The sequence below is a fragment of the Saprospiraceae bacterium genome, from assembly GCA_026129545.1.
In the GTDB taxonomy this organism is placed as follows: Bacteria; Bacteroidota; Bacteroidia; order Chitinophagales; family Saprospiraceae; genus M3007.
This window is the reverse complement of the sequence record JAHCHX010000001.1, coordinates 708,871-766,541: the sequence shown is the minus strand read 5'-3', so window position 1 is coordinate 766,541 and position 57,671 is coordinate 708,871. Positions and strand designations below refer to the sequence as shown.

The following is a 57,671-nucleotide window of genomic DNA, read 5'->3' as shown; positions in this document are numbered from 1 at the left end:
CACCGTGTCGCCCGTTGCCACCACCACTTATGCAGTGACCGTGACCTTCCCAAGCACCTGCACCCAGGCTGTGGCCACCACCGTGTTCGTAGCCCTGCCCGATACCACCTTGCTGCCTGGCCTCATCACTTGCCAAGGCGACCCTGTGGTGGTATTGGGCAACACGACCGATGTGCCCGGACTTTATTCCAATGTGTTGCAAAATATCGCTGGCTGCGACAGCATCATCTACCAGCGACTCGACGTGTTGCCGCGTGCGTTCAGGAAGGATAATTTTTCGTTTTGCGTGGGCGACACGTTGTTTTTGCTTGATACCGCTATCACCCAAAGTGGTCAAGTGTGCCGCACATACATCGCTGCCAACGGTTGCGATAGCCTTTATTGCGTTAACGCGACAGCGTTTGCCCGCCCCCCCGTGACCGACCCGGACACCCTCGTGGGCATCATCGGTCAGCCACTTGTGCTCAATGGCCCAGATGGTTACGTCACCTACTCTTGGTGGCCCAACGTGCCGAATTGCCCCAACTGCCAAAACATCACGATTCTGACCGACAGCACCTTTGTGGAATATCAACTGCTCGTCACCGATGCCAATGGTTGCAGCGGATTGATTGTGTATCGGGTGTTGCTTGGCCCACCCTGCGATGGCCGCCGCTTGCGCATCCCCAATGCGTTTACGCCCAACGGTGACAGCGTGAACGACGTGTTTCGCGTGGTGCCTTATGAGGGTTTGGAAATCATCGGCAGCCTCACGATTTACGACCGATGGGGCGAAAAGGTGTATGAAAATCAAGGCAATGTCTTTTGGGACGGCTCCATCGCTGGCAAGCCCGGCCCCTCCGACGTGTATGTCTATCGCATTGACATTATTTGCGACGGCAAGCCGGAAGCGATATGGGGGGATGTGACCTTGTTGCGGTGAGATGATTACTCCCTAACCATCAAAAGCAACGTGGTGGTTTTGTAATCCGTCCGCAAGGTGTCGAGGCAGCGGCCATCGAAGTTGGGGTATTGGCGCAAATTCACCAAATAGAGCGCATTGGGGATGTTCATATCATCGGTGCGCTCTATGATGTATCCAAGCCGCTCGGTGGCGTAAAACATGGCTGGTTCGCGGGTTTCGGAGTCTGCCCACACATACCAACGCCGGTTGTTGTGTTTGTCAGCCATCTGAATGGCATCCCGGCGGGCTATGGACGTGTCATTCTCGTGGTGCCTCACCGGAAGAATGATGAGGTCGAAACCAATGCGCACGACCAGCATCCCAATGACGAACCACCACAGAAATCGAGCCTTGTCCACAAAATACATCGCCACCACCAAAGCCAGCGCCAGCGTCAGCACGATGGACATCGGCCAGATGCCTTGTAGCCAGTTCACCTCCTTGATAAAGGGCATGGCAAGCGTAGCGACGGGGCCGAGCGCAAGCAGGCTTCCCATCATCCAATAGAAGGTCTTGGAGCGCCAGGTGTTCTCGGCGCGGTGCTGCGTCAGCAGGTATAATCCTATCAAATTGAACAAGGGAATAAACATGAGCAGGTATCGCGCCATCACTTGCGAGGAGGTCCAATAAACCGGGAGATTGACGGCCAGAATCAGGAAGTTGAAAAACACAAACTCGTTTTGGCGGACTCTCTTCCAAAAATTTTTGTCAAGCCAAAAAACAAGCAGCAACGAGTAAGGAAGAAAATGATAGATGGAGTCGAACGGGAATTTGGCGATGTGGTAAATCGTGTTGCTGAACGAATGTTCCACGGCGGTGCGCTTCACCGATTCTTCCACCAAGTTTGGAATCAGCACCTCCAACGGCCGATATTGGACGTAAATGCCCAACCAAGTGCCGATGATGGCCACCGCTACGGCTATGCCCAAGAAATGCCGCCAAGAGAAAAGCTGCCGCCATTGACCAAAATATATCAAACCCGCGAGCAACGACAACCCTTGAAACACCACGGCGGGGAACGCTTTGAGCAAAAAACCGACGGCCATCAAAAAATAGCTAGCCAAAAAGAGCCGCAGCCACTCACCGCGTTTTCCAAAGTACCATATACTCATAAAGAGCAAATAAGTAACCCAGGTGAACGTGGTATCAATCAGGCCGAGCATGGAATCATAAAACAGGAAACGCCCGCTCGTAATCGTCGTCATGGCGGTCAAAAAAGCGAAGTCGGTCTCAAAATATCTGCGCACCACCCTAAACACCGTGTAGCCGAAAACACAGAGAAAAAACACGGTCACGAGCCTTGATGGAAGTTCGTGAAAACCTCCGAACAATTTTGTGACACCCAATATCATCCAGTTGAACAACGGCGGTTTGTTGATGTAAGGCGCGCCATGCATCGTGGTGGCGATATAATTGCCCGAAAAGTCCATCTCCATCGCTACCCAAGCCCGAATGGCCTCGTCGCCGTTGAAAGCGGCCACGCCCAAATTGATGAGGTGCGCCGGAAAAAACAAAATGAGAATGACAAGAAGCAGGTAGCGGTCGGGCCAAGCACGCAAGTGACGGAGTAGCGTTTGCATCAAGGAATTTACGATTGGTTCGATTTACGATTTACGATTGCCTGCCCGTCCGAACGGTTCGGGCGAGCCCGCCCGACTAAGCAGAACAGACTGTGTTTGATTGGGCGCGAAGGTACATTGCATGGGAGGAATTTGACACGCACGACTGGCGATTGGGTTTGCGAGAAGCGTCTGCATTTGTTAAACAAAACATCTCCGCTCGCAAATAAAATTCAAAATGCCGCTGTCAGTCAGTTACTTTTTTTGCGCTCGTCGTTTCAATGTGCAAACCGGCAGAAATATCTGCCCCAGACCTAACTCTCAAACCGATTTAACTTACAACGCAGACCTCTTAGCCTTAATCCCGCAAACCCTGCACCCTGAACCGATTTTTACCCCCCACAACGAAATGGCCTCGCTACCCAGCGGGGCTTTTTTCGTTGGCGCTGAGGATGTCTCACAAGTGATAGTTGATGACAGGATTGGCACCATTGTTTTTGGAAAAAACCTGCAAATTTTGTCAATCCTGTCGAAATTTGAACTTGTGAGACATCCCGCGGCCCCTCACGGGATGCAAAGTCGGCGCAACTGCGCACTGTCTCCGTTGAAGACATTGAAATCCACTCGCTCGTTGATGCCACTCACGTTGCCCCGGTCGCTGTGTTGCCAGAAATGCCAGTCTTCCTCACCAGGCATATCAAGATTGGTCACGTGATAATGCGCAATCCAGAAGATATAGCCCTTGAAATCTGGGTGCCCCGCGAAGTAGCGTTTGTAAAAATCGCGGTTGGTGTAGAGAATAGGGCGCACCGCGTACTGCTTTTCGAGCAAATCCAAAAACGTTTTGGTGTATCGCTGTATCTGCGCCTTGCTCATGCCGCGCGTCTCCTCCACATCCACCACGGGCGGCAAGTCGCCCGAACGCAGCCGCACCGTTTTCATAAAATGTTTCGCTTGGTCTCTTGGGCTGATGTGGGGCAAAAAATAGTGATAAGCCCCCCGAATGATGCCCGCATCTTTGGCGTTTTGCCAGTTCTGCTCAAAATGAGGGTCTTTTAGCCCCGCGCCCTCCGTGGCCTTGATGAAAGCAAACATGATGCGGATATCGCCCACTTGCATTTTCTTCACCCGCCGCCAATCCACGCGCTGTTGGTAACGGCTCACATCAATGCCATGCACCGAGAACCCGCGTGGGATGCGGATGCCAAACTGCTTGTACTCTCTGTAATGAAATGGATATTCAAACAGCGATACCACCTCATATCGAAGCCATGGACTGACGAGCATCGCCAGCGCAAACGACACCAACAGCACGCCTAAAACCCGGGTGCCTTGTCCTTTCCTTTCCGCATAGCCCGGTGGAAACACGAGGAATTTGTGGTGCCAACTCATCAACGACCTTTGAAGACAGGTTTTCTTTTTTCCAAAAATGCTGCCACGCCCTCTCGATAGTCCTCCGTCTCGCCTGCGGCGGTTTGGAATTTGTCCTCCAAAGCAAGTTGGGCGGAGAAATCATTGGAAAAGGTATGGTTCAGCAAATGTTTGGTGTAAGCAAGCCCTTTGGTAGGCATCTGAGCCAGCGTTTCGGCCAATTGCCAGCTGTCCGCTGCAAAAGACTCGTCGGGGAATACTCTCCAAATCATGCCGAACGCGGCAGCTTCGGAGGCCGTGATTTTGTCGGACAACATCATCAGCGCCGCAGCCCTTTGAAGCCCTACCAGACGCGGAAGCGTCCAAGTGCCGCCGGAATCGGGCACGAGGCCAATCTTCGAAAAAGCCTGTGTGAACGAAGCCGATTGTGTCGCCACCGCGATGTCGCAAGCCAGCGCGATATTGGCCCCCGCACCAGCCGCCACACCGTTCACAGCCGCCACGACGGGTTTCCCTATGTTTCTGATTTTTAGCACGATGGGATTGTACCCAGTGGATATGATTTCGGTCAGAGAAGGCCCATTAGGGTCGGTCACTTCTTGCAAATCCTCCCCTGCACAAAAGGCTTTGCCATTGCCCGTGACGTAAACAGCGCGAATGGCTGTGTCTTGTTCGCAGACCGCCAGCGCCTCCAATATCTCTTGTCGCATGGCATGGTTCATAGAATTGAACACTTGCGGGCGGTTGAAGGCGATGCGGGCGACTCCGTTCTCTACGGAAAAAAGGATGTGTTGCATGGTTTAGGTTTGAGCTGTTTGAGTTGTTTGAAGGTTTCTGGTTTGAGGGCTTGTCCGGCCAAGCGGAGCGGGTTCGATTTACGATTTACGATTTACGATTTACGATTTAAGATTTACGATTTACGATTTAAGATTTACGATTTAAGATTTACGATTTACGATTGCCCGGCCAAGCGGAGCGGACGGGGGGGTAAGATTGGACAGATAGCGGTTTTGGCTTCGGGCAAAGATAGATGCACTTGGCAAAAGAGAGACTTCAGAAAAGCGTGTCGAGACTGTTCAGAAAACTGTGTCAACGTCGCTTTCTCCAACCTTGAAACGCCGCGCTTGGGTCTTTTGACCCCGCGCCAACCGCTTGATTATCGGACACTATGCGTGCGGGGTCAAAAGACCCAAGCGCGGCACAAGGAGCGTAAATTATTGAAAGCCAAAACCCTGCGCCCCCGTGTCTCTGTGTTTTCTCATTGCCCCAATTGGGGTGACACAGTTTTGTGGATACTCTCGGCAAAAACAACCATCTGCCCAATCTCCCCCCCCCGTCCGCTCCGCTTGGCCGGGCAATCGTAAATCGTAAATCGAATCAATCGTAAATCGTAAATCGTAAATCGAACCCGCTCCGCTTGGCCGGACAAGCCCTCAACCAACTCAAACCATTCCCCTAATCGCCATCACAAGTTTGTCCAGTTCGTTTGTTGTAGTATAAACATTAGGCGTGACGCGCACCCCGCTGATTTTTTCCCACTCAATAGCAACGGTGTGGATTTTCCACTTGTTGAACAGCTCGGCAGCCACGTCGCCGGGCTTTTTCCCCTCTAAGCCAAAATTGCCAATGGCGCAACTCCAGTTGGGATGCGGATTGGTGTAGAATTTTATGCCCGGCACTTCGCGCACACGTTCCATCCAGTAATTTTTGAGGAAATGAAGACGCGAACGCTTGCGAGCACCGCCGATAAAGTTGTGCAAATCAAGCGAATAGCCTACCGCCATTTCGATGGGGAAACTGCGCGTTCCCAGCGCCTCGAATTTGCGGATGTTGTCGCTCGTAGGCTCAGGGCTGGAAAGCAACGGCCACAGACTCGCTATTTTATCTTTTCTCACCCACATCAAGCCACTGCCAAAAGGTCCGCAGAGAAATTTGTGCAGGCTCGTGCCCCAGTAATCGCAGTTCAAATCCGGTATTTTGTAGTCGAGCACCGCAAATGAGTGTGCGGCATCCACCAATACCTCAATACCTCGTGCGTGGGCTTTGTCGGCGATGCTGCGCACGGGCAGAATCTGGCCATTCCAATTGATGACATGGGTGAGGTGAACCAGTCGGGTTTTGGCCGAAAACTTCGACACAAACGCATTCACGAGGTACTCCTCGTTTTCGGAAGGCAAATCCAAATCCACCCAGACGAGTTTGATTCCATCGCGCTGCTCACGTTGTTTCCAAGCATTTATCATGTTTGGGTAGTCATACTTCGAGAGCACCACTTCATCGCCAGCCTTGAGCGGCAATCCGAAGATGATGGTATTGAGCGCCTCGGTCGCGTTGCGGTTGAGCGCGATTTCATCGGGACTCACGCCAGCGAGCTGTGCCAGATTGAAGCGAAGCGGCTCACGCCCCTCGTCAAGTATTCGCCACATATAGTACGAAGGAGCTTCGCTACACATACGGTTGTAGTAATCCAAAGCATCCATCGTGGCACGGGGCGAGGGGCACACGCCCCCATTATTGAGGTTGATGATGTTCGGATTAGCTGCGAAAGCCTGACGAATTTGCCGCCAGAATTCTTCCTCATCGGCATCCAAAGGATTGATTCGGTCTGTCGGCATAGTTGGTACGGTCGGGAAGGCTGAAGCAAAATGCTGGTGCAAGGCAAGCCCACCAAGCAAGGTAGCGGTTTGGCGGATAAAGCTGCGACGGTTAGGCGATTTCATAGTTGAAATGTTGATTTGCGGAATTGCTGGTTTTATTACGAGGCTATTGAGCGCGAAAAAACGCTATTTTCAAGTAAATATCCATTAGCTACCAACAAAGGGTGGTGACCTTTCGTTTCTGAAACGTTTATAGTTCGATTTTCTCACCAACCGCTTTCAGACATGAAAAAAGCACTCGTCCTCACTTTCGTTTTTGGCCTCATCACTTTTGCTAAAGCGTGGTCACAAACAGAACCATCTCCCGCACAACGTCCTGCCGTTTCAAAAGACAAAACCGAACAGATGAAAAAAGCAGAAGAAAAATCCGACGGTGCCGCATATAGCGGAAAAGGCAAAGGCGGTGAAAAGGACATGATGGAAAAACAAAAAGACAACAAAGGCAAAGCCAAGGGACAAAGCAAAGCAAAAAAGGCAAAACAGCGACCCACCACTGACGAAGCCCGGCAAGATGCTCGGCCCGCATCTCAGAACAAAAAACCGAGCGGCGATGTGCCTCAACCAGCAAAACAACAAGAGCCTCAACAAAAAAAGGCTGAGCCAAAAAAGCAGCCATCCGAAACCACGCCCAATCAGCGCGAGCGTGGTGGAAACCCATAACTACCGCTCCAAGGAGCAAACATACCATGAGAGCAATGCCCCGCATCCCGGTAACTCGGGATTGCGGGGTTTGTTTTTGGGGAGGAGCCGCTTGGTTAGCATTCTGTTAAGGTTGCTCCGAGAGTGGTTCCCTTTGCTCGTCTATCTGCACAAATGGGTAAATTCATTCTTCACAAAAAACATTTTACCCATGAAGAAGCATCTTGTTTTCAGTGTTCTCTTTGCTGCGGCAACAGCCGTCGCTGTTCAGGCCCAATCACTTACATACGCTAGCCCCCCATCGTCAACTGATGCCATACAGCTTGCACGACAAACAGCAGAACAGCATCTCGACATTTTCAACAGCCGCAACTATGACCGCGCACACTGCAATTGTCACAAATGCCAGAAGCAGAAAAAATCGAGGAAACACAATGATTGCAAAGGGAAAGGCAATCACTACGGCAAGCATAAAAACCGCAATGGGAAACAGGACTGCGCTTGTACCCAGCATTGTTGCCAAAGCAACAAAAAGCGCGATTGCGACGACGATGAAGCTCGCCACCGCCGAGGCCGAAATGACCGCAACGACGAGCGAGGCAACGACTGGGGCATCACCGACCGTGGCAACAATTCCCGTCAGCAGCCACAAACCCAACCACCACAAACCCAGCGGCGCAACCCGGCCTCTACCGCCAAGGTGAAAACACGCCCAACGCCGACCGCCAAACCCGCCCCTTCCGCTCCGGGCACCAAATCGCGCTCAGCAAGCCCGCGCCAGTAGATGCCCCTTTTGAACCAACCGCCTTGTCGTGCAAATCGGCAAGGCGGTTTTGTTATTTGTTTCCACCCTTGTTGCTGTCCGGTCTAAGCTTTTGCTATACTTCGCGCCGTTAGGTTTTGGGCATGGCTGCAATCGCAATCTGTTCAAAATCAAGAACATCAATCATATTCATCTAACAAATCCTAGCGAATCAAGGCATATATTTCAAAAAAACAGTGGCTCCCCATATCTTTCGCTAAACCCCTCCCAGCCCTGCAAGCCGCCCGTATGCACCGCCACCACGGTGCTGCCCGGCAAAAAATCGCCTTTGGCAAGCATATCGAAGATGCCAAACATCATTTTCGAGGTATAAACGGGGTCGAGCAGGATGCTTGTTTGTGCATGAAAGTCTCGGGCAAACTTGAGCAACGCCTCGTGTTTTTTTGCAAATCCGCCGAACTCGTAGTCGCGCACGATGCTGAATCGCCGTTCCAACTCAACAAGTTCGTCCCTGCTGCGCACATGGGTTTCTTCCAGTAAATCAAGCACATATCGTGTGTCGAAGCCTTTGTTCATCACCGGAAACACCAAGACTTGGCCATTGTCAACGTCGAAGCCATGCACGATGCCCGCTGCCGTGCAGCCCGTCCCGGCAGACACGCAGATATAAAGTGGCTGGGGCAATTGGCGAGTCTGGTCAAATTGAAGCAGTTGGATGAAAATTTCCCACGCGATGTTCGAGCAATTTTCTACAGCCATGCCAGTAGCACCCCCTTCCGGCAAAATGTAATGTCTTGGCAAATCGCGCCCAAGCAACTCCTCCCCACGGTTTTTGCAAGCGTCGTATTCCTCTTTGGTGATGCGAAAAAGCATCATGCCATTGGACCAACAGGCTTGGAGCGTGGGGTTGTTCAAATCGGCGTGCTCTCCGCGCACGATGCCGAAGGTGGGAATGTCGAACACGCGCCCCGCCACTGCCACCGCGTGAAGATGATTGGAAAACGGCCCGCCAAAAGTGATGATGCCGCTGGGATACGATTGCTTCACCATCGGGATGATTGGCTCGAGCTTACGCCACTTGTTGCCCTGAATGTGGGGGTGCAGAAGGTCGTCACGCTTGACAAACAAGGATATGCCTGCTTCCTTTCCGGGATGTTCGGCGATATGTTCTAGTGGCGATATGGGTTCATCGAAAAGCATGAAGAGTGACAAAAGTAGTCAAAGTCACTATCAAAATATACTTTGGTTCGCCGGGGTTTGTTAGACGGTCATGATTTTGGACAGGTCATGCTTTTATGCCCAGACACGTGGCAAGCCCCCCCTTGCCTAAATGTTTATAAAATTTCAAATGCCGCAAACGTTTGATTTCTCCAAATTCATTTCAGCACCTCGAAGAGGTGAGGTGTTGGTAAAAACTGGGAATCAGTTGGTTAAGCGCCCTCCGTTAGGTCGAATATCTCCGAAATCACAGCAAGAAACTGTTTTTGGCAGCACCCTACCCTCTCAACGACGCGCCCACTTCCTCCTTGCGCCGGCGCGACACTTCCACCCGCACGCCGTCGCGCAGCACCACAAAGCCCTCGTGGTCGAGGAAGGAGACAAAGGCGCGATTGACCAAGTGCGATTTGTGGGTGCGCAGGAAGCCGTGTTCGCGGAGCAGTTCCTCGTATTCGCCGAGGGTTTTGGAAACAAGCAGGTGCCGTTTGTTGGCCAGGTGGATTTGCGTGTAAGCGCCCATCGCTTCGAGACGCACGATTTCGGAGGGCAGGAAAAAATGAATGCCGTCTTTGGTAGGCACGGCGAGGCGGAATTGGTCGGGCGCGTTGGTTTGCAGGTTGGCGAGTATGTTGCGCAACTGTTCTGGCTGGAAGGCCAGTTCGTCGCGGCTGGCGAGGTAGCGTTGCACGGCGTTGATGAGTTCCTGCACGTCCACGGGCTTGAGCAGGTAGTCGAAGGCGCTGAATCGGATGGCCTGCAAGGTGTACTCGTTGTAGGCGGTGGTGAAGATGATTTTGAAACGTTTGTCGCGGATTTGGCTGAGCACTTCGAAGCCGTCCATGTAGGGCATTCGGATATCGAGAAACACGAGGTCGGGTTTCAGGTCGTGAATCATGGCGGCAGCCCGGCGCGCGTCGTTGCAGCACCACACCCGCTCTATTTCAGGCACGAACCGTTCGAGCATCAGTTCGAGGATGCCGGAAGCGCGGGGTTCGTCGTCAATGATGAGGGCTTTGAGCATGGTTTCGTCATTTCGTCATTAGGTCATTTTCAATCGAATTCTATCACAACTCTTGTTCCCGCTGAGATGCCGTTTGCATCCTGCAAATCAACAATTTCCAGCGTATTGTCCTGCCCATATCGGCGGTTGAGGGTTTCGATGCGTTCGTTACCGACGCGCGTGGCGGTGCCGGCGTGCGCGCCGTTGCGGGAAAATGTTTGGGCGGCAGCGCGGCCTATGCCGTTGTCCTCGATGGTGCATCGGAGGCGGTCGTCGGTCGTGGTGTCGAAGTGAATTTTGAGGTGGCGATGCCCTTCTTTGTGGAGCAGCCCGTGCCATATCGCGTTTTCCACAAAGGGTTGGATGAGCAGGGGCGGCACTTTGAATTCATCTTGGTCGAGAGCGTCCTGGCAGTCGAGGGTGTAGTCGAAGGTGTCGTCGAAGCGCAGCGATTCGAGTTCGAGGTAGAGCCGGAGCATGGCCATTTCCTCGCGCAGGCTGACCTGCTCGTGGTCGCTGTGGGCGAGCACCATGCGCAGCAGTTTGGAGAATTTGGAAAGGTACATGGCAGCGCCGTCGCCGTTGCCGCTCAGCGTCATTTGCTGGATGGAATTGAGCGCGTTGAACAAAAAGTGCGGGTTCATCTGCAGGCGCATGCTCTGTAGTTTCGCTTCGGCGGCTTGGCGCTGGTTTTCCACTGCTTCCAGCAAGGCGCGGCGTTTTTCCTCCTCGGTTTGCGCCAATGCGATTTTGTTGCTGCACAGGGAGGCGATGGCCGTCAGGATTTGCAAGTGCCAGGGGGTGAAAAAATGTTGCTGCGAGTGTTCGCTGTCAATCACGCCGATGACGCGGCCCTCGGCCAGAATGGGCACGGCGAGTTCGGAGGCGCGGGCGGCATCGTCCACAATGTAGCGCGGGTCGGCGGCGGCGTCGTGGAGCAGTTCGGCTTTCCCGGTGGCAGCCACCGCGCCCACGATACCCTGCCCGACGGGAATTTCGATGGGGTTGACGATGGTTTGCCCGGCAGCGGATTTTTGCCCCCAAGCGGCTTTTTGCACCAGCACGTTGCGCTCCGCGTCGAGCAGGTAAATCACGCAGTCCTCCCAACCCAAGCGGGCGATACACTGCTGCGCCACACCCCACAGCGCCTCCTCCACCGTGCTTTTGGCAGCGATGGAGCGGCTGAAATAGTTGATGACCTGTTCGGTTTCGAGTTGGTAGAGCAGGTTGGTGTTTTGCAGTTTTTCCAATTCCAACTGCGCTTGTTGTTGTTTTTTCAAACGATTTTCTCTGAACCGAACAAAGGCGAACAAGAGGCCGGACAGCGCCGCCAACACGCCAAGCCTGAACGGCCACGTCTGCCAAAACGGCGGCAACACGCTGAACTCGAGCGCCTCGGGCGCTTCGTGCCACACATTGCCCGTGATGCTCGCCGCCACTTCGAGCCGATAGTCGCCCGCCGGCAGTTTGGCCAGCCGGATTTGGTTGCTCACGCCGTTGCTGACCCATTCGTCCGACTGCCCCGTGAGCCGGTAGCGGTACTGCACTTTGCCCGCGTTGTTGAAATAGGGCGCCGCCACCTCAAAACTCAAGGTGTTTTGACCAAAAGGCACCTCAAATTTTGTCGCAGGCTGCCACCAAGCCACGCTGTCGCGGTCGTTGATGCGCACTGATTGTATGCTGACGGAGAGCCGATGAGCGTCCATGGCGATTTTTTCAGGATAAAAATAATTGATGCCGTTGATGCCGCCGAAAAAGGCCATGCCGTTGCTCGCTTGGAGGCAAGAACTGCCATTGAACACCAAGCCTTGTATGTTGTCGGCGAAGTCGAATTTTTTAAAAACGGTCAGGTTTCGGTCGGCCAGAAAAAGCCCGCCGAGAGAGCCTAACCAAAGCCGTTGCAGGGAGTCTCGCAACATGCTGGTGATGCCGTTGCCCTCCGCAGGAGTTGGGACGGTGTCCATCCTGGTAGCGCCAGCGCGGAGCGAGAGGTGACGCAACCCTTTTTCCGTGCCGATTAGCAACTCGTCGTCCGTGCTGCCTCCAAGCAGGCAAAAAACGTTCTCGGAGGGATATGTGGCGAGCAGGCGGTAATTTTCGTCGAGGCAAAAAACGGCTCCGTGGGAGCCCAACCAAACCCTGCCTTGTTTGTCCTGAAAAACCGCGTTCATATTGCTGCTGTCGCCCGGAAACGAGATAAAATCCATGCGGTACGTCGTGGCCTCGATGCGATAGGGGTGAAAACGCCCCGCCACCACGATGTCGCCGTTGCGCAGCACGGCGAGGTGGTCAATGAAGTCGCGTTCCGATTCGCGGCGCACGCTGTCGCTGGCATAGACGGGGCGACGGTACCGGCCCGCAATCGGGTCGAACAGCCACACGCCCTTGTCGGTCGGACCGACGACGACGTAGCGCCCGTCGAACCCCATACCCCGCACGCTCGGATGGGCAAGCCGGTCGGTGGCGTTTTCCACGGCGTGATAGGGGGTTACTTTTCCGGTGCTCAGGTCGAGTTTTTTGAACCCGCCTGCGCCGCCAAACCACAGGTTGCCGCGGTCGTCCGCTGCCGCCCCGATGGTGCGGTTGTTCCACGCTTTGGGCGGTTCGGGGTACGGGTTGCGCAGCAGGCCGAGGGTCTGGCTCAGGTTTCCTGCCGCGACTATGTTGTTCACATTGTGCGCCCAGAGGGTGCCGTTTTCATCTATCCAAACCCTCGCCAGGAGATTTTCCAGTTCGAGGGGCTTTCCATCAGCATAGATGCGCTCGCGGGTGAACTGGTCTTTGGGCAAGTCGTAGACCAAGGTGCCGACGCGCGAGGTCATCAGGTAGCGACCATTGCCCAAAGGCGCTGCGCCCGTGATGCCGACGATGGTTCGGCCTTCCGAAAGCCCGTATCGCCGCGGGTCGAGCCGTTTGGCCGTGCTACGAGCGAAGTCGAACCAAAAGGTCTGCGAGTTGTAATCGGTCAGCGCGACCAAATCGGGCGTGAGCGCGTACATATATGCGATTTCATGTCCAAAAGGCAGCGAACGTGCCTGATGCGTCGTCACATCGTAGGCATGAACACTGTCTTTACCGTGGTAAAAAAGCGTGTTGCCACAGACATCGAAACGCCAGAGGTTGGTGTAGTTGCGGGGTATCGGCGGCGATTGGGGCAGGCGCTCGAAACGGCCTTCCTTGTCGCGCCATGCAAATAGTCCATTCAAAGCCAACACACATAACGGCTGGTCGGGCATTTGGAACAAAGCAATGGGCGTGGCGCCGCCGGTGGTGTCGAAGGGCATTTCGCCGAATCCATCTTTGTCTGCGTGATTGCGCCACACCTTTTGCCCCGAAATAACCCATACACGATTGTCGCGCGCGCAAATCGCTTGCCGGACGTTGCGCTCAAAGGGGTAAGTGCGCACGTTGCGGCCATCGAATCGCTGAAGCGAGGCGTTGTTCACCACCCACAAAAACTGCTGCTTGTCTTTGAACATATCGGCAATGCCGCCGCCGCCGATGCCTTGCTCCGCCCCGAATACCTGCGCGTGGTATTGCGGCAACTGTGCCTGCACAGCGAAGAGCGGAGCAAGGGCAAGGGCGATGGCGACAAGTCGAGTCACACCTTTTGTTCAATTTTGGGCAAAGTTATTTGTAAGGGACTACGGCAGGTAGTGAAAACCCAGGTAAGCGATTTTCCACTTGCCGTCGTGTTTTTCCAAAATTCTGATTTCCACCGATTTGCCGAGAAACTGGTGAGTCGTTCCGTCGAACGATTCCTGCTCGGAGGTGTACCAAGCCACGTTTTCAAAAATTCGGAAGTTTTCGTTGTACCGCTTTTCATAAGAACCTTTCCAGATGGTGCGGTTTTCCTCGAACTGCAAGGCCTTGACCTGCTGAAGGGTGTCGAAGCCGTTGTAGTACTTCACTTTTTCGGGATAGCCTTCCCAATAGCCGTGTTGACGGAAGTAGTCGGCTTGCACGAAGTTGCTTTTCCATGCCTCGAAGTCCTGCCGGTAATAGTCCTCGGTTTCTTTGGCGACCACGCGGCGGATGGCTTCTTTTTCAGTTTCAAAAAGGCTGTCGGTGATTTGGGCATTCAGGGTGCTGACCGTCAGAAACATGAATGTTGACATCAGCCAAAGGAAATGCGTGTTTTTCATAGCGAAATGGTTGAAAGTTGTTTTTGTTAGCGTCGCATTGTTTTCAAAATGAAGTCCAAAAATGCCGCGTATCGCTCGCGGAGGGGCACTTTTCTGTCGCTCAGGCAGTGTTTCGGAAAATACCACAGGTAGAGCCACAGGTGAAATAGCGCTATGCCGACGGCAGTCAGGGTGAGCCAAGTCATGGCATTTTTATTTTTCAAACCAATTAAAATGAAGCAGCAGCATCGCTAGTGCGAAGGGGAGCAGCCCCGGCAACAACCACCACAACGCGACTGAATACTCATGACGAATGATGCTCGTCCAAGCCTTGACGACTGCTCCAAGCAAAGCAATGGGCGCAAGCATCATCGAAAAAACGAACAGCCACTTGCCGACCGATTTGTCGCTTCCCGGCGCGTCCATCGCCATGCCTGCGAACAGCGCCATGAACCCGGCAACCGGAATGAGCAAGGTGCAGGCGACTGTCAGGATGATTGCAGCGATTTTCATGGTAGCGTGTTCAGATGTTGTCCCCGAATTTGCAGGCAAGCACATGGCCTGTCTGCTCGTCGAAATACTCCGATTTCCAGTAGTGCGGGTCGTCCACGTTTCTGAATGTCAGTTTCAGATGCCTGTAATCGCCCACAAAAGGTTTTTCCAAAAAGACGATGATGGTGCGCGTTTCGGGCCAGCCTTTCGCCGTTTCGACGATGCGGTTGCCTCGTTCCGCTTCTTCCCGAACGATGCGGGCGAGCTTTTCGGAAAACTGCTCAAGGTGCTCGGAGTGAATCATTTGCCTTGATTTGATGCGGCTTCCAACGCCCGCAAGCGGGCCTCCAAAGCCTCGATTTGCTGTGCCTGTTTTTCGATGAGGCGCTGCTGCTCCTGAATGGCCGCCACCGCGACGGGGATGATTTCGGAATAGGCCACGCCGAGCCGCTCGGTGGGGCGCCATTCGCCCGTGCCTTTTTCCTCGTCGGTGACGACCCACTCGCGGTCGTGTACCACTTCGGGCAGGGCAGCCTGCAGTTCCTGGGCGATGAAACCGATGTGGCGCTGTTCGCCCTCGCGGCTATCGTTCCAGTGATAAGAGACCGGGCGGAGTTTCATCAAATCGTTGAGGCCGTAAGCGAGGGGTTGGATGTCGCGTTTGAGGCGGGCATCGGAGGTTTGGATGACGCCGTTGGTGGCGTAAATATTTTTCCAGCGGGCATTGGACGCGCCTACATTTCGAGCATTGTCGCTATACGGAATCAAGTTGGCGGCCATGACGTAGATATTCCCAAGCGCAGCGTACATGGCAGCGCCCTCTGTTCCCAGAAACAGGTAATCGGAAACACGGGTGTCTTTCGCCCAAACATCCCACCGGAGGTTATCTCTGCCCAAATCATTGCCATTTGAACCCGGATAAAAAGTACTTCCGCTGAAAAGAAGAGAAGCGCCCGGGGTAGTCGGCAACAGCGAAACACTGCCGAGCAGCAGACCAGCAGCAGAGACATCGCCCGTCGAGCGGATGTCGCCGGCTACTTGAAGCCTGCTGTTGCCTGTGAAATTGGTGGTGCCCACCCCTACTTTGCCGTTGCTTTCAAAAACAACAGAATTGCCGATGGCCCCGTTGCTTGTAAACTTTGGCAAATAATCAGCAGCCCCATTTCCACCTATTCCGCCGGGCAGCGTCACTGCATTGCCTTGCGAAATACTGAGTTGATTGCCGTTCAGGCTAAGGGTCTGCAGCTCGTTGGTCGGCGACAAATCGCCCGTGTTGACGATGGTGCTGCCGTTGACGCTGATGCCCTGTCCGGCGGAATAAGTCGGACCGGGAGGTCCTTGAGGGCCAGCGTCACCTTTATCACCCTTGTCGCCTTTCGGCCCTTGGGCGCCGGGCAAACCCTGCGGCCCTGCGGGGCCTTGCGCGCCAGCATCGCCTTTATCACCCTTATTGCCTTTCGGCCCTTGGGCGCCCTGCGGCCCTGCGGGGCCTTGCGCGCCAGTGTCGCCTTTGTCGCCCTTATCGCCTTTCGGCCCTTGGGCGCCGGGCAAACCCTGCGGCCCTGCGGGGCCTTGCGCGCCAGCGTCGCCTTTGTCGCCCTTGTCGCCTTTCGGCCCTTGGGGGCCGGGCAGGCTGCTGCCCGATTCGGCGGCGTAGAGTGCGTAGGGGACGGAGAGCATCTGGGTGGCGCCAAAATTCTCGTCGGTCTCGAACGAGCCGCTGCCGTTCAGGTCTGCCGACACGGCGAGGAAGTGCGGGTATTTTCCCCAATCTATCTCTTCAAAGTCGTGTGGCTGCCCGACTACGGCATCGCCCCTGCCTACTGCCGCGCTCAGGGCGCCTTGCGGGTTGACAGTGAGCGTTTGCACCTCGGCGTAGCGCACGGGGCCGTCGGCGGTGTTTTCGCGGATTTGAAAAAGCACTTTCAGGGTGCTGCCTGCGGGGAATGTGGCGCCGTCGGCTTTGCGCGGCACGGCTTGGTAGTGAAAGCCTTGCGGCGTTTGGGCAAACGTTGTCCCCACCCACAGCAGCGCGGCCACGAACAAGATATTTTTCATGGAAAATCGTCTTTTTAAAGTTCAAAGTAACTACTTGACAGTGTGTGTTTATCGCCACAGATTCCACAGATTTGCCCTGATTTATCGTTCCTCCGTGAAAATTTGTGTGAATCTGTGGCAGCCTAAGCAGTTACAATTCAAAATGAATGAGGCTTGGGTATCCAGACCTTCCAAGTTTTCAAAACTTGGAAGGTCTATCGCATTCAGTCGGCATCGCGCGGTTACTGCTTCACCAATTCAATCTCGCCGCCGTTGGCCTTGCTGGGGGAATAGCCCCACCGACCAATGATGGTGTTGTCAAAATCGGTGTAAAGCCCGCCGATGCGGTGAACCTGTCCGTCGGAAACATGGGTGTAGATGCACTCGAATTCGATGCCGTTGAGCGTCCAGGTGCCGTTGGCAATGACTTTATTCTGCTCGTCTAATCGTTGCATATTTCCGTTGCTTTCCATTTTGAATTTGAGAAAGTACGAGGGGGCTTGATTGCCGCTGCCCCATTTGCCTTGCCAAGTGCCTTGCATGGCGGCATTGCCGGAGTCGTTGTCTTTTTTGCACGCTGAAAAGAGCGCGGCGGCGAGGCAGATGAGCAGGAAAAATTGAAGGGTCTTCATAGCTAAAAAAAGTTGATGGTTAAGAGTGTTGAGAGGTTTGAGAGGTTTGAGGGGTTTGAGAGGTTCGAGTTGTTTGAGAGAGCCGCCGCGCGGACTTTTCCGCACGGCGGCCATTTTCATTTGACAGTGACATTTATTTTTCAAAAACCAATTTCGAGTCGGCGGTCTTTGGGGTCGAATCAAACTTTTGCAAGGCGGCTTCGAGGGCGCTCAGGCGAGCATGGATGTCGGCCTTGTCGGCTTTGAGGGCTTCGTTTTCGGCTTTCAAGGCCTCTATTTGTGCCTGCTGCTCCTGAATGGCCGCCACCGCGACGGGGATGATTTCGGAATAGGCCACACCAAGCCGCTCGGTGGGGCGCCATTCGCCCGTGCCTTTTTCCTCATCGGTGACTGCCCACTCGCGGTCGAGCACGACTTCGGGCAGGGTGGCCTGCAATTCCTGGGCGATGAAGCCGATGTGGCGGTGTTCGCCCTCGCGGCTTTCGTTCCAGTGATAAGAGACCGGGCGGAGTTTCATCAAATCGTTGAGGCCGTAAGCGAGGGGCTGGATGTCGCGCTTGAGGCGGGCATCGGAGGTTTGGATGGCGCCGTTGGTGGCCCAAACCTGCGTCCAGCGGCTACCCGAGCTGCCCAGCGAGCGGGTGTTGTCAATGCTCGGAAGCAGGCCTGCGTTGAAAGTGATGGTTTGACCGGAGCCGTTGCTGATGGTTTTGCCTTGCCCGAAATTGATGTTGCCATTCGAGCCGATGGTCACGGCACCACTCACATCGAGGTCGCTGCCAAAAAGTTTCCAACGAAAATCGCTCGTGCCTAAGGCGAGGTTACCCGTTCCGGGGCGAAAAGGCTGGTTGGTGGCCAAATCAGGACCAGTTTTGTAGATTAGGCCAACGTTGCCGCTGCCGGAAATGTCAGTCAGGCGCAGCCGACCGTCCACGCCGAGGTCGCCTCCTACTTTCAATTTGTTGGCGCCTATGTCGCTGGCGCCAATGCCGATGCTGCCGTTTTGCTCCGAAATGACCGAGTTGCCGAGGGTGACGCCGTTGGTGCTGAATTTCGGGATGTAGCCCACCGTGCCGCTGCCGCCGATGTTGCCCGCCCCGGCAGGCCCCTGTGGGCCTTGCAGACCTTGCGGCCCCTGTGGCCCGGCAGGTCCTTGCGGACCAGCAGGACCGGCGGGGCCTTGCTGCCCTTGTGGTCCCGGAGGGCCTTGCGGGCCGGGTATGCTGCTGGCCGACTTTTGGGCGTAGAGGGCGTAAGGCACCGACATGAGTTGGGTGGCGCCGAAGTTTTCGTTGGCCTCGAAGGTGTTGTTGCCGTTCGCGTCCATCCAGACAGCGAGGAAGTAGGTGGCAGCGCCCCAGTCCACGAGTTGCAGGTTGTTCGGGTTGCCTTGCACGGGGTTGCCCGCACCGACTACGGCGCTGATGGCGCCTTGTTGATTGACGGTCAGGGTTTGTTCCTCGGCATAGCGCACGGTGCCGTTGGCGCTGTTCTCGCGGATGAAGAAGCGGACTTTGAGGTTTTGGCCTGCATTGAAGGTGCTGCCATCGGCTTTGCGCGGCACGGCCTGATAGTTGAAGCCTTGCGGGGCGCCCGTTTGGGCAAAGAGCGTGAGGGCGCTGAACAAGGCCAGCGCAATGGAAAGAATGTGTTTCATAGCTGTGTTACTCGAAAAATTTTTAGGAAAAGAAAGAGATGTTTTTGTTTGAAAAAATGGTCAACGGATGTGCTGCACTTTGGCGACACCGGCCATGCGCCCTTGTTCGTCGAAGGCGCGAAGCAGGTAGAGGCCTGCGGGCAAGTTGCCGAGGTTGAACTCGGCCACGCCGTTCACGGCCACGAGACCGCTCACGGGCCGACCGCTCAGGTCGAAGAGTTGCGCCTGCAAGGGTGCGTCGCACTCCACGCGCAGATAGTCGGCAGCGGGGTTGGGATACACGGTGAGGGCAATGGCTGGCGCGGCATCGGGGCCATCGGTGGAGACCGTCGGCGCCACCCACACTTGCTGGAAGCCTTCGCCCCAGTAGATGTTGAGGGCTGTGCGGGGCGAGACGGCCATTTCGCCGGCAGTCCAGTGGAGGGAGCCTGCGGTGGTCTGTACGAAGCCGCCGCCCGCGCCGATGACTTGCCGCTCCATCGTCTGGGCGGATAGCGCCGCCGAGATGAAGAGGGCGAACAGTGGAATCAGAATGTGTTTCATGTGTTGGACAAGTTTAAATGTTTGCAGGAATGTTTATTCCGTTTGGTGCTGCAAAGTTGCGGGGGCAAGGGCGCGGCCTGCCGGAAAACCTTGCGAGCGGCGGCTGCGAATTGAGGAACGGTCGAAGGTGGGCCGGAACGACCGTTGGTTGGGTGAGAGGCGCCGTTGGTTGGGCGAGGGCGTTTTTTTTGGGAAAAAGGAGTTGCTATACCTCGCTCCGCCAAGTTTTGGGCATAGCTGCAATCGCAATCTGCTCAAAATCAGGGGTATCAATCATGTTCATCTGACAAATCCTAACGAATCAAGGTATATATTTGGTGGTTTTTAGGGCGGGTTGTTATCATTGCACCAGAAACACGAATTTAACAATCTTGCCAATGCCAAAAGATAGAGAATATGGCACCAAAATACGCCTGCTGCGCATCCTGCGCGCGATTATCGAGCAGCCGAAACGCTACACCAAGCAGGAACTCGCCACGAATTACGCAGTACACCCAGACACTATCACTGGCGATTTTGAAGCCTTCGTGAACGCCGGGTTCGAGATGGATTACGATGAAAAATATCGCTATTTTTTCATCAAAGACAAGCCTTTGAAAAAAGCGGGCGAGTTGCTCTATTTTTCAGAAGAAGAACGGGCTTTGCTCTACGAAGCCATTGACAACCTGCGCACTACGCCCGAAAGACAATCGGCGCTAAAGCAAAAATTGCACTCGCTTTACGACTACAGCCGACTTGGTTTTGCCAACCTGCGCAAGCCGCACCTTACCAAGATTGACTTGCTCGAGCAGGCAAAAGCCGAAAAACGGATGGTCGTGCTGGAAGAGTATCGCTCCTCTCACAGTGGTCAGATTAGTGACCGCCTCGTGGAGCCTTTTCACATCGCCGCTGGCGACGATATGCTCCATGCCTTTGAGATAAGTAAAAATGCAGTTCAGCATTTTCGGATTACGCGCTTTGTGCGCGTAAAACTCACCGACCAGCCCTGGCAACACGAGGGTCATCACAATATCATGAAGACAGACCCCTTCAGAATTGTCACCAACCAGCAGACGAATGTTCATTTGCGCCTCAGTGTGGGAGCTTACAACGAACTCATCGAGCGGTACCCTCTGACACGCAATTACATAGAACCGACGGTCAATCCTAAATTCTTCGACTTTCAAGCCGACGTCAACCGCAATTTCTACGGCCTCTCCAACTTCATTCTTGGCTTTTACCATCTCGATATTGAGGTGGTCGCACCCGATTCCTTGCGCGAACATCTCCAACGGGAAGTGGAGAAAATGAGGTTTTAGAAAAAATTTGGTTCGAGGGGGGTATGGAAGCCAGTTCCCTCTCACCTGCTCAATCTTTGCCCTGTCAATTCAATCAATCACATAACCAATCCGACCAAAAAAATGCAATTCAACATCACGCTTCGCTGCCTCGACGAGCACCCCGTGCTGCCCGTCAATTACCAGTACGAACTGTCGGCTTGGATATACAAGGTGTTGCAAAACGCCGATGCCGAATACTCTGCTTTTCTGCATCAGCGCGGCTATACAACTGGGCGCAAGTCGTTCAAACTGTTCAGTTTTTCGCAGCTGCGCGTGCCCAAGTTCCGCATGGAAGGCGACCGGCTGCACATACAAGCACGCGAAGTGTCCTTCGTCATCGGTTTTTACCTCGACCGTGCGGCGGAAGAGTTTGTGCGCGGGCTATTTCAGGAACAACAATTCCGCCTCGGCGACCGCCTTAGTCAAGTGCGCTTCGTGGTGCAGACGGTGGAAATGCGCCCGCTGCAACTGCCCAACGGCCCGGAGCCGGTGCGCATCCGCACACTGTCTCCCCTCGTCATCGCCCGCAAACGCCCCGACAACCAGCCCGACGAATATCTGCACCCCGACGACGCGGACTTCGGCAGGTTGCTGTTGCTCAACCTGCTGGACAAATACGCCGCCGCTACCGGCCACGAGCCGCCCAGGTTCTGGGATGCCGCGCAGTTTGGGTTTCGCCCGGTCGGGCCGCCGCCAAAGTCGAAACTCGTCACCATCAAAAGCGGCACTCCGGCGGAGACGCGGGTGAAGGGCTGGATGTTCGATTTTGAGTTGGAGGTGCCGCGGGAGTTGGTGGAAGTGGGGTTGTTGGCGGGATTTGGAAAAGAAAATGCACAAGGCTTCGGCTGCGGGGCTATTCCGTAAAAAAGTGAAAAAGTAGAGGGGGTGGGGAAATAGGTTCGGAGGATGGTGGAGGAGATTTGTGGCGGGGAATAAAAACGGCTGCCCTTACAGGCAGCCGTTGAAAATCCAAAAGTGGTACGATTGAAATGGAGATTTTAAAAAAACCAACCTCCTGTTTGTTTCAATTCCAAAACGGTGCGATTGCGAATAAAACAATTGATTTTCAGTTGTTTAAAATAAATGGGTTTGAAAAACCACCCCACGAAGGTCTAAATATTTTTGGGTTTGCAAAAATTTATTTTTACCTACCTATTGTTTTGATTTTTTTGGCCTTTACCTTTGCGTCACTTGATGCATAGGGGTCGTCGCATAATCTATGAGCATCGCCTCAAGAGAATCCTTTGGCTTCCAAACCCAGAGGATGGGCTTGTGAGTAGTTGAAGCAGGTCCAATCTGCTTTGACGTATTGATCCCTACTGCATCATCAAACGAAATCGCTATGCTAAAAGAACTTGTCCAATTCACCCAAACGGTCGTTGATGACCCGGTATTCCGCAACCTCAACCTCACACCGAAAGAGGGGCTACACATCGTCCTTCGGGTGGAAAGCACTCCTGAGCAAATCAGCATTGCCGACGAGTTGGCCTTTGCAGGTGTATTCAGTAAAAAAACTACGGTAGAAGATTGGTTTAAAAAATGCGCCGCTTGGTCGCAGGTCGCCTGGATGGTGGACACCAATAAATGCTTCGATACGCCTGTCAAAGCCATTCATTCGGCATCGCCATTTTGTTTTGCCTTGAAACGCACTAATCTGGAAGGTGGCGACCAATACCTGACCAATCAGGCAGAAAAAAAGTCGCAGGTGTACGACCGGATTGACGGCTATTTTGCCAAAGCCGTCGCGTTGCTCGAAAACGACGAAGAAAAACGCATCGCTGAAGCCTTCCGAGTCGCACTAAGCGACCGCGACCGTCTGCACCGTTGGCTGGCAAAAGTGGAGGCATATCCGTCAGTAAAAGATGGCGAGTACGTCATTTTTTATCTTGACCTGCCCCTCGAAACGTATGCAGCAGCCAACCGCAAGTACCTGAAAGAGAAACTATTCAATACTTCAGAGTATAATCTGGCAGACTCTAAAAGTCCCGATTTGTTGCACGGCACGAGCAACTGGTTCAACGGCTTCCCGTTGAAAAAACCTTTTCTCCTGCATCAATCGGCCACATTCGACATCGCAGGGCGCATCTCTTCCGAAGAGGCGCAAACGCTCTATGACTTCTCGGATTTGAGCCGCCGGAAATTGTTTCCCAATCCTTTGCCATTGTTCATCATGGCCGACGAGCGAGAGCAGGCATTCAAAATTTTTAAGGATGATGCTGTTTCAGGGGGCGAACAACGCAAAGCATATCTCGAAATCATCAGGGAACTTTGGAGAGATATGAGAAAAGCCAAGCCCGACCATGAGCTCGGTAACTACTACCTCCTGTTTATGGTTGGTGGTGAAATTCGAGATTTTGATTTTGTCAGTCGTTTCGAGTTTGAATTAAAAGACAAGAAAGGTCAGTCGTGGGAAATCCTAAATCTTTTCAAAATCAAGGAAAAGGAATCAAAATCGGAGGTTCGATACCCACCCCTCTCGAATGTTTCGGATTTACAAACCCATGTTTTTTGGAAGGTGCTGGCCAACAAGTATCGAAAATGGGATGGATACTTTAACGACATTGAAGGAAAAAATTTTGAAAATCTGCACAATACGTTGCTTGCTTTTAGAAAGTATCGAAAGCCGATTTATGACTTCATCTACAAGTCTATGCGGCAAAGCATCAACGGACAAATTTTCAAAGAAATCATGCTCGCCGGAATTTCAGATGATTTGAAACAGGGAAGAATGTTCTCCCTCATGGATAAACTGAACATCTGGTTTAGTCTCAACCACCATTTCGACCCTTCCAATATTAACTTTAAAAAGTTTTTTATGCCAACTAAATTTGAAGAACTCTTAGCGAAAACGCAGTCAATCGCAGACTCAAAAGAACAAATCCTTGTTGATGACGAAGTTGAGTTTTCCTTCGTCGCTGGACAAATGATTGACTACCTGCTTGGGCAAACAGAGGCGCAAACCCCTACGCACATGATGCTCGAACCCTTTGTTCAAAAAGGAACGCCTAAGTTACTTGTACAGGAAATCGAAAAGTCCTTCCAGCGATACTGGCATAAGTTGTCCAGGCAAGGAAGAGGAAGATTTGAAAAATTGATGTGCGCTTTACAGGCGTACAATCTGCAAGCCGAATCCACGAAAAAACAGATTGACATGAAAGACATGAAGTCTTTTGTATTAGCGGGATACTTTGCCCCTTCAGTATTTTACGAGAAAAAGCAGAAAAACGATAATGAACTTTAAAACTGTAACAACCAACTAATTTTCACCTCTAAACTCAAATTTACAAAATCATGGCCACTGCATTCCAAAACCGCGTCTTCGGATGCGTCATCGTCAAATCCATCAACTCCAACTACAATGCCGACTTCACCCACCAGCCCCGCACCCTGCCCGATGGCACGGTGTACGCCACCGACAAGGTGCTGAAATACAGTGTGCGAAATTGGCTACATAAAGTACATTCTGCCAAAGAAGTATTTTACTATAAATCGCTAAGTAAGGAGGAAATGCAACCTCGTTCATTGGGCGAAACCTATATCGAATTGTTTGGTGATTTTCCCAAAAACGAGGGCAAAGATAAGGATGTGAAGAACCGGAAAGAGGTATTGAAAAACCTGCTCACCTGTACAGATGTGCGCCTGTTCGGTGGCACATTCGCGGAAAAAGGGGTCAGTCTTTCTATTCATGGCACGGCCCAAATCACGCATGGAGTCAATCGTTTTCCTGAAAGTGCTATTTATTCAGAGCAAATTTCGTCGCCATTCCGTAATCCCGGAGATGAGAAAAAGGACTCTATGCAAACCACCCTCGGCACTCAGTTCAAACTGCGCGAAGGCCACTACGTCCACCACTTCTCCGTCAACCCGCAAAATCTTGCAGACCTCGCTGCGCTCTCCGGCGGCGAAGCCCTCAACGATGAGGACATCGCCAAACTAAAAGCAGGCCTCTCTCGCGGCGTGACGCTCTACGACTCCTCGGCCAAATCCGGCACCGAAAACGAACTGCTGCTTTGGGTGCAATTGAAACCCGGCTCTAAATTGGTGCTGCCTTCTTTTGTGGAACTTATCAGCATTGGCGATGACGACAAACGCACCATTGACCTTTCGGCTGTAAGCGAAATTCTCGCGCGTCCGCACGTCAAGGATGCCGTCGAGAAAATCGAAATCTGGTATGACTCCACCGCTTCGACTGTCAAGGGCGTGCCGGCCGGGGCTATTCATCACGAAATCCACCAGTAAGCCATGCGACAGACCTTGATTTCCTTCGACTTGAAGGGCGATTTCGGCGTGTTCAAAAAGCCGGATGTGAACGAGGGCTTGCAACTGACCTTCAACCTGTTGCACAAACCTGCCTTGCTCGGCATACTTGGCGCCATTGCAGGTTTGGAGGGCTATCAGCGACAGGGTGTTTTCCCGGAGTACTATTCCAAGTTCAGGGACTTGCGCGTGGGCATCGAGCCGCTTGAAGGCTGGCATGACAAGGGCAATTTTGTCAAAACCGTCGTCAAATACACCAACACGGTGGGCTATGCCAATGCTGATGGCAACCTCATCGTCACGGAGCAAACACTTCGCCGTCCGGCTTACCGAGTGTATCTCCTCCTCGACCTTGATGTGGAAGAACAAGCCCGCCTGCACGAACGCATCCGGGCCGGTGAGGCTGAATATCTGCCGTATTTCGGGAAAAACGAGTGTGCCGCTTGGTGGGAAACCGATTCGGTGCGAGAATATGAATTTGAACCTTTCGCGGCGACAGGCGATTTTCGGGTGAGTTCGGTTTTTGTGCGAAAAGGCTCTGTGAAAGAAGGGAAAGCCCAGTTGGATTTTGACATTGATTTGGGCAAAATGGTCAATGCAGCCAGTTACATCAATTTCGAGCGGCTTCCAACAAAGTTTTTCGTTGGCGACCCCGAAGAGGCTGAAACGCCGGATTTGTTTTCATCCGTCAACATAGAACCTCGAAAAGTCAAGCCGATGAAATTTGTCCAATATGACCTTGCCGAGTTCGCCTTTACGGATTGCACGTTTCGGGAAAACGCCAAAATGCCACCTCTTTGGCAAGTCAAATTGCCCGACGGAACTGCCAAAATCATCCACCTTTTTTGAGTCATGAAACCTTTGTCCATCATGCTCGGCGAAGCCATGCGGGTCGAAAACGGTTTGTTGGTCAACGCCGAAAAATACCTCGCGCACATCCCGAAACCTGGCGACCCCGCTGACAAGAAGGCAGAAACACTGGGCGAGCATTTGGACTTGGTGCTTGGTCATGCTCGGAAAATTTGCGAGTTGCATGGTTTGGATGCCGTTGTGGAGCGATTGACGCGCCAACTTGTCGAATCTTTGAAGTTTGACGATCCATCTGCCGCAGTCGAATGGGCATTGACCTTCTTTGTCAACACGATCGCTTTTCATGATTTCGGCAAAGTCAACGAGCATTTTCAAACAAAGCGAATGCAAAATGAAGATGCGCTGTTTCAAGGCAATTTCCCGGAGATATTCCAACCTTGCTCTGGGCATTCGGATTTAGGCGGCTATATTTTTTCAGTTTATCATTTGGAAAAAATCCGCTTGGAAGTGCCTTCGACAGACGACCAGAAAAAACTATCGGTGTTGGCTTTGCTTTTTTGCAACACGATTTTGTTGCACCATAGCCCCAAATTGAAACAGCCGCAACAGCGCGTGACGAACAGCCAGTTTTTGAGGTTTCGCGCTCAATTGGGCGGTTACTTGCAGATGTACATAGGGTTTCCAGCCGTTGAAGTTTCAGAAAAGTATTTTCAAAACATTGAAGGCGTGCTAAAGATGTTCGCTCAAAAGCCGACCGACTTCGCCCTCTTCGCCCTCCTCCGCCTCAATTTTTCCCTGCTCACGGCCTCGGACTACATGGCTACCTGGCACTATGGCCATGAAATGGAGATGGAGACGGAGCAGCACTGGGGGGTGTTCAGCGAGGCCAAGCGGGCCGCACTCATCCGCGCTGCTCGAACTGCAAAAAAGTACAATGCCCTCGCTTACAAGTTTTTTGAATCGAGCAATTCGCTCCAACATCCGACCGAGCCAAACGGTGACAACCTGAACCTGTTGCGCACAGAAATGACCGTAGAAGTGCTGCGGCAATTGGAAGACCACCGCGACCAGCGACTTTTTTACCTCGAAGCCCCGACGGGCGGCGGAAAGACCAACCTCTCGATGTTGGCAGTAGCCGAACTGATGCGAGCCAACCCTGAATTGAACAAGGTATTTTATGTCTTTCCCTTCACGACGCTCATTACGCAAACGCACAAAAGCATCAAAGACACCTTGCTGCTCAGCGACGACGACATCGCGTTGCTGCACAGCCGGGCGGGTTTTCAAACTTTATCAGAAGTGAAAGAAACGGCAACAGGGGAAGAAGATGAGGGCGAGGAGGCCAAAGAAGATGGCACTTACGGCGACAAAAAGCGGGATTTTTTGCAAAACTTATTCGTGCTCTACCCTTTCACGCTGCTGACGCACATCCGCTTTTTCGACATTCTGAAATCCGACCGCAAAGACGACATTTATCTGATGCACCGGCTGGCAAACTCGGTAGTAGTCCTTGACGAATTGCAATCGTACCCGCCTAAACAATGGGACAAAATGCTTTTTTTGCTCAACGAATATGGGCAATACTTCAACATCCGCTTCATCCTGATGTCGGCCACCCTGCCACGATTGGACAAAATCGAAGCCGTGCGTCGTGCGGCCAAAAGACCTCTGCCACCGGTGACAGATTTGCTGCCTGACCCGAAGCGATACTTCCTGAACCCGAATTTCCAGGGGCGGGTGACTTTCCGCTTCGATTTGCTAGGAGCATCTGGCAAAGTGCCAATCACCTTGCCCGAACTGGCGGCTACTGTCTTGGAAAAATCGCGCGCCCGCGCTGCGCTGCCCGAATGCGAGGGGCGCGTGTTCACGATGGTGGAGTTTATTTTCAAAAAATCGGCTACTGAGTTCAGAGGCGAGTTTGAGCAGTTGGACAAGTTTTTTGACGAAATCTTCGTGCTCTCCGGGACAATCTTGGAAAGTCGCCGCCGTGAGATCATTGCTTTTTTGAAAAAACACCAGCGAACGGAGAACCTAAAAGTGCTACTCATCACCACACAGGTCGTGGAGGCGGGCGTGGATATTGACATGGATTTGGGCTTCAAAAACATTTCGTTGATTGACTCTGACGAACAACTTGCCGGGCGGGTGAACCGCAACGTGAACAAAAAAGGCTGCGAGGTTTGGTTGTTTAAAGTGAATGAGCCCGGCATTCTGTACAAAGAAGATTTGCGGCTCGATGCAATGCGCGAAATGACATTGGCCGAGCGTCAGGCAGTTTTAGAAGAGAAGGATTTTGGGAAATTGTATGACCGCGTTTTTGTTGAAATTGAGAAACGAAACCAGAGTCAACTGAAAGAGAATTTTCAAGACGATTATTTGCCATTGCTCCAAAAATTGGATTTCCCGGCAGCACACGAGAAATTCAAACTCATTGACCAGCCGACGCTTTCGGTGTTTGTGCCACTGGCTTTGCCTTTAACGATTGAAAATGAGAAAGGCGAACAAGAAGGTTTTTTCAGCGAAAATGAACTCCAATTTTTGGAAAAATCAAAGATTTGGAGTCGTGACGATGTCGAAATTGATGGCACAGCCGTTTGGCAGTTTTATCGGAAACTTTGTGGCAATAAAGAAAAGCCTGCAGACTTTGTCGCCAGCAAAATCGAGCAGAAAACTTTGCAGGGCATCTTGTCAAAGTTCACGTTTTCGACATTCGATAGCCCCAAAAACCGGCTGGGATTGCGATGTTTTTGCGATGAAATGGACTGCTTTGAAAATTACTTCGTACTCACACGGTACGAAGATTTATACAAACTGGAATCCGGTCTGGACGAGTCAAAACTTGAAAATGCAGACAACTTTTTCTGACTATGCAAAACATCACCGCCACGCTCATCAACCTCTATCACGTTTGCCATCGGGAGCTCTGGCTCCACGCCCACGAAATCCGCATGGAGCACACCAGCGACATGGTGGCAGAGGGCAAACTCATCGGCGACACGGCCTACGACCGCCGAGCCGACAAGTACACCCAGGTCGAACTCGACGGTATCAAAATAGACTTCTTCGACCCCAAAAACAAAGTGGTGCACGAAACCAAGCGGGGCCGCGCCATCGAAGCGGCGCATCGGGCACAGGTGCAGTACTACCTCTACAGACTCCGGCAGCACGGCGTGACCGACGCATCGGGCCTGATCGAGTACCCGGACTTGCGCAAGACCGAGGCGGTGCCGCCGCTCACCGAGGCCGATGTACGGGAAATTGAGCACTGGGAGGCCGAGGTGCGGCGCATCGTGGGGCAGGCGGAATGCCCGCCGGCCATTCGGATCAAAATATGCAACAGTTGTTCGTACTATGACTTATGTTTTGTCGGAGAGGAGGCATAGGGCCTGCGCACCAGACAAAAAAACACCACTACGATGAAGGACACCTATTATTTGTTCAACCCCGGCCGCCTCGAACGCCAGGACAACACGTTGCGCTTTGTGCCCAAGGACGAGCAAGGCCGCGAACTGCCGCCCAAGTTCATCCCGGTGGAAGGACTGGAAACGCTTTTTGTGTTTGGCAGTCTGGACGCCAACAGTGCGCTGTACACGTTTTTGGGCAAGAAGCGCGTGAGCGTGCATTTTTTCGACTACTACGAGCACTACTCGGGGTCGTTTCAGCCCAAGGAGTATTTGTTGGCGGGCAAGATGCAGGTGGAGCAGACGCGGGCCTATCTCGACCCGGCGCGGCGGCTGCATTTGGCGCGCGGATTTGTGGAGGGCGCGTCGGCCAATATGCTACGGAACTTGAAGTACTACTCCGGGCGGGGGCGCGACCTTGCGGCGCAGATGGCGGCCATCGAGCAGTACCGGGAGGGGCTTGCGGACGTGCGCGACGTGCCCGCGCTGATGGGGCTGGAGGGCAACGTGCGGCAGACGTACTACTCGGCGTTCGACCACATCCTGAACGAGTTTGAGCTGGGCGGTCGCATGAAGCAGCCGCCGGGCAACGAGGTGAACGCGCTCATTTCGTTCGGCAACATGGTGTGCTACTCGCAGGCGCTGGATGCGATCTACCACACGCAGTTGAACCCCACGATCAGTTTTTTGCACGAGCCGGGGGCACGGCGCTACTCGTTGGCGCTCGACCTGGCGGAGGTGTTCAAGCCTATTTTGGTGGATCGCACGATTTTCACGGTGGTGAACAAGCGCGAGCTGCAGGCCAAGCATTTCGACAACACGACAAACGGCTGCTTGCTCAACAACGCGGGCAAGCAAATTTTCCTCAAGGCGCTCGAAGAGCGGCTCAAGGAGACCATACAGCACCGGACGCTAAACAAAAAGGTGTCTTACAAATACCTCATTAGGCTGGAGTGCTACAAACTGACCAAGTACATCCTCGGCATGGAACCCGCCTACAAGCCTTTCAAAATCTGGTGGTAGTCCCGCTCACGTTCACTTTCCTTTACCCGTTCACCTGCTATGTATGTTATTCTCGTGTACGATGTAGGCGAAAAACGCGTCGGCAAGATGCTCAAGTTGTGCAGGCGCTACCTGCATTGGATTCAGAACTCGGTATTCGAGGGCGAGATCACGGAGGTTCAGCTGCGAGAGCTGCGGCATCACGCCCGGAAGTTGATGGACTTGCAAGAGGACAGTTTGATTGTCTTTGCCAGTCGGGAGGAGCGGTGGTTGGAGAAGGAGATAATCGGGCGGGAGAGGAATAAACTGGACAATTTCTTGTGAAAAGTCGTCGGTCGCCCGGTATTTTTGCGCTATCGGGGTTCGACGACTTTTATGTTGGCAAAAAGCATAAACCTGCTTAATTAAAGGTCTGTTATTCAGGCTATTAAACATTTTAGTCAAACGGCTCTTAATCGCACCAGATTGGAATTGAAAGACAAAAGCAAAACGCCGCCCCCGGTAATGTCCAGAGGCTCTTAATCGCACCAGATTGGAATTGAAAGTGGTTGGCTAGAAAAACTAAAAACACTTTTCACCACCTCTTAATCGCACCAGATTGGAATTGAAAGAGAGCAACTTGAGTTCGTTGCATACCTGAATGTAGCTCTTAATCGCACCAGATTGGAATTGAAAGAAGATTGCACCGTCCCTGATTACACCGCCCCAGATCTCTTAATCGCACCAGATTGGAATTGAAAGACAATCTTGTCCTGTTTGTGCGCGTTCGTCACGTTCCTCTTAATCGCACCAGATTGGAATTGAAAGACCGGGATATCATTCTGCTCCACGAGCGGAATCTGACTCTTAATCGCACCAGATTGGAATTGAAAGAAGGTACTCCTATCAACCTGCGAGGCACGCAAAAGACTCTTAATCGCACCAGATTGGAATTGAAAGTTGTGAAAAATTTTAGTTTTAGTTTGAATCCGCGCTCTTAATCGCACCAGATTGGAATTGAAAGTTCATCCTCCACGCCGGCTGTCGGCAGACAGTCGTCCCTCTTAATCGCACCAGATTGGAATTGAAAGGCGAAGCCGAGCCATGCTCGGAACCTCCACACTTCTCTTAATCGCACCAGATTGGAATTGAAAGACGAGAAACACGCACACGAGGTGCATCCTCCGCTGCTCTTAATCGCACCAGATTGGAATTGAAAGACTACCAGCAAGTAATAGAGGCGCCCGACGGGCTCTCTTAATCGCACCAGATTGGAATTGAAAGATGAATGTCGTCCTTATATTGTTGGCCTTTTTGACTCTTAATCGCACCAGATTGGAATTGAAAGTGGCGTTATCGCCGTGTGTGCGTCACTCCGACACGCTCTTAATCGCACCAGATTGGAATTGAAAGAGGGCATCAAGCAACGAGTGTTTCTAACCACGCTTCTCTTAATCGCACCAGATTGGAATTGAAAGTAAATGACGACTGGGACGACAGCGACCCGCGCATCTCTTAATCGCACCAGATTGGAATTGAAAGATCTTCATTTCGCCGAATACTTCTGCCGCAGATTTATCTCTTAATCGCACCAGATTGGAATTGAAAGGCAACGCTGCCGGAGTATTGCTTTTCAGCCTCGTGGCCTCTTAATCGCACCAGATTGGAATTGAAAGGTCGTGCCCGGTACGACGCTGCCCGCTTTTTCCCCTCTCTTAATCGCACCAGATTGGAATTGAAAGTTTTCATCCAGCCTGCTCTACGACGGTATCGAGGCAGCTCTTAATCGCACCAGATTGGAATTGAAAGTCAAGCGAGCCTACAATACCACCAAGCCCCTCACACCTCTTAATCGCACCAGATTGGAATTGAAAGGGCCAAATTTGTTTGGCCTCCAAAGATGTGAAGTTCCTCTTAATCGCACCAGATTGGAATTGAAAGTTGGTCGGAAGGCGTTCCTCTCGCCGCAAAACTTGCCTCTTAATCGCACCAGATTGGAATTGAAAGATCCAGTAACTGGATATTTTGATGAGTTGACGATACTCTTAATCGCACCAGATTGGAATTGAAAGTGCTAAAAAACAGAGCGGACGGATTCCGCCAGAATTCTCTTAATCGCACCAGATTGGAATTGAAAGAAAATAACGACTGGCGTGGTGCCGATTTCGCAGGGCTCTTAATCGCACCAGATTGGAATTGAAAGATTCTTGCAGGCGATGCTGGTTTTCGAGGCGCTTTCTCTTAATCGCACCAGATTGGAATTGAAAGATCATTTATCCTTATAAGCGTGGCGGTTGCTGTTGCTCTTAATCGCACCAGATTGGAATTGAAAGTTTCGAGCAGGTCGAAGTCGCAGGGAAAAATCATCTCTTAATCGCACCAGATTGGAATTGAAAGACCTCTGTATAGGAATACTGCCACCGGCGGGTCGGCTCTTAATCGCACCAGATTGGAATTGAAAGTTCGCATGAGTGCCAACGTGAGCGGCAACATGATTACTCTTAATCGCACCAGATTGGAATTGAAAGATGCTCCCTCTCCATGTGCCTGTGAAAATCGGCATGCTCTTAATCGCACCAGATTGGAATTGAAAGGGGCATTTACGACCGAGAGCACACTTGCCCGAACCTCTTAATCGCACCAGATTGGAATTGAAAGTGTCTCAAAAAGGAATATCTTCCTCGTTTGGTGTTTTCTCTTAATCGCACCAGATTGGAATTGAAAGATTATGGAAGGCGCGGATAGCCTCCGCCAAGCCTCCCTCTTAATCGCACCAGATTGGAATTGAAAGTTGTTTGCGACGGTTTATGATGAACCGAATATCTTCTCTTAATCGCACCAGATTGGAATTGAAAGAGGTAGGGCAATTCAGCCTCTAACCTTTTGAGGGTATCCTCTTAATCGCACCAGATTGGAATTGAAAGTCGAGGTCGGCGGCTTTGAGCGCGTCGAATTGCTCGGCTCTTAATCGCACCAGATTGGAATTGAAAGTGTCTCCATCGAAGACGCGCCCGGCGGCGTCATCCGCTCTTAATCGCACCAGATTGGAATTGAAAGAAAGATTTGAGAGAAGCGCAACGCCGGGCGGCATATTCTCTTAATCGCACCAGATTGGAATTGAAAGGCAATTCCGCCCGCGCCTCGGAGCGGATGGTGAGCCTCTTAATCGCACCAGATTGGAATTGAAAGGCGATGGTGGTGAGCCATGTCTCGTTGTCCTTAATGACTCTTAATCGCACCAGATTGGAATTGAAAGAGGTGCACGTTGCCGCAATATGCAGCAGCGCAGGCACTCTTAATCGCACCAGATTGGAATTGAAAGTTGTCACTTTCCCGCCCAAAGAAACAAACCGCCCGCACTCTTAATCGCACCAGATTGGAATTGAAAGAAGTCGCAGACGTGCCGTCGCTTGCCGTTGCCGTCACGCTCTTAATCGCACCAGATTGGAATTGAAAGAAACACATCCAGCGGACGCTGGTCAACAGCGTATGCTCTTAATCGCACCAGATTGGAATTGAAAGATGAAGACAGAAACGGCTACATATGGGACGCTGGCGACTCTTAATCGCACCAGATTGGAATTGAAAGTTGTTTCGAGATATTAATCTGAGCGGCGCAGACCGTACTCTTAATCGCACCAGATTGGAATTGAAAGGCGCGACGGGTAGCGGCGGCACGGTGACGAGCGTGGCTCTTAATCGCACCAGATTGGAATTGAAAGTTTCTCCAAAAATTCTTTTAACCTTTTTTCAAGTTCTCTTAATCGCACCAGATTGGAATTGAAAGTCATGATGAACGGGACGTAAGCGCCGACGTTTGGCAACTCTTAATCGCACCAGATTGGAATTGAAAGTTTTGAATCGAGTTATGCTCCTCTGTCCTATTGAACTCTTAATCGCACCAGATTGGAATTGAAAGGCCACGCCGACCTGCAAGGCGCTAACCTTGTCGACGCACTCTTAATCGCACCAGATTGGAATTGAAAGACGCGACAGACGAAAAGCAAAACGAGGAAAATGCCAACTCTTAATCGCACCAGATTGGAATTGAAAGTGTGTTGAATCGTCTTGTCCATTTCCTCCGCGAGCTGACTCTTAATCGCACCAGATTGGAATTGAAAGAAAAAATCTCGTGGGAAAACAACGGTAAAATTAATTTCTCTTAATCGCACCAGATTGGAATTGAAACTGACATTTAATGTTAATGTTAATGTTAATGACGCTCTCTTAATCGCACCAGATTGGAATTGAAACAAACCCTGTCGGTAATATGGCCGGGCATGGTATCTCTCTTAATCGCACCAGATTGGAATTGAAACTCATAAGAAATGCGGGCTCCAGATGCCTCGTGAAGCAACTCTTAATCGCACCAGATTGGAATTGAAACCCGGAACCTTCTTCGGAAGGACTGGGGGGCTGCGCTCTTAATCGCACCAGATTGGAATTGAAACCTCTTACGAAGAGTCATGTAACCGTTTTTGGTGATGCTCTTAATCGCACCAGATTGGAATTGAAACTATCGAAGGAATGGAATAACGAGGAAGTTTGCGAGACTCTTAATCGCACCAGATTGGAATTGAAACTAAATCTTCAAATAGGCGGCAAAGGGAAAAATGTTCCTCTTAATCGCACCAGATTGGAATTGAAACTGGGCTTGGCCAACCACGACGTGAAAGCCTACGAGGCTCTTAATCGCACCAGATTGGAATTGAAACGCGATACGAAAGCCGGGATGATGGCGTCAGTTAGACTCTTAATCGCACCAGATTGGAATTGAAACCGAACTTCGGCCTCGGCAGCAGGTAGCGCCTACGCCCTCTTAATCGCACCAGATTGGAATTGAAACACGAGAAACACGCACACGAGGTGCATCCTCCGCTGCTCTTAATCGCACCAGATTGGAATTGAAACATGGTCTGCAGGATGTAGAACAGGGCGACGCAGACGGCTCTTAATCGCACCAGATTGGAATTGAAACAGGGCATCAAGCAACGAGTGTTTCTCACCACGCTCTCTTAATCGCACCAGATTGGAATTGAAACGGCGATAACGCAGAAGATGCCGATGGCGCAGTTCCACTCTTAATCGCACCAGATTGGAATTGAAACTGCCATATGGAGGGTCGTTAAATCCTAAATCCGCCTCTCTTAATCGCACCAGATTGGAATTGAAACTCAAATGTGCGAGAAGAAAAAAGGCGTGCGTGCTTACTCTTAATCGCACCAGATTGGAATTGAAACACAGCATCCCCTTTCTGAGCGAAAGGCAAGCACGACTCTTAATCGCACCAGATTGGAATTGAAACACTTGCAACCGGAGGCTTTTCTCAGCCTCTTAAAGACTCTTAATCGCACCAGATTGGAATTGAAACACGCGGAGAGGGAACAACGGGAGTTCAGACGACAACTCTTAATCGCACCAGATTGGAATTGAAACCGCATCTCACCAGAAACACGCGAATTCGCAAATTTCTCTTAATCGCACCAGATTGGAATTGAAACGTTCTAGGGCGACATTCGATGAACTCATCCGTCAGGCTCTTAATCGCACCAGATTGGAATTGAAACATGAAGCATTCGTAATTCGTCGCGGATAAACCGACCTCTTAATCGCACCAGATTGGAATTGAAACAGTCCCACTTATACGGGTCGTCGCCGTCGCGGTAAATGCTCTTAATCGCACCAGATTGGAATTGAAACAAAGGCGAAAATAAGGACATACTGTCCTGCTGACAACTCTCTTAATCGCACCAGATTGGAATTGAAACTGTTCCACCCAACTGGCGGCGGTTTTTTGTTTTAAAACTCTTAATCGCACCAGATTGGAATTGAAACACAATTACAAGACGGAAATCGAGCCGGACGGCAAAACTCTTAATCGCACCAGATTGGAATTGAAACTCGAAAACGACAAAATCGTTTTCAACGACGCGGACGGCTCTTAATCGCACCAGATTGGAATTGAAACATCGCAAGCGTTTGCCCACCTCCGCCTCCGACAACCCTCTTAATCGCACCAGATTGGAATTGAAACCACGACCAACAACAAGGTCGGTTTGATTAATTCGCTCTTAATCGCACCAGATTGGAATTGAAACGGCGCAGAATTTCACGACTGGCACATGGAATAAAACTCTTAATCGCACCAGATTGGAATTGAAACGCGGGTAAATTTCCGGTATCGGGTTGGCGATAATCTCTCTTAATCGCACCAGATTGGAATTGAAACAATGCCCGGCTCCACCAACCAAAGCGACCACCCGTCTCTTAATCGCACCAGATTGGAATTGAAACGTTGCGAAATAACTGTCGCCTGTCGAAACGGTGTCCCCTCTTAATCGCACCAGATTGGAATTGAAACCCGGCCAAAAGCCGCCCGCTCGCAAGAAGGCGTAAACTCTTAATCGCACCAGATTGGAATTGAAACATTATATGACGCTTTCTGCCAATTTTTTTGCAGTGGCTCTTAATCGCACCAGATTGGAATTGAAACTGCAAAAAACGTAGCGGGCGAAACATCCGCCAAAACCCTCTTAATCGCACCAGATTGGAATTGAAACATTACCGCAATTTGGACTGGCGCGGGCTTCTGACCGCTCTTAATCGCACCAGATTGGAATTGAAACCCGCTTTTTCAGCCTCGACTTTTGCGACTTTTTCGCTCTTAATCGCACCAGATTGGAATTGAAACATCTTCGCTGCCACCACGTCGGCCAAGTCTTTGAGCCTCTTAATCGCACCAGATTGGAATTGAAACATTTGCAAAAAAAGGTTTGTTTCAAATCTTGCCCCTCTCTTAATCGCACCAGATTGGAATTGAAACTTTTCAACGTCTCGATACTGGCGTTTCTCCGTCTCTCTTAATCGCACCAGATTGGAATTGAAACTATGGAAGGAATTGCGTAACGTGGAAGTTTTCGAGACTCTTAATCGCACCAGATTGGAATTGAAACACGTAACAAAATGTGCAGACGTAGAACGTTTTTCTTCTCTTAATCGCACCAGATTGGAATTGAAACATGTAGTTACGCTGAAAGGTCATGTGGGCCATCGGCTCTTAATCGCACCAGATTGGAATTGAAACGCGGGGGTGAGGCTGATGGCCTGAAACTCTACGCCGCCTCTTAATCGCACCAGATTGGAATTGAAACGATGCAAAGAAAATCTCCTTCTGCCTTACCTCCTGCTCTTAATCGCACCAGATTGGAATTGAAACTCGAGTGTGGCATCGGTGAAGCCGCGTGAGCGCCAGCTCTTAATCGCACCAGATTGGAATTGAAACACGCGGGTGACGCTTGGGCATCGTGGCACTTGGGCTCTTAATCGCACCAGATTGGAATTGAAACAAAAGTACAGCTTAAAGTACAGCTTAAAGTACAGCTCTCTTAATCGCACCAGATTGGAATTGAAACATGTAGAGGGCAGCAAGCCATGAGGCTCGTGCCTTTTCTCTTAATCGCACCAGATTGGAATTGAAACAATTGAAAAATCCGAAAGCATACGCGGTCATCGTACTCTTAATCGCACCAGATTGGAATTGAAACCGTCGTCGACATAGGTTGGCACTGCGCCCAAAAGCGCCTCTTAATCGCACCAGATTGGAATTGAAACTCGCGTTGCACAGACAAGCGCAACTGATTCGACACGCTCTTAATCGCACCAGATTGGAATTGAAACTTTCTTCTCGTTGAAGTTTCCAATCCTGTCGCAACTGCTCTTAATCGCACCAGATTGGAATTGAAACGAAGCGTAGTGCACCATGACGACTTTGAAGAACACCCTCTTAATCGCACCAGATTGGAATTGAAACCCGTCCGACGTTGTTTGTGTTTAGAAGGCGGCATTACTCTTAATCGCACCAGATTGGAATTGAAACGAATGTGTAGCGACGCGCCCCGCTTTGCAGTTTTCTCTCTTAATCGCACCAGATTGGAATTGAAACTTGAATCTTTTGCTAAACCCTTCTGATAGTGCAGCCTCTTAATCGCACCAGATTGGAATTGAAACAGACGCGATTTAGGAAGGCGAGCACTTGTGTAGCCTCTTAATCGCACCAGATTGGAATTGAAACTCGTTTTGCGCTGAATGATACGGACACAACCGAGACTCTTAATCGCACCAGATTGGAATTGAAACATTGTGCGACCGACAATCTCTGGCCTGCAATTCCGCTCTTAATCGCACCAGATTGGAATTGAAACCAAACGACCGCAGCCCCGCAACCCCGCGAAACGTCGCTCTTAATCGCACCAGATTGGAATTGAAACATGAATTTCGCGTAGTTTTTTTTATTTTTATTTGTCTCTTAATCGCACCAGATTGGAATTGAAACGCTGTAAAGGTCGCATGCCAAGAAAGAGAGATTGAAACTCTTAATCGCACCAGATTGGAATTGAAACTTTGGTTTCTTTAGCGCCCGGCAGCAATGTCGGGCGCTCTTAATCGCACCAGATTGGAATTGAAACTGGAAACGATGGCACATGAGGGTCGTCGAGGTTGGCTCTTAATCGCACCAGATTGGAATTGAAACTGTAAAATCTACTGGCAACTTGCATTCGTTGACTTCTCTTAATCGCACCAGATTGGAATTGAAACACGTTGAACCACATCTCGCTGCCGCTTACGCGGATGCCTCTTAATCGCACCAGATTGGAATTGAAACTCGCTCGCCCACGTCTGGTAGAATTTCTTCCCGACCTCTTAATCGCACCAGATTGGAATTGAAACGAAACTGGCCGCTTTCGTGGCGCACAATCGTTGTGACTCTTAATCGCACCAGATTGGAATTGAAACCGCAGACGCTTCACGTGCAAGGTACTGCGCGTGTCTCTTAATCGCACCAGATTGGAATTGAAACGAGAATTGTTAAAATCAACAGAATGCGAAGCAGGAGCCTCTTAATCGCACCAGATTGGAATTGAAACCATTTGGTTTATGGCGGTTCAGGTAATGCTGGCAATGCTCTTAATCGCACCAGATTGGAATTGAAACCTTACGCGGAATGGCTTTCTTACTCTTTGTAAGCGTCTCTTAATCGCACCAGATTGGAATTGAAACATTAGGGACAAAAAAATAGTCAGTGTGAACACGAAGCTCTTAATCGCACCAGATTGGAATTGAAACGAGGTCACCGTGTCCCGCTCCCTAAGTATTATCGCGCTCTTAATCGCACCAGATTGGAATTGAAACAAGTGAGCAAGAATATTCTCCACATAACGCGTACCCTCTTAATCGCACCAGATTGGAATTGAAACGGGTCTCCAAGTCCAACAAGTTCGACAGGAAGGTCCTCTTAATCGCACCAGATTGGAATTGAAACTGCGAGTATGCGTTTTGCCAGAGAGATGTACCAGAGGCTCTTAATCGCACCAGATTGGAATTGAAACTATGCCTCCGAGGCAAAAGAGGTTTACGACCGCCACCTCTTAATCGCACCAGATTGGAATTGAAACGGGTCTCCAAGTCCAACAAGTTCGACAGGAAGGTCGTCTCTTAATCGCACCAGATTGGAATTGAAACCAGCAATCATAGTGGTTGCCTTCTCGAGGGTATCCGCCTCTTAATCGCACCAGATTGGAATTGAAACAAGAAGCCTCCACGCCAACCAAAAGAAGCCTCCACGCCTCTTAATCGCACCAGATTGGAATTGAAACCCTGTCAGCGTGGCCCTATTTCCGCCTGTCAGCATGCTCTTAATCGCACCAGATTGGAATTGAAACTGTCTCGAGGTGGCATCCGGTTGTGATGTTTTTTCTCTCTTAATCGCACCAGATTGGAATTGAAACAGGTGACTCTCCATTTCTTTTTTGTTCCCAACCGCTCTTAATCGCACCAGATTGGAATTGAAACATCGCCACGCCGCATGGACGCTATCGTACCTAAATGCTCTTAATCGCACCAGATTGGAATTGAAACAGCCCCTCGAAATGCTCGCTATTTCCTGCTCTCTGCTCTTAATCGCACCAGATTGGAATTGAAACCTTCCGGAAATTCGGTATTATCGTGAGGAAAAACATCTCTTAATCGCACCAGATTGGAATTGAAACGAGTAATGGTGGGGAAGGGTGGGAATGGCCTGATGTCTCTTAATCGCACCAGATTGGAATTGAAACGATAGTATCGCTTACACCCTTAAGTATATTGACAAGTCTCTTAATCGCACCAGATTGGAATTGAAACTTTATTCTTGATGTATTGTAAAAACTTAGGCAGGACAACAGACATTGAATTTTGACAGGATTCGCAAGATTTACAGGACATATGAGGAGGCTTCGCTGCGAAAAACCCTGTAAATCCTGTCAAAACATATAAGGCAGTCATCCGAGTCCTCTCCGTTTGGAGGCTGACTAAGTTTTCACGAATATCAACCATGCTCGACCGAAAAACCCTATCGAACAGAGCATAAAAAACCGGAAATCAGGCACAAACCCCGATTTCCGGCTCCTAAAAAGACCAGCGCAAAAAAGGTTACTTCCTCAGCGCCTTGATTTTTTCCTCCAGTTCCAACTCGTCGCCCGGCGTGTAGCCGACATGCTCATAGACAATGTTGCCAGAAGCATCGAGCAGAAGCGTGTGCGGCACGGAAGCAACATTGGCCGTCTGCTGAAACTCCTTGTTGTTGTCGTGCAGGATACGGTACTCCCATCCCTTTTCCTTCACCATGGCAGGTATCTTGGCTGCGGTGCGGGTGTCGTCCACGCTCACAGCCACGAGCTCCATGTCATAGTCCTTTTGCCAGTCGGGGTAGTAATCCTTGATGGCATCGAGTTCTTTTTTGCAAGGCGAGCACCAAGTGGCCCAGAAACTAATCACCGTGATTTTGCCGGTTTTGCCGAGTTCTTGCACGTTCATGGATTGACCTGCAAGGGTTTTCACGTTGGCAGAGGGAAGGGTTTTGTTTTGGGCGAAAGCCGCGACCACAGCAAAGCAAGCGGCCAGCACAAGGAGTGTTTTTTTCATTGCCAAAATTTGATTTTGAAAAACGTAAGCTATTTGAAAGGCTCAAAGGTAAAACGCCGGGTTTTGCCGATTTTTTGTTTAACCAACGCTTAACGATAGGCCCCGCTCGGCTCAGTTTTCCACGAAATACATGTCAATCTCGCCTTTGTTCTTGGCGGATATTTTCCCCCGGTAATGGCAGGGCGCAAACGTCTTGACGATTTCGTAAGCCTCGCCGGATATGTTGATTTTGCCGCCTTCGCCCGCCTGTTCCACGCGAGCGGCGATGTTCACCGTGTCGCCCCAAATATCGAAGGCAAATTTCTTGGAACCGACCACACCCGCCACCACAGGGCCTCGGTGTATGCCGATGCGCGCGTCGAAGCGGGGCAATCCCTTGGCATCGCGCTCGGCATTCCAAGCCGTCAGCCAATGCTGCATCTCACGGGCCGCGCTCACCATGTCGCGGGTTTGGCTGCTTTCCTTGTTGCCGTTCGGGTTGAGGCCGCCAGCGCACATGTAGGCATCGCCGATAGTCTTTATCTTTTCCAACCCGTATCGGGCGATGATATCGTCGAAAGCTTTGAAAGCCGTGTCGAGCTCGCTCACGAGGTCTTGGGGGTTGAGCTGTTCGGCGATTTTGCTGAAACCCACGAAGTCGGCAAACAAGACGCTGGCATTTTCAAAATAGCGGGCTTGAGTGCTGCCATTCTTTTTGAGCTCGTCGGCCACGAGCGCGGGCAGGATGTTGAGCAACAAGTTCTCGGAGCGTTCCTGCTCGGCGCGGATGGTCTTGTTTTTTTCTTCCAGCACCTTGTTGTATTGGCTGGCGCGAGCGAAGCTAAACAGTGAGCCACCGGCGAGCAGCAGCAGGGCGGCGATGGCCGCGATATAAAACTTCCGGTTGCTCTCAGCCTCGCGCAAGGCAAGGCTTGAGTTTTCCACTTTTAGCGAGTCGAGGCTATTGCGAAAAACCACCGAATCGAGCATGTAACGCTGCTGCATGAGCAGCATGGAGGTCTTCATTTGCTCCTCGGTCATTTGGTCTATCTGTGCCTCGCGGGCGGCGAGCTGTGCTTGCAGCGCCTGCGCCTGTTTTTCAAAGTCAACTTTGCTGCCTCCGCCTGTCTTGCCTACGACACGAGCCTGCTGCTTGGCGATTTCCTGTTGCAGAGCCTGTATCTCCTCGCGCAGCTCCTCCCGTGTGATGGGCGGCGGGGGTGGGGGCAGCGGAGCGGGGGGCTCGACCACACCACCTTTAAGCCGTTCTATCTGGGCTTCTATGTCGGCTATGTCCTTGCTTCTCCCGCCTTTTCGTGCCAGCGCAAGCATGTTTTCGAGATTGTCGAGCGCCAATGCCTTGTTGCCCGAGCGCGTGGAGCGAAGAAGGTCGAGGCTTTGCTCGAATCTGCCAGCTGCTTTGCGTTTGCCAGACAGCATCATGGCCTTGCCTTCGCGGTTGAGGGCTTTGGCGCGGAGCTCCGACTGCTTTAGTTTTTTTGCAAAATCCGCTGCTTCGTCAGCCCATTTGATGGCGTTGTCGTAGTCGCCGGCTTGGGTCAAGGCTTCGGCAAGCGCGATGAGTTTTTCCACACGGTCGGTGCCGGAAGCGGCACGGGCCTCGGCTTCCAATTGTTGGATATTCTGAGCAGGGGAGATGAAAGAGCAAAAAAGGAGGACTGGCAAAAGAGCCAGCCGAACGAGTATTTTCAACATGTTGCGGTGCGTGGTTGCACTGTTTTTAAAAAAGTGATGCGAAAGTATGGGAAGTCGCGTTCTGTGAGGGCAAGTATTTTGCCAAAACAAAATAGAGTGCCACTCTGACCAAGTTTATAGGAGGCAAGATGCTTAGTCGGTAAAATGATGCCACACATCAAGTGAAGCGAATGTGAATTTTTGTGCGGTCAGTTGGGAATAATGCGGGGTGAAATGACAGGTGAATGACTCGTGCGCTGTGCACGCTCAGAAGCACACCTTGATTCGATAGAATCTGTCAGTTCACCCTGATTGATGCCGTGATTTTGAACAGAATGCGCTTTTAGCCACGCCCAAAACCTGGCGGCGCGAAGTATATCATCTTGCTTCCATCGCCATCGAGTCGAACGCCAACTCTACCTCCTCCACGACGGGCTGCGCCTTCGACGCCGTGAGCGGCGAATAGGAAACTCTCGCAGGAAAGGCGTTGCGCAATTTCCAGACAAAAACAGGCTCGTGATGCTTGTTGAGCAGACTGACGACGACATCCCGCTGACTTTCCTGAGCAGCCTGCTCCTTCCACCATTGGTACATTTCCAAGTCGCCTTTTTTCAAATATCGGCGCAGCACCACGTTGCGCACCTCTTCCGCCCCCGGCAATTTGCGCGCATTTGCATCGAGTTGAGCGCCATCGCGGAAAAGCACCACCTCGCGCTGGAAAGTCAAGCCGTGCACTTCCGTGAAATCTTCTCGACTGCCGCCCCACTCCACTTTAAAATGATGGTCGAGCACAAAATTATTCATGTTGAAAAAAAATTTTAGCCGGTGAAAAAAAGAGCAAAACAAGTTGAGGAGCCAATGAATCATGTGCCAAAGTTAGGCATATAGCTCACGCGACACGCCCTTTCATCGAAAAACACTCGTTTTTGCGCATGATTTTGCAGTTTTGCCCCAACTAAATCAATTTTTGGATGAAGCATATCACACTTGCCTTTTTGCTAAGCGGCCTCGCAAGCGGCCTTTTTTCCCAAAAACTCGATGCCGAGATTTTAAAAACCCTCCATATCCGCAACATCGGTCCCGGCGCCATGTCGGGGCGCATCACCGCTATCGCCGTTGACCCCGTGCGGCCGGAAGTCATCTATGCCGGAGCAGCGTCCGGCGGCGTATGGCGCTCCAGAAGCGGCGGCACCCAATGGGAACCCATCTTCGACAACGCTCCGACGCAAAGCATCGGCTCCATCGCCATCCATCCGCGCAACCCCGACGAAATCTGGGTCGGCACTGGCGAAGGCAACCCCCGCAACTCCCAGAATTTCGGCGCGGGCATTTTCAAAACAATCAACGGCGGGCTGGACTGGGTGTGCATGGGCCTGCAAAACACCCGCACCATCCACCGCGTCGTGTTGCACCGCGACAACCCCGACGTGATTTTTGCGGCCTCGCTCGGCTCCGCCTACGGCCCCAACGCCGAACGCGGCGTGTTCAAAAGCAGCGACGGCGGCAAAACTTGGCGCAAAGTGCTGTTTGTGAACGATTTGACAGGCTGTGCCGAACTCGTGGCCGACCCGCAAAACCCCAACAAACTCTTCGCCGCCTTGTGGGAATACCAACGATGGCCTTGGTTTTTCAAAAGCGGTGGCAAAGGCTCAGGCCTCTATGTGAGCTACGACGCGGGCGAGACCTGGGAACGCCGCACCGACAAGGACGGCCTGCCCGAAGGCGAACTCGGCCGCATGGGCCTTGCCGTTGCCAAAAGCAACCCCGATGTGGTGTACGCGCTCGTGGAAGCCAAAGACAACGCACTCTACAAAAGCACCGATGGCGGCAGAAAATGGAAAAAAATGGCCGACAAGGGCATGGGCGACCGACCTTTCTACTACTCCGAAATCTATGTGGACCCGAAAAACGAAAATCGCGTCTATTCGATTTACACCTACATCTCGCGCAGCGAAGACGGCGGCAAAACCTTCGAGACTTGGGCGGGCTGGCACATCCACCCCGACCACCACGCCTTCTGGATTTCGCCAGACAACCCCAACTACATCATCAACGGCAACGACGGCGGCCTCAACATCACCCTCGACGGCGGAAAAACTTGGCGCTACGCCGAAAACATCCCCGTCGGCCAGTTTTATCACGTCGAGACCGACAACGAAATACCCTACAACGTCTATGGCGGCTTGCAGGACAACGGCTCGTGGGTAGGCCCCTCGGCGGTGTGGAAATCGGGCGGCATCCGCAACTCCGACTGGCAGGAGGTCTATTTTGGCGACGGCTTCGAGACCATGCCGCGCAAAGACGACCCGCGCTATGTGTTCGCCATGTCGCAAGGCGGCGAGCTCGGCCTCATTGACCGCCAGACCGGCGACACCCGCTACCTCAAGCCGCTGCATCCCGACGGCCAAGCCAAACTGCGCTTCAACTGGAACGCCGCCCTCGCCCAAGACCCACACCGACCACACGGGATTTACTTCGGCAGCCAATTCCTGCATTATTCCACCGACTTGGGTCAAAATTGGCAAATCATCAGCCCCGACCTCACCACCAACGACACCTCGAAAATGAAGCAGCAGGAATCCGGCGGCCTCACTTTCGATGCCACCAGCGCCGAAAACCACTGCACCATCATCGCCATCGCACCATCGCCCGTGCAGCCCGGCGTAGTGTGGGTCGGCACTGACGACGGAAACGTGCAACTCACCCGCGACAACGGCAAAACGTGGGAGAATTTTGCTTCCAAACTACCCGGCGCACCCAAAAACGCATGGATACCAGCCATCGAGCCGGGGCAAAAAAACGCCGCCGAAGCCTTCGTGGCCCTCAACAACTATCGCCAAAACGACTGGCAACCCTACCTCTATCACACCACCGATTTTGGGAAAACATGGAAAAGAATCGCAAGTCCGCGTAATTTGCGAAGCAGCCATTTAGGTCATTCAAGCAATTCAAAAAATGACCGCAATAACCCCAATGACTTTAACAACGGCAATTACGCTTTGTCAGTCGTGCAAGACCCCGAAGTGCCCAGCCTGATTTTTCTCGGCACCGACCAAGGACTTTATGTTTCCATTGACTACGGCGAAAATTGGACCTGGTGGCCGGGTAGCTCCGCTCATGCCGACGGCAGGCAAGGCCTTCCCGCAGTCCCGATTTTCGACATGAAAATCCAGCAGCGCGACGGCGATTTGGTGCTCGGCACCTTCGGGCGCGGCATCTGGATTCTCGACAACCTATCGCCCTTGCGCGAACTCGCCCGCTCCAATGGCAATATGCTTGCCCAGCCTTTCAAACTCCTCCCCGCACAGCCAGGCATTTTGGCCCGATACCGCTCCTTCGATGGGCCGCGTTTTGCGGTGGATGCCGCCTATTCGGCGGAAAACAAAGGCACATCTGTGCGCATACCCGTGTGGGTGAAGCCCGGTCTCGGCGCTGCTGCCCAAGCCTCGAAAGAAGACGGAGACAAAGAGCCGAGCGAAGAGAAAAAGGACGAAAAAGGCTCCGCCAGCAAAAAGAAGGAAAAAGCCGTCATCACCGTGCTTTCGACGAACGGCGACACCTTGCGCCGCTTCAAGACCGAGCTCGACACCCTTTTCACCCGCTCCATCTATTGGAATATGGACACAAAGGGCGTGCGCTTCCCTTCCAAAAACGAGCCTGACAAAGACCAACTCGAACCCGGCGGCGGCCCCCAAGTCGGCCCCGGCACCTATTGGGTAAAGGTGAAATACATGGACTATCAGGACTCTATACAGGTGCGCGTGCTCGACGACCCTCGCCTCAACGTCACTACCCGCGACCGCGAAGCCAAGACCGCCGCCATCCGCGATATGCACCAGACCATCGAGCGAGCCAACAAGGGGTACGAACGCTTGAAAGAAGCCGAAAAAACCATTGGGCTGGTGGAAAGTCAATTCGTCAACGTGCCCGATAGCCTCAAAAAAGAAGTAAACAAAATGGGCAAAGCATTGAAAGACTCTATCAGCAACCTGAAAGAACAATTTTTCACGCACAAGGAGGTAAAAGGCATCCAGCGCAACCCGGATGTGCTCAACGCGCGGTATTGGAAAGCAATGGGCTACATCAACGGCGGGCAAGGCGCTCCAAACGCCACGGCACAAATCGCCATTGCGGAGGCTAAACGCGAAACCGATGAACTCGTGAGCAAAGTGAACAATCTGCTCGACACCTCATGGAAGGAATATCGAGCGAAGGCCGAAGCGGTGCAGTATTCGCTGTTCAAAGATTTTGATAGGTTGTGACTGGTTTGAGGGCTTGCACGACCAAGCGCAGCGGACGGTGTTTGATTTGCGATTTGCGGTTTACGATTGATTCGATTTGCCGTTGTTGGTGTCCGGCCAACAACAAGCGGCGGAGTGCGCGGCCACACAATCTTCGCCGCCCCCTCCCTTAGCAGGGATACCAAACAACGGTAATCAGGCCGGGGCGGCATATCCGCCGCGCTTGCTCACTGTTTCAGAATTCGACCTGAATAGGCTTGCTCGCCTTGAAAGAGCCGCACCCAATAAACGCCCGCAAGCCACGATGCCAGTGAGAGACGCAAAGGAACTTTGTCTTGCATGGCTTGGGAAGATGTATGGATGGGATGCCCCATCACATCCCAAACAACAATTTCCCATGAGCCAGAAACGCCGTCGGGCAAGCCCAGCCACACCTCATCGGCGGCGGGCAGCGGATAAACCGACAATTGCTTTTGTTGGGTACGCGGCACCTCGACGGAGACGGGAGAAGTCAATAGTTCAGCACAATAATCCTCCACCTGACCGAATTGGAAAGTCTCACAAGGCAAAGGCGAGTCACCAGAGACACCCCTGAACTTCATCATCACCCGCATTCGAGTCAGGCCAGAATTGACAAAATCGGGCGGCACGATGAACCCGCTCACTGCCTCGTCGGAGGCCCAGCCCGGGTCGAAGGCCAACTCGCCGGGGTCGTCGAAGTCGCCATCCATGTTGAAGTCAATATAGATTCTAAAAAACTCTTTGTAGGGCAGACTTTGATACCCGGGCGTGATGGTGACACCCACAGGAAGGAGCGGGGAAAACTGGGGTCTCGGACACAAACAGTTTGTGAAATTCTGGTAGCCCCCCCCACCATTGCCAGAGTTATGTTCCCAATCGCCGATGCTGACATTCGCAATCCATTCAGCGGTGGCATCTTGGCTTTTGGCGCTACAATAATCGGCATCAAGACAAGAGCCGCAGCCAGTGGTTTTGAAAAAAATGGACGCGGAAAAAACGGTAGAGCCAGTATCGCATACGGTTTGCACCGCCGCTTCATATTCTGTGCAGGGCAGCGTGTTGCTCACCACAAAAGCAAGATTGTTGCCGATGTCGTGGATTTCCCAACTGCCATTTGTCGCGCGCAAGCGCAATCGGTATCCTTGTGCTGCTGTGACGGCGCTCCAAGCAAAGCTCGCGCTCGTGTTGCCCACCGAAGTCGTCCAAAGCGAGGCGGGTGGCTCGCAGCATCCATCGGTTTTGAAATAGTTGGGAGGCGACCAGCCGCTGGTGAGGCCACTCGTACAGAGCGCGATGAGCGAATACTCGTATTGGGTGCAAGCTTTCAAATTTTCCAACAAAAAAAAAGACTGCGACACATTGGCCGCGATGCTCCAGCTGGTGGTGCCGACTGCTCGCCAACGCAGGTGAACGGTTTGAAAATCTGCTATTTTCGACCACTTGATAAAGGCTGAATGGCTCGTCACATCGAGCGCCTGCATGGCAAAGGGGTGTGGGCAGGGGCTGCATTGGTCTTCGTAGTCCTGCAAAAGCGAGTAGAGGTTGAGCCGCCCGCCCGTGACGGTGATGCCTTGTAGGGCGGCATTGGGAGTGGTGCTGTTCAGCAGGCGTTCTTTTGTCCACAGAGCGGCGGTGGCGGGTGCGCTTTTGGCCAAGGCAATCAGATTGGGGCAGGGTGCTGCGTAGAGCAGACCAATAGCCCCGCTGACGTGTGGCGTGGCGAATGAAGTGCCGGAGTAAGTCCCGTAAGAGCTATTAGACCCTGCGGTATAAACCTCCTGGCCATAAGCGCCCAAGTCAATGTGCTTGGCTCCCCAAGCCGCATTGGGGGCTTTTTCGTCGCTGCGCGTCAGGTTGGTCACCGACACCAGAAAGTCGCTCGGGCAGGCAGTGGGGAGGTCGCCCACCACGTCCACGTTGACGGGGATATTGGCGGTGGCAGCCACGCTCAGGATGCCTGCTTGCCCCAGCGAATCGTATATGGCACACCAAAGTGGCGCGTTGGAGGGTTGGCCGTAGTTGGAGCCAAAAGAGCTGTTCACCGCAACGACAAAAGCCCCCTGAAGGCCATTGCTGAGGTTGTAGCGTCGCCGGGCCTGCCACACATAGTCATAAGCAGCGAGGATATTGGCCTGAGTGCCTCCGCCTGCCACGAACATGATTTTCACATTCCAGTTGACTCCCGTCACGCCGACGGCATTGTTTCCTCTGGCACCCACGATGGCGCTCACGGGTGTGCCGTGCCCCATGCTGTTGCCAGTGATGTTGTCATTGTTCTGAAAGACGTTCCATCCTCGAAAATCGTCCACATAGCCATTGTTGTCGTTGTCAATGCCGTCGCCGGGGATTTCGCCCCAGTTTCTCCAAAGGTTGGGCGAGAGGTCGGGATGGTTGGGGTCAACACCGCCATCAATGACGGCCACCACAATCGTGTCGCCGGCCGGGGTTAGGCCGCCCGTGGCGATGTCCCAGGCAAGGTCAGCATCCAAGTCGGCGTTGGGTGTTCCGCCATTCGAGCCAGTATTGATATATTGCCATTGTTGTGGGAAAAGAGGGTCGTTGGGGATAAGTTTGTAAGGGTAAGGGAGTGAAGAGGTGTCGTTTCGTTCTTCGCTCCAAAAATTCAATTGTGCCTGTCGCACTTCTGGTTGAGCGCGCAGCCAATCCAAGCTTTTGAGCTCGCCTCCTGCCAATGTTTCAAAAATCCAAACGTTGAGCAACGTGGACACTTTATTTGTCGTAATGGGAGGGACGGCCAATTGACGTTCCAAGCGCAAGGCAAGGTTTTGGGGCGAAAGGCCGGGTTGGAGGCTGACGAGTACTTGTCCGGGCTCGTAGGGTATCGTTTGCGAAAAACCGGAAAAAGCAGTACCCAAAAGCAGCACAAAGAAGAGGCAAAGTCGTCGGAAGTTCATTTTGCGATGATGAGAATTTCAGCAGGGAAACGCAAAAGTCGAGATGGGGTTTTGCCGAATTTTGGCGAAAGTGCGGAAATATGGCGCTACAGTTGTTGGGCAAAGATTGTGATTTTGTCATTACTTTACGGAGATTTTTGAAAAAACCAATTTCCAAATATTGATTGGAATTTGGTTAAAATTTCCGATGCCGATAAATTTTTTTCAACGGAAAGAGGCGTGTTTGCCAAATTATCCATTGATGTTTAATCTACTGAATCTGAACTCGACCCTCCCGCGCCGATTCGCGCGACTTGTTGCGGTGCTATTATTGGCCGCACTCCCCTTCATGGCATTGCAATCACAGTCGCCTTGTGCTTGTTCCGATTGCCCTTTGGCAATGCCCGATGGCTTCACGGGCAATTTTGCCGTGCAAATACAAAACGCCTCCAATCCCGTCTTGGGCCAAAATGGCCAAGGCATCTGTGGGGTAAGGCTGCAATTCGACCACGAATACCTCGGCGACCTGCAAATTTCACTGACTTCTCCCTCCGGGCAAACGGTAACATTGGTTGGCCCAACCGGTTTTTTTGATTTTACCAATTTCACCACTTGGAACGTGCTTTTCCTCCCTTGCGGCACCCCCCCTAGCCCCGACCCCGGCTTTGCCGGGCAGTGGAGCAATAATCAAAACTGGGGGCTTTTTGGCAATTATTCAGGCTCCTACCATCCCGCGAGCGGTTGTTTTGAAGACTTCAACGGCGGCACCGTGAATGGTCAATGGACGCTGAGCGTTTCGGATTTGCAGTCAACGCACGGGGGCAATTTGCTTGGTTTTGAAATCATTTTCTGCGATGCCGTCGGGGTGGAATGTGTCAATTGCGCAGCCAACGCGGGCAACTTGCTTCAGCCGGACGTGTCGGCTTGTGCGGGCGATGCGTCGCTCAATCTGAATTTGCCCCCCACTTTTGTGCCACCCAACGCGCTGCCGCCCACACCGGAATACACCTACACCTATCTGGTGGGCGGTTCGGGTGGCGTACTCCTTTCATATCAGATGCAACCCGACCTGACGGCTTTCCCGCCGGGCAACTACACGGTCTGTGGAATGTCGTACCTCACCGCGCAGTCGAGCCTGCTGCCGCCGCCCAACGGGGTGTTGACCCTTGTGGAGTTGGCCATCCAACTCAATTCCAACCAACCGCCTTTTTGCGGAAAAATCACCTCCAACTGCGTGAACGTGACGATTTCCCAGCAGCAGGGAACGCCTGCTGTTCCCGTTGTGCAAGGCGTTGGCAATGTGTGCGAAGGCGCGACTCATACCTACACGGTCGCTCCCGTCGCCGGCGCAAGTTTTTATGTCTGGCAAACCACTGGCGGCACCATCGTGTCGGGGCAGCACACGGAAACCGTCGTGGTGGAGTGGGGAGATGTGCCCATTAGCTATGTGTGCGCCATGGCAAGCAATGGCTGCGACACAAGCTTGCAAAATTGTCTCACAGTGACGGTGAACGAGTTGCCTGTAGCGAACGCGGGGGCTGACGACGCGGAGTGTGACTCTACAGCTTTTTTGCAAGCCATCAAAAGCGTGTCGGGTAGCGTGGGTAGTTGGGCGCTTGTATCTGGCCCCGGCACGGTCGTTTTTTCCAGCCCTGATTCGGCGGCGACGAGCGTCACGGCCAGCCAACCCGGTCAATATCTTTTCAGATGGACAGAGACCAATGGCATTTGCGCGGATAGCAGTGACGTGCTGATTGATTTTCGGGAAACGCCCATAGCAGGCCCAATTGAAATTGCGTGCGACGGATTGGGAGAATTTTATACCGTGTCATTTCCTATTTTGGGAGGCGTGGCACCCTACATCGTACTGGGAGCAGGCACCATATCGGGCAGCAACTTTGTTTCAGACCCCATACCGAGCGGTCAGTCGTATTCTTTCTACATCGAAGATGCCAACGGTTGTGTCTCGCCTTTGCTCAACGACTCGGTTGATTGTGCCTGTATCAGCTTCGCGGGTGCCATGAATCCGGCACCAATCACTGTGTGTGAGGGAGACAGTGCCATCGTGGAGCATCTGGGTGGCGAAACCCTCGACCCCAATGATGTGTGGTCGTTTGTGTTGCATGAAAACTCAGGGCCTTCTTTGGGCGGGGTCGTTGCGCAAAACACCACTGGCGTTTTTGTTTTTGAGGACGGTATGATCTACGGCAAGAACTATTACGCCTCTTTTGTGGTGGGCAATGGTTTGGGCGGTCTCCCTGACCCCGACGACCCTTGCCTCTCCGTCGCGGCGGGTCAGCCCGTCGTTTTTTTCCAAAACCCCGTGTCAAACGCAGGTGATGACCGCGACACTTGTGGATTGGTTTTGCAGATGTTCGCCGAGGACGTGAACGGCACGAGCGTGTGGTCGGTGAGTAGCGCACCGCCGGGCGCAACGGTGCTGTTTAGCAACCCCAATGATTCGGTGGCCGTCGTGACGGTTTCCGCATTCGGCACCTACGTTCTGACGTGGACCTCTGATGTGGATGGATGCCTCGGCACCGACGAAGTGACATTGCAGTTCAATGACTCGCCCGTGCTGACCGACTTGCTGCGCACTTGCGACAATGTGAACGAAAATTACTCCATCACGCTTTTCATGGAAGGCGGAAACCAACCTTACAGCGTGAATGGCGAACTGACAACAGGCGGCACCTACACTTCCGCTTTGTTTGCCAACGGACAGGCTTATTCTTTTGAAGTGGTGGATGCCAATGGATGCGCCATGCCACTGGTGACGGGGGTGTACGGATGCACTTGTTCCACTCATGCCGGGAGTATGCGCCCCGATACTTTGACCGCGTGCGAGGGGGAACTCGTTCAGGCCGCGCCGAACTTGTTGCTCCCCACTTTGGATGCCAATGATGTCACGGGATATGTGTTGCACAATGGAACAGGCACGGCGTTGGGACAAATTTTTGCGCAAAACACCTCGGGCTTGTTCGGTTTTCAAAATGGCATGAACTTAGGCCAAACCTACTACATCTCGCTGGTCGTTGGCAACAACCTGAATGGCTTTCCGAACCCTGCCGACCCTTGTTTTTCCGTGGCGAAAGGTCAGCCAGTGGTTTTTTGGAAAAAACCTATACCCGCACTTGCTGCCGATGCGGTCGTTTGTGACAGCACGCTCGCGCTTCAAGGGATTTCAGATGGTTTCCCGGGAACGTGGTCGCAAGTGTCAGGGCCGGCGATAGCGGTTTTTTCATCTCCTAACAGTATTTCCACCACGGTCTATGTCACGGTTTGGGGCACTTACACTTTTGAATGGACAGAGACGAATGGTGCCTGTGTGGGCGCTGATGGATTGATGGTCACATTCAACGAGTCACCATCCGTGAGCAACCTAACCGAGATTTGCAATGGCACCAATACGGCGTACTCGATTGGTTTTTCGGTAAGTGGTGGCATTGCTCCCTACTTGGTGACAGGACTGAACGGTGCTTTTGTCGGCAATGATTTCAACTCCGTGCCGTTGCCCAACAACGCTCCCTACACCTTCTCTGTGGTGGACGCGAATGGGTGCGCAAGCCATTCATTGTCAGGCATGAATTTTTGCGAATGCACTACCGACGCAGGCACCATGCAAACATCGCCGGCTTTGTTTTGCCCTCCCGCTCCCGCCACCGCCGTTTGGAACAACGATGCGACATTCGATGCGGACGATATGGTTCAGTTCATCTTGCACGACCAACCGGGCGCTTCCGTGGGCAATGTGCTGGCAGTAAGCACACAACCTGTTTTCGACTTTTCGAGCAATCTCCAACCGGGAATCACCTACTATATCTCGGCCATCGCCGGCAACAATGTCAGCGGCACGGTCGAATTGACCGACCCTTGCCTTTCCGTATCTCCCGGCACCCCGATTCAATGGAAACCACTTCCGACGGTTACTCTGTCGGGCGATGCAGCGGTGTGCAGCGGCGACTCGGTCGGGCTGTTGTTGAGCGGCACCGGAGCCTTTCCGCTTCAAGTGACTTACTCGGATGGCATCACTCAAAACACATTGCTCATCAGCAGCACACAGCCTGCGACGCTGCAAGTGGCACCGACAATAGCCACCACTTACACCCTGATTGAGGTTGTTGATGGCACAGTGCCGACGTGTAGCGCCGCGCTCTCTCAGTCTGCCACCGTCAGCGTGAGCCAACCTGTATCGGCAGGCACAGCCCATGCCGCCGTGGAACTTTGCGAGGGTGCCGCCCTCCCGTTGCAGCTTGTCAACTTCCTCACCGATGCTGACTTTGGCGGCCAATGGACGGAGACTTCCGCCGTGCCCTCGTCACCCGGTGCGTTCAACGCCCAAACCGGCACCTTTGAAACAGGTGGTCAGGCAGCAGGCACTTATACTTTTCGCTACACTTTGTCAGCACAACCGCCTTGCCCAAACGACGAGGAAACCGTGACTATCCGGCTGCTCCCACAGCCCGTAGCCGATGCGGGCAACGACCGCGCCCTCAATTGCGACCAAGCAGCCGTGTTGCTCGGTGGGCCGAACACCAGCACTGGCGCAGGCATCCAATATCATTGGCTGCTAAACGGCGACACAGTAGGCACGACCGCCCAAATTTTTGCCAGCTTCGCAGGCGAATACATTTTGAGCGTGAGCAATTCGGCGGATTGTTTTGCTGCCGACACCGTGACACTGGTATTGGACATTGACCCGCCGCGAGTGGAGGCTATTTCAGTGACCAACATTCGATGCTACGGAGACAGGGATGGTCAAATTAGCATTGATTCGGCCTTTACCAACTTCCCGCCCTTGCTATATGCGCTCAACAATGGCATGTTCAGTCCCAATCCGGTCTTTAAAAACCTCGAAGCAGGGACGTACACCGTGACCCTGATGGACGCCAATGGATGTGAATTCACTACACAGGTACTGACCATATCGGAGCCTCCCGAATTAAAAATTGAGCTTGGTGACGAAATCGAGGCAGCGTTGGGCGATTCTGTGTATCTTACAGCATCGCTCACTGTCTCGCTGACAGGCCTAGATACCATTGTATGGGGGCCGTTGCTTGATTCGGCGGCGGCAGGCAAAGAATATCAACATTTTTTGCCGCTTCAATCTCTGCAAGTAAGCGCGACAGTGACTGACACAACCGGCTGTGTGGCAAGCGACAAGGTGCTGATACGGGTGACGAAGGAACGACGTGTGTATGTGCCCAATGTTTTTAAGCCTACCAGTGCGGAAAATGGTATTTTTCAAGTGCTGGGAGGGACGGATGTGGCAGAGGTGGAAGTGTTCAAAATCTATGACCGATGGGGTGAACAAGTGTATGAGGCGCTTGATTTTCAGCCGGGAACGCCCGGGGTGGGCTGGATTGGGCGACATCGAGGGAAAGACGTGCTGCCGGGTGTTTATGTATGGTATGCGTTGGTGCGTTTCATAGATGGGCAACAGGAAATTTTTTCGGGCGATGTGACTGTTTTTCGTTGAAAAAGTGGGCTTTAAATCTTTTAAAATTTTGTTCTCAAAAATTCGATTGGGCGTTTTTGAACAAAATTTTCAAACTTTGTTTGTGAATAACATGAGTAAATAAAGGTTGGAACAAATAGTTAAAACGGCAACGAAAGGCGAATTCAAAATAAAATTTTTCCTTTCTTTGTGCCTCGTTTTAATTGCTTTCAAACACGCGCCTTCCCAATGCTTACAGATTTAATCGCTGTTTGCCTTTATCCCCCTACCGATTGTGAAATGCAATCCCATTAAAGTGCAACCTTATTTGCAAACCGAGAAAATCTTCTCCGTCATTAGCGGCACTCATCGTCCGGTAGCGAAAGATTCTTCGCGTTCGGTCGTCAACCCATATTCAAACGTTTTAAACTGCCGATTTCATGGTGAAAAAACTACTCTTACTATGTGTTTTGCTTTCAATATCTTTTTTGCTGAAGGCTCAAATACCTGACCCCTGCCCATCCAACAATTTCCCGGCGTCAGACTTTTGTGAAAGCACCTGTATTTACTGCAACTTCAATGGATATTCAGGCACCACGCAAGGCTACACAGGTCAAACCCCTCCGGGTTTTTGTGGCACCATTGAAAATGAGCAGTGGCTTGGCTTCATAGCAGGCGCTCCCGCCGCTACCTTTACTGCCACGCCAACGGGGTGCCAGACTGGCAACGGCATTCAAATAGCCCTCTACCAGAGCTGCTATGCAAACCCGATTGCTTGCAATGGCGGCAACGCGGGCGGTGGCAACACTCCTGTTTCCATCACTGCTACACTGACCCCCGGGGTCAACTATTTTCTGTTGATTGACGGCTACGCCGGAGACCAATGCAATTTTCTCATAACTGTAGCCCCCCCTTCGGCAGTACAAGCACCGAACGTGGGCAATGCAGGGCCTATCAGCGCGCCCAACACCATTTGCCCGGGTGGTCAAATACAGGTCTCCATTCCGCCAGTCAATGGCGCGGGTGGTTACAACTGGACTGCTACCGGAGGTGCCATCATCAATGGCTTGGGAGGCGCCGTTCAGACTTTCGCTCCCACTGGCAATGTGGTGACCATAACCGCCCCCACCAACGCGCCGCCGCCCACATCGTTTCAGGTGTGTGTGCAACCCATTAACTCATGCGACCAAGACAATCCTTTTGTCTGCCGGACCATTCAAATCCAGAAAATACCTGACACGCAACTGCCTCCTGAAACAGTCTGTGCCGAAGATGCGCCTTACTTGCTTCCATGGGGCCAGCTGGCTGGCATACCGGGCACAAATACCTACTCCCACACTTATACCTCTTATCAAGGTTGCGACAGCATCGTGCGGCAAACGATTACCGTCAAAGCGCCCATTGTGCGCAACTTGGCACCACAGACAGTATGTGCGGGCAGTTGTTACGTCGTGTGTGGCGACGAGTATTGCGACGGCGGCAACTTTCAGAAAATATGTGACTCATATCAAGGATGCGACAGCATCATCAACTTCTCTATTCTCTTGCTTAGCCCTGTTGCGGAGATTCTCGGTGGAGGGAATATCACATGCACCAACAATTCTGTCTTGTTGAGCTCGGCTCCCTCTCCGGGTGCCAAGTTTTGGAGAAACTCTATCGGTCAAATAGTGGGCACTGGCAATACTTTCACCGTGACACAGCCCGGCACCTACACCTTGCAGGTATCGGCCTCGGCGGGTGGCAATATCTGTGTCGCAAATGACACTATTGTAATTGGAGGCGATTTGACCCCACCCACCGTGTCAGCAAGCGGCGGTATTTTGGGCTGTGGCGTGGCGAGTTCAGTCCAATTGTCCGTAAATACCAACGCCACGAACCCCACTTACTCATGGTCAGGACCGGGAGGTTTTACCTCCAACTTGCCTAACCCGACGGTGAATCAGCCAGGGGCATACGTCGTCACCGTCACCAGCGCCAGCAATGGTTGCACCAACACAGCTACCGCAAACGTGACAGGCAACGTACCCCCCCCCTCGCCGACG

The 57,671-nt window shown here is 52.3% G+C and carries 35 protein-coding genes and 1 CRISPR repeat array (2 of these 36 only partly in view); of the genes, 16 read left to right on the top strand and 19 right to left on the bottom strand.

Annotated elements, in window-relative coordinates:
* Positions 1-922 carry the 3' portion of a gliding motility-associated C-terminal domain-containing protein gene (locus KIS77_02695; protein ID MCW5921224.1) on the top strand. The gene continues 5,009 nt to the left of window position 1, outside the view, so only the last 922 of its 5,931 coding nucleotides appear in the window; its start codon lies off the left edge, out of view; the stop codon is at positions 920-922.
* A gap of 5 nt (positions 923-927) precedes the next feature.
* Here the strand turns inward: KIS77_02695 and KIS77_02690 are convergent, their stop codons facing one another.
* From KIS77_02690 to KIS77_02675, 4 genes are all read right to left on the bottom strand, one after another.
* Positions 928-2,523, bottom strand: coding sequence for a glycosyltransferase family 39 protein (locus KIS77_02690; GenBank protein ID MCW5921223.1), 1,596 nt, complete (start codon positions 2,521-2,523; stop codon positions 928-930).
* A 543-nt stretch (positions 2,524-3,066) separates the two neighbouring features.
* Positions 3,067-3,894 (bottom strand): glycoside hydrolase family 25 protein, encoded by an 828-nt coding sequence (locus KIS77_02685; GenBank protein MCW5921222.1) that lies wholly within the window; start codon positions 3,892-3,894, stop codon positions 3,067-3,069.
* Positions 3,894-4,670 carry an enoyl-CoA hydratase/isomerase family protein gene (locus KIS77_02680; GenBank protein MCW5921221.1) on the bottom strand — a complete coding sequence of 259 codons (777 nt, stop codon included), beginning with the start codon at positions 4,668-4,670 and terminating at the stop codon, positions 3,894-3,896. Before KIS77_02680 ends, KIS77_02685 begins: the two co-directional genes overlap by 1 nt.
* A gap of 645 nt (positions 4,671-5,315) precedes the next feature.
* Positions 5,316-6,593, bottom strand: coding sequence for an aminotransferase class V-fold PLP-dependent enzyme (locus tag KIS77_02675; protein ID MCW5921220.1), 1,278 nt, complete (start codon positions 6,591-6,593; stop codon positions 5,316-5,318).
* 162 nt (positions 6,594-6,755) lie between these two features.
* Here KIS77_02675 and KIS77_02670 point away from each other — a divergent pair, with 162 nt between their 5' ends.
* Complete coding sequence (locus tag KIS77_02670) at positions 6,756-7,190, top strand: hypothetical protein (GenBank protein ID MCW5921219.1); 435 nt, start codon at positions 6,756-6,758, stop codon at positions 7,188-7,190.
* Between the two features lie 190 nt (positions 7,191-7,380).
* On the top strand, positions 7,381-7,953 hold the full coding sequence (locus KIS77_02665; protein MCW5921218.1) for a hypothetical protein: 573 nt from the start codon (positions 7,381-7,383) through the stop codon (positions 7,951-7,953).
* A 204-nt stretch (positions 7,954-8,157) separates the two neighbouring features.
* On the opposite strand, the gene KIS77_02660 is transcribed toward KIS77_02665, so the two are convergent.
* The 11 genes from KIS77_02660 to KIS77_02610 form a co-directional block, all read right to left on the bottom strand.
* Positions 8,158-9,132, bottom strand: a complete 975-nt coding sequence (locus tag KIS77_02660) for a pyridoxal-phosphate dependent enzyme (GenBank protein MCW5921217.1) — start codon at positions 9,130-9,132, stop codon at positions 8,158-8,160.
* Between the two features lie 295 nt (positions 9,133-9,427).
* On the bottom strand, positions 9,428-10,171 hold the full coding sequence (locus tag KIS77_02655; GenBank protein MCW5921216.1) for a response regulator transcription factor: 744 nt from the start codon (positions 10,169-10,171) through the stop codon (positions 9,428-9,430).
* A 29-nt stretch (positions 10,172-10,200) separates the two neighbouring features.
* Positions 10,201-13,755, bottom strand: a complete 3,555-nt coding sequence (locus KIS77_02650) for a histidine kinase (GenBank protein MCW5921215.1) — start codon at positions 13,753-13,755, stop codon at positions 10,201-10,203.
* A gap of 39 nt (positions 13,756-13,794) precedes the next feature.
* Entirely contained in the window at positions 13,795-14,295 is a 501-nt protein-coding gene (locus KIS77_02645; protein ID MCW5921214.1) for a hypothetical protein, read from the bottom strand.
* Between the two features lie 26 nt (positions 14,296-14,321).
* Complete coding sequence (locus tag KIS77_02640; GenBank protein ID MCW5921213.1) at positions 14,322-14,480, bottom strand: hypothetical protein; 159 nt, start codon at positions 14,478-14,480, stop codon at positions 14,322-14,324.
* A 7-nt stretch (positions 14,481-14,487) separates the two neighbouring features.
* Positions 14,488-14,787, bottom strand: coding sequence for a hypothetical protein (locus KIS77_02635; GenBank protein MCW5921212.1), 300 nt, complete (start codon positions 14,785-14,787; stop codon positions 14,488-14,490).
* 10 nt (positions 14,788-14,797) lie between these two features.
* Positions 14,798-15,070 carry a hypothetical protein gene (locus KIS77_02630; GenBank protein ID MCW5921211.1) on the bottom strand — a complete coding sequence of 91 codons (273 nt, stop codon included), beginning with the start codon at positions 15,068-15,070 and terminating at the stop codon, positions 14,798-14,800.
* On the bottom strand, positions 15,067-16,824 hold the full coding sequence (locus KIS77_02625) for a tail fiber domain-containing protein (protein MCW5921210.1): 1,758 nt from the start codon (positions 16,822-16,824) through the stop codon (positions 15,067-15,069). Before KIS77_02625 ends, KIS77_02630 begins: the two co-directional genes overlap by 4 nt.
* Before the next feature lie 221 nt (positions 16,825-17,045).
* Entirely contained in the window at positions 17,046-17,435 is a 390-nt protein-coding gene (locus KIS77_02620; protein MCW5921209.1) for a hypothetical protein, read from the bottom strand.
* Positions 17,436-17,568: 133 nt separating this feature from the next.
* On the bottom strand, positions 17,569-19,092 hold the full coding sequence (locus KIS77_02615) for a tail fiber domain-containing protein (protein MCW5921208.1): 1,524 nt from the start codon (positions 19,090-19,092) through the stop codon (positions 17,569-17,571).
* Positions 19,093-19,152: 60 nt separating this feature from the next.
* Positions 19,153-19,635, bottom strand: coding sequence for a T9SS type A sorting domain-containing protein (locus tag KIS77_02610; protein ID MCW5921207.1), 483 nt, complete (start codon positions 19,633-19,635; stop codon positions 19,153-19,155).
* Positions 19,636-20,012: 377 nt separating this feature from the next.
* Here KIS77_02610 and KIS77_02605 point away from each other — a divergent pair, with 377 nt between their 5' ends.
* The 10 genes from KIS77_02605 (at position 20,013) to cas2 (ending at position 30,748) form a co-directional block, all read left to right on the top strand.
* Positions 20,013-20,933, top strand: a complete 921-nt coding sequence (locus tag KIS77_02605) for a WYL domain-containing protein (protein ID MCW5921206.1) — start codon at positions 20,013-20,015, stop codon at positions 20,931-20,933.
* Positions 20,934-21,035: 102 nt separating this feature from the next.
* The gene (gene cas6, locus KIS77_02600; protein MCW5921205.1) at positions 21,036-21,818 is read left to right on the top strand and encodes a CRISPR-associated endoribonuclease Cas6; all 783 of its coding nucleotides are present in this window, start codon (positions 21,036-21,038) and stop codon (positions 21,816-21,818) included.
* Positions 21,819-21,943: 125 nt separating this feature from the next.
* On the top strand, positions 21,944-22,156 hold the full coding sequence (locus KIS77_02595; protein ID MCW5921204.1) for a hypothetical protein: 213 nt from the start codon (positions 21,944-21,946) through the stop codon (positions 22,154-22,156).
* A gap of 140 nt (positions 22,157-22,296) precedes the next feature.
* Positions 22,297-24,195, top strand: coding sequence for a hypothetical protein (locus tag KIS77_02590; GenBank protein ID MCW5921203.1), 1,899 nt, complete (start codon positions 22,297-22,299; stop codon positions 24,193-24,195).
* Positions 24,196-24,245: 50 nt separating this feature from the next.
* Positions 24,246-25,193 (top strand): type I CRISPR-associated protein Cas7, encoded by a 948-nt coding sequence (locus tag KIS77_02585; protein ID MCW5921202.1) that lies wholly within the window; start codon positions 24,246-24,248, stop codon positions 25,191-25,193.
* Positions 25,194-25,196: 3 nt separating this feature from the next.
* The gene (gene cas5b, locus KIS77_02580; GenBank protein MCW5921201.1) at positions 25,197-26,060 is read left to right on the top strand and encodes a type I-B CRISPR-associated protein Cas5; all 864 of its coding nucleotides are present in this window, start codon (positions 25,197-25,199) and stop codon (positions 26,058-26,060) included.
* A gap of 3 nt (positions 26,061-26,063) precedes the next feature.
* The gene (gene cas3, locus KIS77_02575) at positions 26,064-28,886 is read left to right on the top strand and encodes a CRISPR-associated helicase Cas3' (protein MCW5921200.1); all 2,823 of its coding nucleotides are present in this window, start codon (positions 26,064-26,066) and stop codon (positions 28,884-28,886) included.
* 2 nt (positions 28,887-28,888) lie between these two features.
* Positions 28,889-29,404 (top strand): CRISPR-associated protein Cas4, encoded by a 516-nt coding sequence (gene cas4, locus KIS77_02570; GenBank protein MCW5921199.1) that lies wholly within the window; start codon positions 28,889-28,891, stop codon positions 29,402-29,404.
* A 33-nt stretch (positions 29,405-29,437) separates the two neighbouring features.
* Positions 29,438-30,445 (top strand): type I-B CRISPR-associated endonuclease Cas1, encoded by a 1,008-nt coding sequence (cas1b, locus tag KIS77_02565; protein MCW5921198.1) that lies wholly within the window; start codon positions 29,438-29,440, stop codon positions 30,443-30,445.
* Between the two features lie 39 nt (positions 30,446-30,484).
* A complete protein-coding gene (gene cas2 / locus KIS77_02560; protein MCW5921197.1) occupies positions 30,485-30,748 on the top strand; it encodes a CRISPR-associated endonuclease Cas2 in 264 nt (87 codons plus the stop codon).
* 124 nt (positions 30,749-30,872) lie between these two features.
* Positions 30,873-40,582: direct repeats of the CRISPR family, unit length 29 nt; unit sequence CTCTTAATCGCACCAGATTGGAATTGAAA.
* Positions 40,583-40,870: 288 nt separating this feature from the next.
* Here cas2 and KIS77_02555 read toward each other — a convergent pair.
* From KIS77_02555 to KIS77_02545, 3 genes are all read right to left on the bottom strand, one after another.
* The gene (locus tag KIS77_02555; GenBank protein ID MCW5921196.1) at positions 40,871-41,362 is read right to left on the bottom strand and encodes a TlpA family protein disulfide reductase; all 492 of its coding nucleotides are present in this window, start codon (positions 41,360-41,362) and stop codon (positions 40,871-40,873) included.
* A gap of 111 nt (positions 41,363-41,473) precedes the next feature.
* Positions 41,474-43,057: a hypothetical protein gene (locus tag KIS77_02550; GenBank protein MCW5921195.1), complete on the bottom strand. Its 1,584-nt coding sequence runs from the start codon at positions 43,055-43,057 to the stop codon at positions 41,474-41,476.
* 357 nt (positions 43,058-43,414) lie between these two features.
* Complete coding sequence (locus tag KIS77_02545; GenBank protein MCW5921194.1) at positions 43,415-43,840, bottom strand: phage tail protein; 426 nt, start codon at positions 43,838-43,840, stop codon at positions 43,415-43,417.
* Between the two features lie 167 nt (positions 43,841-44,007).
* On the opposite strand from KIS77_02545, the gene KIS77_02540 reads away from it, so the two are divergent.
* Positions 44,008-47,298, top strand: a complete 3,291-nt coding sequence (locus KIS77_02540; GenBank protein MCW5921193.1) for a hypothetical protein — start codon at positions 44,008-44,010, stop codon at positions 47,296-47,298.
* A gap of 206 nt (positions 47,299-47,504) precedes the next feature.
* On the opposite strand, the gene KIS77_02535 is transcribed toward KIS77_02540, so the two are convergent.
* Positions 47,505-50,213, bottom strand: coding sequence for a S8 family serine peptidase (locus tag KIS77_02535; GenBank protein MCW5921192.1), 2,709 nt, complete (start codon positions 50,211-50,213; stop codon positions 47,505-47,507).
* A gap of 241 nt (positions 50,214-50,454) precedes the next feature.
* Between KIS77_02535 and KIS77_02530 the strand changes: the two genes are divergently transcribed.
* Together KIS77_02530 and KIS77_02525 are read left to right on the top strand one after the other, a co-directional pair.
* The gene (locus tag KIS77_02530; protein MCW5921191.1) at positions 50,455-55,671 is read left to right on the top strand and encodes a proprotein convertase P-domain-containing protein; all 5,217 of its coding nucleotides are present in this window, start codon (positions 50,455-50,457) and stop codon (positions 55,669-55,671) included.
* A 398-nt stretch (positions 55,672-56,069) separates the two neighbouring features.
* A protein-coding gene (locus KIS77_02525; GenBank protein MCW5921190.1) for a gliding motility-associated C-terminal domain-containing protein crosses the window boundary here: on the top strand, positions 56,070-57,671 show its start. 4,995 nt of this gene lie beyond the right edge of the window; 1,602 of the gene's 6,597 nt are visible here — the first part of the coding sequence; its start codon is at positions 56,070-56,072; its stop codon lies beyond the right edge, outside the window.

Bases quoted from the DNA above. Each gene is read 5' to 3' on its own strand.
- KIS77_02690 (MCW5921223.1), bottom strand. From the start codon at position 2,523: ATGCAAACGCTACTCCGTCACTTGCGTGCTTGGCCCGACCGCTACCTG.
- KIS77_02685 (MCW5921222.1), bottom strand. From the start codon at position 3,894: ATGAGTTGGCACCACAAATTCCTCGTGTTTCCACCGGGCTATGCGGAA.
- KIS77_02680 (MCW5921221.1), bottom strand. From the start codon at position 4,670: ATGCAACACATCCTTTTTTCCGTAGAGAACGGAGTCGCCCGCATCGCC.
- KIS77_02675 (MCW5921220.1), bottom strand. From the start codon at position 6,593: ATGAAATCGCCTAACCGTCGCAGCTTTATCCGCCAAACCGCTACCTTG.
- KIS77_02670 (MCW5921219.1), top strand. From the start codon at position 6,756: ATGAAAAAAGCACTCGTCCTCACTTTCGTTTTTGGCCTCATCACTTTT.
- KIS77_02665 (MCW5921218.1), top strand. From the start codon at position 7,381: ATGAAGAAGCATCTTGTTTTCAGTGTTCTCTTTGCTGCGGCAACAGCC.
- KIS77_02660 (MCW5921217.1), bottom strand. From the start codon at position 9,132: ATGCTTTTCGATGAACCCATATCGCCACTAGAACATATCGCCGAACAT.
- KIS77_02655 (MCW5921216.1), bottom strand. From the start codon at position 10,171: ATGCTCAAAGCCCTCATCATTGACGACGAACCCCGCGCTTCCGGCATC.
- KIS77_02645 (MCW5921214.1), bottom strand. From the start codon at position 14,295: ATGAAAAACACGCATTTCCTTTGGCTGATGTCAACATTCATGTTTCTG.
- KIS77_02640 (MCW5921213.1), bottom strand. From the start codon at position 14,480: ATGACTTGGCTCACCCTGACTGCCGTCGGCATAGCGCTATTTCACCTG.
- KIS77_02635 (MCW5921212.1), bottom strand. From the start codon at position 14,787: ATGAAAATCGCTGCAATCATCCTGACAGTCGCCTGCACCTTGCTCATT.
- KIS77_02630 (MCW5921211.1), bottom strand. From the start codon at position 15,070: ATGATTCACTCCGAGCACCTTGAGCAGTTTTCCGAAAAGCTCGCCCGC.
- KIS77_02625 (MCW5921210.1), bottom strand. From the start codon at position 16,824: ATGAAAAATATCTTGTTCGTGGCCGCGCTGCTGTGGGTGGGGACAACG.
- KIS77_02620 (MCW5921209.1), bottom strand. From the start codon at position 17,435: ATGAAGACCCTTCAATTTTTCCTGCTCATCTGCCTCGCCGCCGCGCTC.
- KIS77_02615 (MCW5921208.1), bottom strand. From the start codon at position 19,092: ATGAAACACATTCTTTCCATTGCGCTGGCCTTGTTCAGCGCCCTCACG.
- KIS77_02610 (MCW5921207.1), bottom strand. From the start codon at position 19,635: ATGAAACACATTCTGATTCCACTGTTCGCCCTCTTCATCTCGGCGGCG.
- KIS77_02605 (MCW5921206.1), top strand. From the start codon at position 20,013: ATGCCAAAAGATAGAGAATATGGCACCAAAATACGCCTGCTGCGCATC.
- cas6 (MCW5921205.1), top strand. From the start codon at position 21,036: ATGCAATTCAACATCACGCTTCGCTGCCTCGACGAGCACCCCGTGCTG.
- KIS77_02595 (MCW5921204.1), top strand. From the start codon at position 21,944: ATGGAGATTTTAAAAAAACCAACCTCCTGTTTGTTTCAATTCCAAAAC.
- KIS77_02590 (MCW5921203.1), top strand. From the start codon at position 22,297: ATGCTAAAAGAACTTGTCCAATTCACCCAAACGGTCGTTGATGACCCG.
- KIS77_02585 (MCW5921202.1), top strand. From the start codon at position 24,246: ATGGCCACTGCATTCCAAAACCGCGTCTTCGGATGCGTCATCGTCAAA.
- cas5b (MCW5921201.1), top strand. From the start codon at position 25,197: ATGCGACAGACCTTGATTTCCTTCGACTTGAAGGGCGATTTCGGCGTG.
- cas3 (MCW5921200.1), top strand. From the start codon at position 26,064: ATGAAACCTTTGTCCATCATGCTCGGCGAAGCCATGCGGGTCGAAAAC.
- cas4 (MCW5921199.1), top strand. From the start codon at position 28,889: ATGCAAAACATCACCGCCACGCTCATCAACCTCTATCACGTTTGCCAT.
- cas1b (MCW5921198.1), top strand. From the start codon at position 29,438: ATGAAGGACACCTATTATTTGTTCAACCCCGGCCGCCTCGAACGCCAG.
- cas2 (MCW5921197.1), top strand. From the start codon at position 30,485: ATGTATGTTATTCTCGTGTACGATGTAGGCGAAAAACGCGTCGGCAAG.
- KIS77_02555 (MCW5921196.1), bottom strand. From the start codon at position 41,362: ATGAAAAAAACACTCCTTGTGCTGGCCGCTTGCTTTGCTGTGGTCGCG.
- KIS77_02550 (MCW5921195.1), bottom strand. From the start codon at position 43,057: ATGTTGAAAATACTCGTTCGGCTGGCTCTTTTGCCAGTCCTCCTTTTT.
- KIS77_02545 (MCW5921194.1), bottom strand. From the start codon at position 43,840: ATGAATAATTTTGTGCTCGACCATCATTTTAAAGTGGAGTGGGGCGGC.
- KIS77_02540 (MCW5921193.1), top strand. From the start codon at position 44,008: ATGAAGCATATCACACTTGCCTTTTTGCTAAGCGGCCTCGCAAGCGGC.
- KIS77_02535 (MCW5921192.1), bottom strand. From the start codon at position 50,213: ATGAACTTCCGACGACTTTGCCTCTTCTTTGTGCTGCTTTTGGGTACT.
- KIS77_02530 (MCW5921191.1), top strand. From the start codon at position 50,455: ATGTTTAATCTACTGAATCTGAACTCGACCCTCCCGCGCCGATTCGCG.